This window comes from Sporosarcina sp. P12(2017) (assembly GCF_002743035.1).
GTDB lineage: Bacteria > Bacillota > Bacilli > Bacillales_A > Planococcaceae > Sporosarcina > Sporosarcina ureae.
This window is the reverse complement of record NZ_PDYL01000012.1, coordinates 1-57671: the sequence shown is the minus strand read 5'-3', so window position 1 is coordinate 57671 and position 57671 is coordinate 1. Positions and strand designations below refer to the sequence as shown.

The following is a 57671-nucleotide window of genomic DNA, read 5'->3' as shown; positions in this document are numbered from 1 at the left end:
GAGGGAACAAACATGCGTATTGAGTTGATTAAATCGGTGGAACGGAATTACATCTTAGATATGATATACATGTCGAAAGGCGGTGCAATTAGTAGGCGAAGAATCAAAGTGATGCAGGTCGGTGAGGTTTCATTCGGGGCTTATTGCTATTTACGAAAATCCAATCGTACATTTAAAATCGACAACATCCTTGCACTAGTTCCCGTCACTTCGAAAGAACGGCTTGTTGTATGATTGACTACGATAAATTTCCAAACCGAAATATCGCTTGTATAGATATGATGAGTTTTTACGCCAGTTGTATGGCCACACTGCATAAATTAGATGTTCAAAAGGTGCCGATTGCGGTCGTTGGGAATCTTGAGCGAAAAGGATCTGTTGTGCTTGCAGCATCCCCACCAATGAAAAAAAGATTTCGCGTGAAAACAGGTACTCGTATGTACGAAATTCCACACCACCCGGACATTAAGTTATTCGATCCAAAAATGAGCTATTTTTTAGAAATGTCGGTGGCTGTTACCCGCATACTTCATAAATATGTTCCTGTTGAAGCAATCCACGTATATAGTATAGATGAAAGCTTCATTGATCTTACAGGAACCGGGAAGTTGTGGGGAGACCCAGTACAAACTGTTAAAGATATTCAAAAAGAAATCTTGGAGACGCTAAAATTACCATCCACGGCTGGTATGGGACCGAACATGTTAATGGCAAAGCTGGCACTTGATTTAGAAGCGAAGAAAACAGGGTTTTCTAAATGGACCTTTGGGGATGTACCGACAAAACTATGGTCAGTTTCCCCATTAAGTGAAATGTGGGGGATTGGTCGTCAAACGGAAAAGTCTTTGAACAATATGGGGATATTTTCGGTTGGCGACTTGGCTCATGCCAATTTACAAAATCTTGAAAAGAAGTTTGGCGTATTGGGAAATCAATTGTACCATCACGCATGGGGGATTGACCTTTCCGAAATGGGTGCACCAATCCTTGAAGGCCAGGTTAGTTATGGGAAAAGCCAAATTTTACTCCGAGACTATAATTCGCGAGAAGAAGTGAATACGGTTCTTCTAGAAATGTGTGAGGACGTAGCAAGAAGAGCTAGAGAGAATTACCAGGCTGGACGCACAATATCGCTCGGTATCGGCTATAGTAAAAATGCCTTTGGTGGTGGGTTTCAACGATCTCGCACGATTGATGAAGCGACCAACGATACAATGAAAATTTACAAAGTCTGTATGGCTTTGCTGAATGAAAACTATGACCACCGAGCGGTTCGTCAAATATCTGTTTCGATTACAAAATTGGAAGACGAGCATTCGATGCAATTGAGTTTATTTGATGCGAAAAAATGGCAAGTTCGAAAACTTGGTACAACTATGGATGAAATCAGGACTCGTTTTGGATCAACAGCAATTCTAAGAGCTGTTTCACTAACAGATGCAGGGACGGCTATTAAAAGATCAAAATTAGTCGGTGGACATAAAGGATAGGTGATAGTAGTATGATTCGCGACCGTGGGAAAATCAAGTGGCAGGGAATGATGCTACCTGAGCATGTAGTCGAATTACGAAAATGGATGGATCAGGATCATTACACTGAAAGACCGGAACTGAACGAGTGGGATCTTCAATTGATTCAAGAAGAGCTCGAATTAGCATACAAGAAGAAATGTGAAACCCTAGTTAAAACATGGGTTAACGGATTAATCATTCAACATCAAGGGATAGTTGAAGATATTGATTTACAATCTAATGTTGTTATTCTCGACAAGCCATTTGGAGTAAAGCGAATACAAGTGTCAGAAGTCTTTAGCGTCCAAGTTGTAAATTGATTCTTATAAAAGGAAGGCGATCATTCGGTTGATGGAATGATCGCCTTTTTTCTAATACCCCGTGACAATATCAGAATAGATTGATGCCTGTTTTAAATAAGCTTTATTTGTTCCATATGAAGAGGGCGACCCATTGACGGTAACAAAATTAGATTGGTTTGCACGATCGGCTGAAGATGGAGTGAAACTGATTCGTGAACTTTTAGGAAAAGGTGTGAAGGTACACATATTAAACATGGGGCTGATAGAAGATACACCAATGGGGAAATTAATTCTAAGAATGTTATCAGCAATCGCAGAGTTTGACAGGAACATGATTGTTGAACGATTGGCAGAAGGGAGAGCCGTTGCAAAACAGAATCCAGGCTATAAAGAGGGCAGACCAAAAAAATATAGCAAGAAGCAAATCGACCATGCTCTAAAGCTAAAAGAAAATAATTCATATAAGCAGGTAGAAGATTTAACAGGCATATCTAAAAATACGTTAATTAGGGCTAGTCGTAGAAGCAGTCAAATTAGGTGATTATTGAATTGCTATCACGTAGTTGATTCAGCTATGTCAAAATTAAAAGAAAAGCAGCAAGTAAACGGGAATATTGATACCTTCCTGATCCTGCACCTATAACTAACAGATCTACATCCTTTTTTCCTTCAACAGTCATTTTAGTATCCTCCTTTGAACTTATAAAAAATGAATGAAATTATTTTAATTAAGGATTAAAGCGTTTTTTCTCCATATTTATACCAATATGTAATATAAAAACTGATGTTTTACTTATACCGAATTCTTTCAATTTATAATTTGGCTGGAGGTTTAGAAGTTACATTATTAATAAAATTCATTTTTAAGAAAAGGGCTTTCCCATCTGTCTGGAAAGCCCTTTTCCCTTTATTCTTTCACTCTCATTAGTCGCAAACCATTTAGCGCTACTATAAGGGTTGCGCCCATGTCGGAAAGGATGGCAATCCAGAGTGTTAACCAACCTGGGATAACCAATAATAAGGCAATAAACTTAATAGCAATTGCAAAAGTAATGTTAGCTTTGATGGTATTCAGAGCTTTTCGACTAAGTTTCACAGTGAATGGAAGTTTTCTTAAATCGTCCCCCATTAGGGCAACGTCTGCCGTTTCAAGTGCTGTATCTGTACCTGCTCCACCCATTGCGATTCCAACTGTAGAAGCTGCTAATGCGGGAGCATCATTGACACCATCACCAACCATGGCTACGTTTCCGTACTCGGACCTTAATTGTTTTATATAGTCCAACTTGTCTTGAGGCATCAAATCGGCTCGGATATCAGATACCCCAACATGACTGCCTATTGCATTCGCAGTACCTTGGTTATCACCCGTAAGCATAATTGTTTTTTTAATTCCAAGTTGATGTAACTTTTGAATAACTTCCTTACTTGATTCACGGACTTCATCAGCAACTGCAATAACTCCTAGTATTTCTTTTTCGGTTCCAATAATCATGGCTGTTTTACCTTGATTTTGAAGAGCCGTCACATTTTGCTCAAAGTCTTTATCGAAATCAGTTGTCAATAGTTCTTTAAAGAGTTTCGGGCTACCGATATAATAAGTCATTCCGTTTACAATACCTTTGATTCCCTTACCTGTAATAGAAGAGAAATCCTCAACGAGCACATCAGAATATGAAATGTTTTCTTCTTCTGCTTTTTTCATGATGGCTGAAGCAAGGGGATGCTGGGAACGATATTCTAATGCAGTAATGATCGCCAATAATTCTTTGTCATTCATTTCATTATTCAATACAGTAAAATCAGTTACAACTGGAACACCTTTTGTTAATGTCCCTGTTTTATCAAATGCGATTGCCTTTAAGGCACCCATTTCTTCTAAATACACTCCACCTTTAACAAGAACACCTTTTTTCGCAGCATTCCCAATTGCTGAAACGATAGAAATCGGAGTCGATATGACCAACGCACAAGGACAACCAACAACAAGAACAGCTAATCCTTGATAAATCCATGTTTCCCAGCTGCCACCAAAGAGTAAAGGAGGGACTACAACAACTAATGCTGCAATGGCCATAATGATCGGCGTGTAATATTTCGCAAATTTATCGACAAATGCTTGCGCTGGAGCACGTTCTCCTTGTGCCTCCTCTACAAGATGAATAATTTTAGAAATTGTTGTATCTTCTACAAGTTTTGTTATTTTTACTTCGAGTAATCCTTCTTCGTTTAAAGTACCTGCAAATACTTCATCATCAACTGTTTTCCCAACAGGGACTGATTCGCCTGTAATCGCTGCCTGGTTGACAGCAGAGTAGCCATTTACGACTACACCATCCATCGCAATCTTTTCACCAGGCTTTACAATCATGATATCCCCAACAGCAATATCATCGACATGAATCATTATTTCTTGCTCATTACGTCTAACGAGTGCTTCTTTAGGGGCAATCCCCATTAGAGAACGAATCGAATTTCTTGCTCGATCCATGGAGAATCGTTCAAGCTCTTCACTGAGAGCAAAGAGAATGACAACAAGAGCAACTTCTCCCCATTCACCAATAATGGCTCCACCTATAACAGCCACTGTCATAAGGGTTTTCATGTCAAATTCTAAGCGCAGTAAGTTTTGCAAACCTACCTTAAAAAGTGACAATCCACCTACCAACATTGATGCTAAAAACAATAGGGTTGTAAGAAGATTCTCTTCTCCATTTACAAAATGAGAGAAAAAACCGAATGCAAGGAACGAAGTTGAATAAAGCAATGTACTATACTTTTTATAAAATGGAACTTTCTCTTCTTGCGTATCTTCAGTTACCCCTTGCGAAACATTGAGAGTAGACTTTTCAGGCGTTACTTTAAGATTCTCAAATGCACCGGCTTTTTCTAATTCTTCAATCGTTGCATGACCGTAAATATCAATTTTAGATGCACCAAAATTTACTTTTGCATTCTCAACTCCAGAAAGCTGTTTTACATTCTTCTCGAATTTACCCGCACAGCTTGCACATGTAAATCCTTCAACACGGTATACGCTTTTGTCCTCTTTAACTTCTCTCCTTGGTTTTTCAGGGTCAACTTTAAGATTTTCGAATGCACCAGCTTTTTCTAGTTCTTTAATCGTTGTATCTCCGTAAACAGATATTTTAGATGCACCAAAATTCACTTTTGCATCCTGCACTCCCGGAAGTTTTTTCACATTATTTTCAAACTTCCCTGCACAATTTGCGCATGTAAACCCTTGAACACGGTAAACATTTTTTTCCGCATCTAATTCTTTTGTTGTAGACAATTTTTAGAACCTCCCTCTGATATACACATGCAACCTGTATTAGTCATACGTAATTTAAATCCTAGTATCGTCGTACTCATTTGTACCAACCTTCTTTCGAATGTTCATGTGCAATATTCACTAATTGATGGACATGTTCGTCAACCAAAGAGTAGAAGACAAGCTTACCTTCTTTCTTGGAAGCGGTAATCCCCATATCACGTAAATAACGCAAATGGTGGGAAGCGTTTGCTGTGGATGTCTTTAATACATTGGCGACATCACAGACGCACATTTTCTCTTCCAGTGACAATGCATATGCAATTTTCAAGCGATTGGCATCTGCAAGGGCTTTAAACAGCAATTCGACACCGCTGATTTCGTCAATTCGATCGCTGACGCGGTTAACAACTGTTTCGTCATAACAATACGTCTCACATGAATCCGTTATAGCAGAGTCAATTTGTTCTTTGATTTTTTCTGTCATTTTTTCACCTCATTCAAATATTCATTTGATTGACTTTAGTATATGTAAACGATGAAAAATTGTCAATAATAATACTCAAATGGCTGTTTTAATGTATGTGTGTTCTGTTAAAATGAAATCAGAATGAACGTTACTACTAACGCTTTTAGGAGGCTGGAAAAATGAAAAGAATAATAGGTGCAACACTGATTTTACTGTTCGCATTTTCATCTACTGTGTCCGCACATACAGGTTTAACTAGTTCATCGCCAGCTGATGGGGAAGACATAACCGAAGACGTATATGAAATTGTATTGGAATTTAATACAAAAATTGAAACGACAAGTTCAGTGAAAGTCTTTAACGAGAATAAAGAGGAAATCATCGTCAGTAATACCCAAGTGAGTGATAATGTGATGACAGGAGGTTTCGCGTCGCCATTGGATAATGGTACATATACCGTGGAATGGAAGATTATTGGTGCGGATGGCCACCCGATACAAGGAACTTATTTATTCACGGTAAGTCAAGACACATTGGAAGATCCAGCAGTGCCTGAAGAAGCCGAAGAAACACCTACTACTCCACTGGAAGAATCAATAGAAAAACCTGTAGAGCAGGCAATTGAAGATTCATCGAAAATAGCGTCTAATGATGCACTCGTTGTAATCCTAGTTATTTTATTTACTATTGCCGGTGGCTTTTTCGGCTGGATCATAGGAAGAAGGCAAAGTAAATGATTTGGATTTATATTTCTGAAAGTTTGTTATATCTCTGTTTCTCGCTATTAATGGGCGCATTTATCATTCAATTTATTCCGGCACGACTGAAACCGGAAATACGTATCCCAAAACGTCTGATTCAACTTTCTGTGTTAGGAGTTGTGTTCTTTTCAGTTGCACCAGTGATTAGGTTGGTCGTATTTCTATATGAAGACATAGGTTTGATGTTGACGATGCAAAACGTTCTCGGCGGTTTTGAAGTAGGAAAGGCCTGGAATGTCACTGTCATACTTGCAATTTTCTTTTACCTTTTTGTTTCGCTCTTTCCAGTATTGAAAAGCAAAGTATTGGCTGGTATTTCTCTTGCTTTTACCTTCATCCTGCTCTTGGCATTGGGATGGGCGAGCCACGCAGCATCCCTTACTGAATGGAGTGGCTTCGTTTTTCATTCGTTACATTTTTTAGCCGTTACAGTGTGGGTTGGAATTCTCCTCATCGTAGGCTGGTGTTCAAAAAACCAAGAGAATTGGCTTTCTTATTTAAGGTGGTTTACCCCTTTAGCAATCGCGTGTTTTCTCACGATTACGGGAACTGGGTTATTTCTCATGACGTTGGTGATTGATGTAAATGAGTATGGGGACGCATGGATGCTACCCTATGGACAAGCCTTATTGATGAAGCATCTGACCATCATCCCTGTTTTATTTTTCGCTTTCATAAATGGATTTTGGATTAGACGTAAATTGAAGCGACAAGAGCAAATTAACCCCATGCCGTGGTTGAAGTTCGAAAGCATTCTACTATTTTTCACCTTTGTTTCGACAGCGGTTTTGGGACAACAGGAACCACCTCATAGTATTAAGACAACTCTTTCTGGTAGCGGTCCCTCTGCCATATTTGATTATTTTTATTCAGGGATAATTGAGCCAACAATGAGTTTGCAATTTGGATTAAACACAATAAATACATTGTTTTTCATGGTAGCCCTCATCTTCATGTGGCTTATCATATACAGCTTCAGGAAAAAGGCGCCCGCAGTTGTTCCTTTTTTCTTGGGGATGTTCAGTGTCCTTTCGCTCTATTTTGGATTAATGGCTAGCATTCAATAATAAATATAAGAGAAGAGGTATTTGATGAAACGGAATAAGAATTCAAATATGAAATTTGCAGTTGTGTTAACACTCGTAACAGTAGGAATATTGGCGGCAGTCGTTATATTCAGCAATAAAGAGGAAGCCTTACCAACTGAAATAAAAAAAATCGATGTTACTGGGCAGCCATCACTTGGGGAGAAAGATGCTCCTGTAACGGTAGTTGAATTCGGCGATTTTAAATGCCCATCATGTAAAGCATGGGGTGAGATGGTTTATCCGCAATTAGTTGATGAGTATGTCGAAACAGGGAAAGTGAAATTTTCCTTTGTAAATGTATTATTCCACGGAAACGAATCGACGTTAGCATCGATTGCCGCTGAATCCGTATATGAGCGGAGCCCGGGTATGTATTGGAACTTCCATCAAGCGATGTTTGATGCTCAGCCAGTTGAAAATCATGATGGACCATGGATAACTCCCGAAAGAATTCTTGAAATTGCAAGCGGTTTTCCTGAGATTGATCAAACACTGTTAAAAGAAGACATGGAACAGGAAGCGACTATGGAGAGCGTTAAGATTGATGAAGATTTAGTGAAAAAGGCCGGTGTTTCAATGACTCCGACCATTGTGATAAACGGGAAAATGATGGAGGATCCTTTTGATTACGAAGCCATTAAGACGGCAATAGAACAAGGGATTAAGGATAAAAATTGATGGGGAAAATAAAAGAAAAATCCAAACCACAGGGATACTTGTTATATGTTGCATGGGTTGTCTCATTAGTTGCAATGTTTGGTAGCCTGTACTTCAGTGAAATTAAAGGGTATATTCCGTGTGAGCTATGTTGGTATCAGCGGATTTTCATGTACCCCCTTGCTTTAATACTAGGGATTGGAACTTTCCAAAATGACAGTTCTGTTAAAAAATTCGTACTTCCGTTAGCCCTTATTGGAGGAAGTATATCCTTCATGCATTATTTAGAGCAGAAGATACCCGGCTTTGGAGGTATCAAGCCGTGCGTGAGTGGTGTACCTTGTAGTGCCCAATATATCAATTGGTTTGGGTTTATTACGATACCATTTTTGGCGTTAGTGGCATTTGTGATTATTGCTTGCTGTATGTTTTTCATAAAATTAAAGAAACCAATTGAGTAAAGAACTGTATGAGAGAAGCCAAAGAAGCCGCGGTTGTCAGTCCTTTGGCTTCTTTGCGTTGGAAAATACTTTTAGGGGAGAGAAACTTATGGGGTATGAGACTATTGTTATAGGGGCGGGACAAGCTGGATTGACGATGGGATATTATTTAAAACAAAACAAAAAACGTTTTTTAATTCTTGATAAAGGGCAGGCTTTGGGGGAGGTATGGAAAAATAGATACGATTCATTGAAGTTGTTTACACCTAGAATGTATAGTTCATTGCCTGGTCTTCCACTAGATGGTAAACAACAGGGGTTTCCGTCAAAGAATGAAATTGCGAATTATATAAAGCGCTATTCGGAAACGTTTGTATTACCTGTTGAACTGAATACCGAGGTTCTGTCCGTAACAAAAGAGGAAGAAGATTTTTGTGTAGAAACCACAAAAGGTATATTTTATACGACAAATGTTGTGGTTGCCACAGGACCATTTCAAAAGAAGCGGATTCCCACATTTTCGAGTTCCCTAAGTGAAAATATCTTACAGCTACATTCATCTGAATATAGGAACTCTAGCCAGCTCCAGCAAGGAAATGTACTTGTTGTTGGAGGGGGCAATAGTGGTGCCCAAATTGCGGTTGAATTGTCGGAAGAAAAAGAAACGTATTTAGCTATTAGTAAAAAGCCAAGATATTTCCCATTAACGATAGGTGGAATGAGTGTATTTTGGTGGTTAGATAAATTGGGAATACTAAAAATGACGAACACATCATTTATCGGGAATTCGTTACAAAAAAAGGGCGACCCAATCTTCGGAAGTGACTTAAAAAATGCAGTAAAAGAATGGGCAATTACGTTAAAGGGGAGAGCCGTCAGTGGCGCGTATAACCAAGTCACATTTGAGGATTCAACTAGCCTTGAGGTGAAAAATATAATATGGGCAACTGGATTCCAACAAGAGTATGAGTGGCTAAAAGTGGATGGTGTAATTGATCAGCGGAAAAAACTTATTCATAATAGAGGTATAAGCCCGATAGAAGGGCTCTATTTTTTAGGTTTACCATGGCAATCACGCAGGGGTTCCTCTTTGCTTCAGGGAGTAGGTTATGATGCCAAGTATATAATTGATTACATGAAGAACACAACTAAGTAAAGGGGACGCTTAAATGGAGAATCATCAGCATAATCACTTTGCGGAAAAACGGGAAGGGAATAAACGGGGTCTCATCATTGCCTTATCTATTACAACAATAATTATGATTTTGGAGTTTTTTGGCGGGCTTTTCACAAATAGTTTAGCCCTGCTATCAGATAGTGGTCATATGCTTTCCGATGCAAGCTCAATGGCTTTAAGCCTTGTGGCAATTTGGTTCGCAAGTAGACCACCTTCCTCGAATAAAACATATGGTTATTATCGATTTGAAATTTTGGCTGCTTTATTTAATGGAGTAACGTTATTTGTGATTGCTGGTTTTATTGTCAAAGAAGCCATTCAACGTTTTAATGATCCACCAACAGTCGCAAGTGGAACGATGATTATCATTGCATTCATCGGGTTAGCGGCAAACCTTCTTAGTGCAGTAACTCTTCTTAAAAAAGCTGATGTAAAAGAAAATATCAACTTGAAAAGTGCGTATATACACATAATTGGCGATGCTCTAGGTTCTGTTGGTGCAATAGTGGCTGGTTTGCTCATGCTTCTGTTCGACTGGTACATTGCAGATCCAATCATTTCAGTTATTGTCGCTTTGTTAATTTTGAAAAGTGCATGGGGTGTGCTTAAACAGAGTATTCATATCTTAATGGAAGGTTCGCCAGTGATAATCAATAAAGAAGAAATTTTAACTATATTAGAAAATATCGAAGGTGTGAAAAATGTTCATGATCTTCATATTTGGACAATCACTTCGGGCCTAGATACATTGAGCTGTCACATTCTAATTGAAGATCGGAAAGATGAACAAGAAGTTCTTCAACAGGCAATTAATATAATACGCGACAATTATAAAATTGAACATACAACGATTCAAATTGAAAAATCGAATCTTCAGCATCAGGAATTGAGTATATAATTAAAAACGAATATATTCAAAAGTTTTCGGGGCTAGGATGTTAAGGTAAGCTTATTTAAATAAGTCTTTAACATAACTTCAAATCGAGAGCCATATAAACATAGAGACAAATGACTGGAGGATGGTTTTTTGACTCATATCTGGTTTATTGGCTTTTTATCAACATTTGCAGGAATAGGTGTGGGTGGAGTCATCGCAACACTGATAAATGGTTTTAAGAGAAGTATTGGTACAATCTACGCGGTATGTACTGGATTAATCTTAGGCTTATTATGTTTCGAAATCGTACCAGAAGCTATACAACTAGGTAACTGGGTTGTTTTTGCCCTAGGTTTCTTGGTTGGAGTTATTATATTCGAGCTTATCCATATGGGATTTCATAAGAATCCAGTAATTTCAAAAGGATCACGGAAACAACATAATTTAAGAATAGGATTATTCCTAGCTTTAATTATTTCTATTCACAATTTTCCCGTAGGAGTGGTTCTCGGAACCAGTGAACATTCTCAATTTAGCCTAGCCTTATTACAAGCGTTGATATTGCACAATATTCCCGAAGGTATGATATTATTTACGCCATTATTTATGGCTAGAATTAGATTTTACTTATTATTTCTTCTTTCTATTATCATTGCAGTACCCGTTGCAATAGGGGCTTTCATTGGCGAAATGATTGGTATGCAAAATCAGTTATTATGGGCGTTCTTAATAAGTTTGACAGTCGGAACGATTTATATGGTTACGATAAAGGAAATCCTACCCGAATCAATCAGGCAATCATCCAATATATATAGCTTACTGGTCGCACTAATTGCTTTTTGTCTGGTAGGTGCGTATCTGACTTCTTCATAAAGGTTTAAGAAGACATTGCTTCAATTCCTAAATTAATAAGATTACACATGGATAAGCTACAATTAGACATTATTATATTTTTGTTTATCCAATACCCCCACTCCTATCCATTTATTTAAAATCAGATATACCCAAGGAAAATTCTTTCCCTTCAGCAACAAAAACCCCCGACCGATAGCGGTCGGGGGTTTGAGATTAAAAAAACATAGTTTAAGAGTGCCGTATATTGTATCATTTTTATCATCACTCACTTAAATTTGATGTTTAGCTATCCTACCTAACATGGCTAGAATGAAATAACAATAAAAATGGGCAGTGTAGTATTTATAAGATTTTTGTGGAAATGTTAACATCCATTAGATAGGTTTAATACTCTCCATATATCCTTGAATATCTTCTTCGGACATTTCGCCTGTTATAATCTTTACAATCTTGCCTTCTGGATTGATAAGGAGAGTAGTCGGCAACGGTTTAATGTTATAAGACTGCATTACACCTTTTGTTTCATCAATTAAGGTAGGGAAAATCATTCCATATTGTTCAGCGAATGTTCGAACTTTCAAGTCAGACTCTGCGATATTGACGGCTAATATTTGAACCCCTTGATCTTTATAAACCTCATATTGTCGCCCCATCGCAGGCATTTCCTTTTTACACGGTGCACACCAAGTCCCCCAAAAATTTAAGAAGACGCCTTGACCTTTATAATCAGAGAGTTGATGGCTTTCACCGTTTAAGTCGACTAATGCGAAATCAGGCGCATCATCTCCAACTTTTAATACATCATGTTTTTCTTTTGTTAAGCTGTTGTATATTGTAAATACGATAGCACTTGTTAATACGATTAAAACAATTAACCGCATCATGAAACGATTCTTCTTTTTATTATTCAACTTACGGTTGCTCCCTTCAAGAACTTGCAGGATATGAACGGCATACCTGGACTGTCTTTATTTATGATTATTATTATACTAAAGATCTATCAAAAAACTATGCAGTCACAAATCTGTCATGATTGTAGCTAGAATCATTTCTTTTCGTCATATTCAGCTGTTTCTGCATATTTATTTCATAATTGTTCTTTATACTAAATTTCAGGAGAGGGGCGAATGTTCAATTGAACAGAATCTCTACCAAGCTAACTGCTTATTTTTTTATTGCTGTACTGATCATGGAAATATCCCTTATTGGATATCTCCATCAAAATATCATTCATTCACGGATCGACGAGGAGTTCTCCCGATTATTGGCAGTGGGTTCAAATCATCGGGATGTACTTATCGAACATTATTCAGATACAACAATGAAACATATTGTATTGATGGAAAAAGACGGAGATCGGGAAGTCATAATTACAGATAGCCAAGGCGATATCATTCAAAGCTCAGAAGAAAACAAAGAGGTACTGGAAAAATACCTTCCTACAGCAAAAGATATTGATTTGAAGAACGATCAGATTCTAGCTTCGGACTGGGAAGGGTTACCATATATCATTAGTGCACATCCATATAAAGTAGATTCAAGCCATTCAGGTTATATAATCATGTTTCAAAGTACACGTCCAATTGAACAGTTAGTCGGTAAGTTGAACATGTATTTTGGTTTGGCAGGTGTGACGAGTATAGTCGTTTTACTTATTATTTACGCTGCACTTTCCAAATTTCTTACACGTCCATTAATCCGAATGAAGGAAGCGACGGAGAAATTGAGCGAAGGAGATTTTGATGTAAGCCTTCCGTTTATTGGGAATGACGAGCTTGGCGAATTGTCAGGCTCTATTCAAAAGCTTGCGAACGACTTGGAGCGATTAAAAACGGAACGTAATGAGTTCTTAGCCTCAATTGCCCATGAATTAAGTACGCCATTGACGTATTTAATCGGCTATTCGAAAGTGGCTATGAGACAAGGGGTAAATGAGAAGGATCGTAAACATTATCTTGAAATTATCGCAGAAGAGTCGGACCGTATGAAAGAACTTGTTAAAAATTTATTGGATTTAGCGAAAATGGATGAAAATACTTTCACAGTATCGAAGGAATATTTTAAGGTATGTCCGTTCTTTGAGGATATCCTCCAGCTTGTTGGACCTTCTTTTAATTTGAAGAAACTGAGCCTAGAGATAATTTGTGAAGAGGATTTCGAAATCCATGCAGATCCTTTGAGATTAGAGCAAATAATTTTGAACTTACTTGATAATGCTTTGAAATATTCAATAGAGCAATCGGTAGTCACAATAAAGGTTTTCAAGAAAGGGAAGAAAGTAGCCATTTCCATTGCGGATTTCGGAATCGGAATCCCGTCCGAGGAGACCCCGTTCATTTTTGAAAAACTTTATCGAGTGGAAAAATCACGCTCTCGTACATCAGGTGGATCAGGTATTGGTCTGGCAATCGTAAAAGAACTTGTCGATGCCCACAATGGAAGCATTGAAGTGGAAAGTAGCCTAGGAAGAGGTAGTACGTTCACCATCATAATATGAGGGGGGTATACACCTACATGAGAACAATCTTACTAATTGATGATGAGCAAAGGATGTTAGATCTCATTGAATTATTTCTAATTCCGCATGGCTTCAAATGTATTAAAGAGACAAGTGGAAAGAAGGCATTAGGAATAATTAAGAAGGAGAAAGTTAGCCTTGTACTTTTGGATATTATGATGCCGGAAATGGATGGTTGGGAGGTGTGCGAAAAAATCCGCGAGTTTTCTGATGTCCCTGTCATCATGTTGACGGCTAGAACCGATAAGCTTGATTTGGTAAAAGGACTAGAGAGCGGCGCTGACGATTATATTACAAAACCTTTTGATGAACGAGAGTTGTCGGCAAGGGTGAATGCACTGTTGCGCCGTTTTCCCGAGGAAGAAAAAGAGACAGAAATGATTATTTATGGTGATTTTAAGCTAGATAAAGAAACTTATTCATTACAATTTAGAAACTTGAAAGTGCCGCTGACGCTAAAAGAGTTTTTTATTGTTGAAGCTTTGATCTCACGGCCAACAAAGACTTATACAAGGGAACAGTTATTACATGCCGCATGGGATTATAATACGTACACGGATATCCGGACAGTGGACTCGCATATACGTAACCTGAGAGATAAATTAAAAACTACCGGATTTCCCATTGATGAATTTTTAAAGACAGTATGGGGAATCGGATATAAATGGAACTAAAGGAGAAATATCATAATGAAAAAAATGAGAATGGTCGCCGGATTGCTATCACTGCTCTTCGTCATCTCCGCTTGTAGCAAAGAAAGTGAACCGTATGCTTTTGAAAAAGTGGAAAACAGTAAATTTGAACACTTACATGGCTTGGGATATATAAATGGAGGGCCCAAAATTGTAATATCTACTCATGATGGCCTTTATGAATATGATGAAGAAGGTTGGAAAGAAGCAAACAGCGAAAAGCATGATTATATGGGTTTCCAAGCCGTACGTGAAGGTTTTTTCTCAAGTGGTCATCCAGAGCCAGGATCCGACTATAAAAATCCGCTCGGTCTTGTCAAAAGTACGGATCGGGGGGCTAGCTTTGATAAATTAGCGTTCTATGGTGAAATCGATTTTCATTATCTTGCGGCAGGTTATGACTCAAACGCAATTTATGTGCTAAATGAAATGCCTATGGAAGAGATGACAGGGGGGCTTCATTATACCTTGGATGAAGGAGCCACTTGGAATGAGGCCTCTATGAATGAATTCAACTCGGGATTCATCTCGAATTTGGCTGCTCATCCATCACAGAAAGAGATGATTGCCATCGGAAGTAAAGAGGGTATATTCCTTTCGAGGGACTACGGCGAAAATTTTGCACTTTTTAACGATGCGAAAATGGTTCTAGCTGTAACTTTGACTGAAAATGGTGGGTACTATTCGAGCTATGAAAATGAAACGGTACAACTCCAATCATTCTCATTTGGGAACGATCAAGAAATGTCGATTCAACTTCCCGATGAAAAAATGAGTCCTATCGTTTTTATTGCAGTTAATCCGGAGGATGAGAAGGAGGTTGTCATCGCAACGTATAATAATGATATTTTCTTGACAATGGATGGAGGGGCCAATTGGGATACACTTGCTGAAAATAGTGAATTGATGAAATAAGAAAATGGACGGTGCTTACTAAATGTATGGATTGATGTCGAAAATCAGTCAAATAATAACTGAACCGGTGACCATTCTTATAAATTCCTTTGAGCAATATCCTCTTGTGGTTGCACTTCTTTTAGGCTTGATTGGGGCTGTCGCACCTTGTCAGCTTACAGGAAATATGAGCGCAATTACTTTATATGGAAACCGTACCATTCAAATGAAGAATGACATGGGAGAAATTGTGGCGTTTATTCTTGGGAAAGTAGTGGTGTTCAGTTCTTTAGGACTGTTCGTATGGTTCTTTGGTGAATCATTCGAACAGTCATTAATAGAATACTTTCCATTGTTCCGTAAAGTGATTGGTCCGCTTATTATCATTACCGGTCTTGTTTTGCTTGGTATCCTTAAGCTAGGATTCCTTCAAAAAATAACGATGCACATTCCTATGCGTCTACGGAATGGGAAGTTAGGTTCTTTTATGTTGGGCGCAAGTTTTTCGCTTGCCTTCTGTCCAACGATGTTTGTACTTTTTTTCGTTTGGCTTATGCCCTTGGTTGTGACTACTTCTTATGGTCTTGTTTTGCCCGTTGTTTTCGGTTTGGCAACATCGCTTCCGCTCATTGTCCTATTTCTTTTAATATGGTTCTTTGATGCAAAGAGACTCATTATGAAGAAAAGCATGAAGGCAGGAAGAATTGTGCAACGTTTAGCTGGTGTTATCCTTATCATCATAGGAATAGCAGATACCATCACTTATTGGGGAATTTGATTGATAAAGTTTCTTGCACTGGGCGAGCGGGAAATTGTCTACAACTTTTAGGTGTTCGGCAGAGAGGAGATTAATATAGATGTTTGCAGATTTGAACTTGTTTCTTGCATTTGGCGCTGGTCTTTTAAACTTTATATCCCCGTGCACACTACCGTTATATCCAGCTTTTATATCTTATATAACAGGAATGTCACTTGATGAGATGAACACGGATAAAGGGAAGTCACGAAAAAGTGGAATTTTCCATACGATTGTTTTCCTAATCGGTTTTTCGGTTATCTTCATTTTTCTCGGTTATAGCTCATCGCTTGTCGGTACGTTTTTTTATCAGTATCAAGATTTACTCCGTCAGATAGGTGCGATTTTTATTGTCATCTTTGGTTTGATGATTTTAGGTTTCTTTACGCCTAAGTTTCTTATGAAGGAGAAGAAATTACAGTTTAAGAATCGACCGGCCGGTTATTTTGGCACATTCCTTATAGGACTTGCATTTGCAGCGGGATGGACTCCATGTACTGGACCTATCACGGGAGCTGTTTTCATGATGGCCGCACAAAATCCGGGGTCTGGAATGTGGTATATGCTTGTCTATGTTTTAGGGTTTGCAATTCCATTTTTCCTGCTATCAATTTTTATCACTCGTGTTAAATGGATCCAGAAATACAACCGAACAATAACGAAAGTCGGGGGTTACTTAATGATTGCACTCGGAATCCTCCTTTTCTTCGATGGTTTAACATATATCATTATATGGATTAGCCCATTTTTTGGCGGATTTATGGGATTCTGATGAAATTAGCTCTAAGGATAATTGGTTTTTATTACGTTATAAAAGGTATAGTCAATTATGTAATAGCTCACATTTAAAGTCCGTCGCATTGTACGGGCTTTTTTCTATGGACTTTTATATATTGCTGAAGGAATTTATAAATAAGATGGTCTTGATTAAAGTCGTTCACATACTTGTCTAATGCATTGCACTAATACTGCATAATTTTTCTGTACCATTAGATTCAGGAGGATTATGGAGTTCTAATATACTGCTAGATACTCTCATTCATAAATATGAAAAAGATGAAGGAGTCAATTCAAAATGAGCAAAATTACATGCCAATGTGGCCACGAAAACCCATTTGGTACAGTACTTTGTGAGCGGTGTGGAAGGCCGCAAACAGAAGAAGCGAAAAAAAGTAAGCTTATCGACATGAGATACGAAGGTTCTGCAAGAAGATCCCAAACATATAAAAGGTCTATTATCGATAAAGTTTGGAACTTTTTCTCTAGCGTTAAAATAGGTGTCAGTATTATTGTTGCGGTTCTAGCGACTTCGGCAATTGGAACACTATTTCCACAAAAGCTATTTGTTCCGGCAACTACTGCGGCAGACATCTTAGCATATTACGAAAAGCATTATGGTTTTGCAGGAACCCTCTATTATAAACTTGGATTTTATGACATGTACAATAGCTGGTGGTTTATTACGCTAGTTGGAATGCTTGGGATTTCCATCATCATCGCCAGCATTGATAGAGTTGTCCCTTTATACAAATCATTGAAAAAGCAACGCACGAAGCGCCATGTCTCATTCATGAGGAGACAACGGATTTACGGTTTAGGCACAGTTGAAGATGCGGATGCGTCAATGGCTAAAGCAGAAGAGAAACTTAAAGCGCTTCGTTACAATGTGAAAACGGAAGATGGGGCGATTTTAGCAGAAAGAGGTCGATTTTCAAGATGGGGTCCATACGTCAACCATACTGGGCTAATCATCTTTCTTCTTGGTGTGCTATTGCGAGGCCTTCCGGGTTTTTATGTCGATGAAACACTGTGGCTTCGCGAGGGAGAGACACGTGCTATCCCAGGTGCACCGGGATACTATTTAGAAAACAATCAATTCATTCTCGATACTTATTCAAAAGAAGACGACGCTGCTTTCAGTCAGGCAATAGACCGAGTTGGAACAATCGTGAGTAATTATCAATCGGATGTCACGTTATATAAAGAAACGGAGAGTGGCCTTCCAGGTCAGTCCGAACAGTTGGAGTTTGTCAAAGATTATTCAATCATCGTAAACAAACCGCTTAATTTTGACGGATTTAATGTTTTCCAGATGGATTATCAACTCGATGAACTGAAATCGATGACTTTCCAACTAACAGAAAAAGCATCGGATAGATCACTTGGGGAATTCACTGTTGACCTTATCAATCCAGAACCAACTTACCGTCTAGGAGAAGGCACGTATGTGGAATTGAAGGACTTTTATCCGGATTTTGATGGCATGGAAGATGGTGAGCCGAAATCGAAGTCACCAATACCGAACAATCCTGCATTCATTTTCAAAATGGTAACACCTGCAAAACCGGATGGTGAAATGAGTTTTGTAGAGATACGTCATACACTTGAAACGGAACTAAATGATTACAAAGCAACGTTTCTTAGCGCTGAAACACGTGATGCTACCGGTCTTGTAATCCGTAAAGACAAGACATTATATATTTTACTTCTTGGAGGAATTATTTTTATGATTGGAGTCGCTCAGGGATCTTATTGGAATCATAGAAGGATATGGATTCAAAAAGGCGAAGGCGATGAACTATTCCTTGCTGGCCATACAAATAAAAACTGGTTTGGGTTAAAAAAGGATCTGGATACAGTGAAAGATTTTGCAAACCTGCCTCTGTACGAGGATAGACAAGATGCTGAGTCCAGTTCGGATGAAGTGAAAGGGGACAACTCATAATGGAACTTGCGTCTTTAAGTGCTAATTTGCTTCTCGTCTCATTTATTGCTTATCTTGTTGCCACGATGTTTTTTGGTGGGGCGGTAAAAGGTACAAATTCGGAAGCAACCTATCAAAACAACCGATGGGGAAATATTGCGATTGTAATTACAATCATTGGATTCATCTCGCATTTGGGATACTTTATTTTACGTTGGATAGCTACTGGACACGGACAAGCCCCAGTTAGTAATATGTTTGAGTTTACGACTGCATTTGGAATGATGATTGTCGGGGCGTTCATCTTATTGTTTTTCATTTACAGAACACCATCGCTTGGCTTGTTTGCGTTGCCGCTTGCAGTCATTATCATCGGATATGCAAGTATGTTCCCGAGGGAACTTTCACCGCTCATCCCAGCGTTACAAAGCTACTGGTTGACGGTTCACGTTATTACAGCAGCAATCGGTGAGGCGATTCTAGCAATCAGTGCAGTGGCAGGACTCGTGTACCTGTTGAAAAATGTCGACTTGACGAAAAAGTCAAAGCAGCGGTTTTGGTTGGAATCAGTTATGTTCACCCTAATACTTGTTGTCGGTTTCATCTTATCTTCTTCGACATTTGCTGTTATGGGATATGAAGCGAAATTCACTTATATTAATCAAAATGAACAACAAGCTCAAATTGTCTATAATTATCCGCCGTTATTCGGTATGAATGAGTACGAATCGCTTACACCAGATAAAATGACGCCACTTGCGGAAATGCCTGCAATCGTCAACGGAAAGACACTAACGACGCTTGTATGGTCGGTCGCAACGGGTATTGTGCTTTATTTGTTGCTTAGACTTATTTTACGTCGTCCAGTCGCGACATTGTTTCAGCCGTTTGCGAAAAAGGCAAATTCTCAAGTTATGGATGAAATTGGTTACCGTTCTGTCTTAATCGGATTCCCAGTTTTCACACTTGGGGCGCTTATTTTCGCAATGATTTGGGCACATGAAGCGTGGTCCAGATTTTGGGGATGGGACCCGAAAGAAGTATGGGCACTTATTACATGGCTATTCTATGCAGCTTATCTTCATCTACGGCTCTCCCGTGGATGGGAAGGCAAGAAATCGGCATGGCTTGCGGTCATTGGTTTCATCATCATCATGTTCAACTTAATTGCTGTTAACTTGATTATTGCGGGACTGCATTCATACGCATGACAAAGACACACCTCAGATAAATCAATTGGGAGGAGAGAGGTTGATACATGATTAATCTGCTTACAATTAATCCGGTCGCATTTTCACTTGGACCCATAGGGATTCGTTGGTATGGGATTCTAATCGCGCTCGGTATAGTCCTTGCATTTATTGTTGTCCAGAAGGAAATGGTGAAACGTGGGATGCATCCAGATTTTCTGACGGATCTACTTATTTGGGCGGTTCCGATTTCAATCATCAGTGCACGGATCTACTATGTCATTTTCTCTTGGGATTATTACAAAGAAAACCCAGGACAAATCATTCAAATTTGGGAAGGTGGCATTGCTATCCATGGTGCGCTGATCGGTGCATTTATTACGACATATTTTTATACTAAACGTCGGGGCATTTCCTTCTGGAAAACAGTCGACATTGCTGCTGCTGGGCTTCTGATTGGCCAATTAATCGGCCGTTGGGGCAATTTCATGAACCAAGAAGCGCACGGTGGCCCCGTTTCGGAAAAGTTTCTTGAGACGACAATTATTCCGGATTGGATCATGAATCAAATGACGATTGAAGGCGTGACGTATCATCCGACATTCCTTTACGAATCGCTATGGAACCTTGTGGGGCTTATCATCATTATTTTGTTGCGCAGAGTGAACTTAAAGCGCGGCGAAATGTTCTTGTTTTACCTCGTTTGGTATTCCGTCGGGCGGTTCTTCATCGAAGGGATCCGGACGGATAGCTTATATGTCATCGGTGAACTTCGGGCGGCACAGCTTGTGTCCGTTATGGCTATTGTCGTTTCAGTCGTCATTTTTATTATCAGGCGTTATGTTCGGAAAGTGGATGTAAATTATCAAGATGAATAGAAAAGTACTTTTGTAATTAGGGTCGCTTCTAGAGGGGAACCAGGTTTTTATTAGCTATAAACGAAATTACACAATTAAGAAAGAAACACACAAAACTCCATGGAGAATATTCCATGGAGTTTTTGTATCGGAAAATGCTATTCAATTATCATCACTACATCAGATTTTCAACAAACGTGCATTAATCGCTACGATAACTGTACTTAGAGACATTAATATAGCACCGACTGCCGGACTTAGAACAATTCCGAATTTGTAGAGAGCACCCGCGGCCAACGGGATTGCAAGAATATTATAACCAGCAGCCCACCACAAGTTTTGCGTCATTTTGCGATAGGTAGCCTTCGAAAGCCTTATAATATTTACAACATCAAGCGGGTTGCTTTTGACAAGAACGACATCAGCTGTTTCAATGGCTACATCAGTCCCAGCGCCTACCGCAATACCTAGATCTGCTTTCGCTAGGGCGGGGGCATCGTTTACCCCATCTCCAGTCATTGCAGTTCGAAGACGCTCAACATTTTGGATATGCTCAATTTTCTCAGACTTCTCATGCGGAAGGACCTCAGCAAAAATTTCTTCCATTCCAAGTTGCTCGCCTACATAATGTGCCACTTTTACATTATCGCCTGTCAGCATGATTGACTTGACATTCATTTCTTTTAGCTTGTTAATGGCATCTACAGCTGTTTCGCGGACAATATCTGCAAGGGCGATCATCCCGGCAAGTTTGCTGTCAATCAACGTGAATACCACAGTTTTTCCTTCCGATGACCACTTATCGAATTGAACGTTATCAAATTCAAGGTTCAGTTCTTTTACATAGCCGGGACTGACGACTAAGACCTGCTTTCCATCTACTGTCCCTTCAAGACCTTTACCGGTCAATGATTGGAAATTCTCCACTCGTTGAAGAGAGATGCCCATTTCATCGGCTTTCCTAGTTACACCTTTTGCAAGGGGGTGTTGGGATTGGGCCTCGACTGCGACGGCATAGGAAACGACATCTTCTTCACTGAAATCTCCAAATGTGTAGATATTCGTTACACCGAACTCACCTTTCGTAAGTGTACCTGTTTTATCGAAAACGACAGCTTCAATATTTCGGGCGCCTTCAAAAGCTGCTCGATTTCGTATGAGAAGTCCATTTTTAGCTGCAATGGATGTTGAGACAGCAACTACTAACGGAGCTGCCAGCCCTAAAGCATGTGGACACGCAATGATTAGAACTGTCACCATTCTTTCCATAGCGAATGAAACAGGATACCCAAGTGAAGTCCAAATCAAGAAAGTAATCAGACCTGCTGCCAGTGCGCCGTAGAACAACCACTTTGCAGCCCTATTGGCAAGGTCCTGGGCTCGTGATTTGGATTCTTGAGCTTCTTTAACTAAGGTAATTACTTGTGAGAGATACGACTCACTCCCTATCTTCATAACGGAAATGACAAGCGAACCTTCGCCATTTATTGATCCGCCAATGGCTTCCAAACCTGCTTCCTTATCAACTGGAACTGATTCACCTGTCAGCATTGACTCATCAATAGTTGACTTGCCTTCAAGTATTTGTCCATCCACTGGCACCTTCTCGCCAGGCTTGACGAGTACATGATCCCCGTGTTTTAACTCGGTTACGTCAACTTCTTTAATATTGCCGTCCTCGTCAATCAAATGCGCTTCAGAAGGCATCAGCTTGGCGAGCTCTTCCAAAGCTTTTGAAGCCCCCATTACAGAACGCATTTCAATCCAGTGACCAAGAAGCATAATATCAACTAGTGTAGCCAATTCCCAAAAGAAATCGTTTTCTGCAAAACCGAATACCGCAGCTGTACTGTATACGTAAGCCACGATTATAGCCAATGTAATCAGCGTCATCATGCCGGGATTTCTATCTTTCAGCTCGTCCTTTGCCCCTGTAAGGAAAGGCCATCCTCCATAAAAGAATACAAACGTTGAGAGTGCAAATAAAATGTACAAGTCTCCCGCGAAGCGCCAGTCAACACTAAGAAACATTTGAATCATCGGTGACAGAATCAAAATAGGGATTGTAAAAATTAGCGAAATGTAAAATCGCTTTTTGAAATCCTCTACCATATGTGCGTGATGATCATGGTGTCCGTGATGCCCTTCATGAGAATCTATTTCCCTGTGATGATGGTTCCCATCAGTTTCATGGTGATGATGTGAATGATTTGACATACAATTAACTCCTTTCTGATTTATCTAATTACCAGTATGTCTTGAGTATACTCATTAAAGATGCAGAAATTATGCACAATCTAAGTAGTTTCTATCCTATGGAACACACAAATATTCCCGCATATCAGTCATTTAGACTGTTCATATTACATACCCTTATAAGGTATATAACCTTTCGTTGCACTAGGTAAACATAAACATTTTATAGCTTAAAAAAGGTGGGGGATTGATGGGGAACTATGAATTATTTATATTAGGTTCGCTTGGTTTGTTAACATTTGTCGTCGTTACGCTAGCGATAATCTGGAAAAAAACATTTCGATCTATGCAAGGAATGATTATTTCAATGTTTTTTGGGATGAATGTTGGTTTGACCGCTGGCGTTCTATTAGGTGTAACCTATCAAGGGAATTTATATTTTTCAACAATACTATCAATGGCTATAGGCGTACTCGCAGGCGCCTTATGCGGGTTTTGTTTCGGAATCCTCTCCGTGTTAGAAGGAGTAATGGCCGGATTGATGGGTGGCATGATGGGAGCAATGTTAGGTGAAATGATTAATGTACACGAGTCAATCAATTTAATACAGATATTCTTATTTCTTTCTATTAGTACAATTTTTGTTATTGTCATTTTAAAAACTCCTCAAAAAAGTAAAATAAAAAATAAAAGATGGTTATTAAAACCACTCTTGCTTTCATTTTTTATCGCAGTGTATATAATAGCGGGAAATTTATTGGTTGAAGGGAACGAGAAACTGATGAATTCGGAATTACAGCATAGTGGTCACTCGTCGGCAATTAATAAAACAGAAGAATTTAATCAGAATAACCAAGTTGTTGCTATGGAAACTGCTGAAATGAAGTACTCAAAAAATGAAATTACTGTAGAAAAAAATAAACCAGTCACACTAGCTCTTACAAATCTGGATGAGGTTGAGCATGACATTGAAATCCGGACTTCCAACTTTAGCATGATAAAGGGATCCAATCACAATCATGGGGGAAATAAAGATATGTTGCATCTACATGCTGCGCCTGAAAAGACGGAGACACTAACATTTACCTTAACTGAATCTGGCATTTATGAATTTTATTGTACGATTCCAGGGCATGAGGAATTAGGGATGATTGGACGATTTATTGTAAGTTAAATACTTTAACATACCCAAGCTGCATATATTGTTTGACGGAGGGTTGTCCATGAAAAAGTCGTTGAAAATATGGAGTGCATTCATCTTCTTCCTATTCTTATTTCCAATTATATTGGAAATGATTCCAAAGGCAATAACTGAAGAGGGAGTAGTTGTTCAAACCGATGAGCAAAAATTAGTTTATGCAGCAAATATCTTCGAAACGGAACCCGAAGTACAAACAGACATGCGTGCCCTTTTATACAATACTCATTCACATGAAGCATTTGAACCCATCACTCTAAAGCATGATGGGAAAATTGCTGTTTCCCATCAGGAAGTGAATATTATGGCTCTCAGTGAAAAAGTAAAAAAACAGTTGGAGGTTAATGGAGTAGGGACGGATATTATTGACGTTGATGTTACTGCTGAAATGAATAAAGCAGGAATTCCGTATCATAAATCGTATGATGTTGTTCGACCATATGTACAGAAAGCCTTGAACGACGCGAATTACGATATCATAGTCGACATTCATCGGGATTCGCTTAAAGCGGATAGGACGACAGTCACTTATGAAGGGGAAAAGTTTGCGCAAGTCGTTTTTGTTATCGGTGAAGATCATGCTGATTATAAATTGAATCAGGAATTAGCTGAAAGACTGATGCTCGAAATGGAACAGATTGTTCCAAATATAACTAAGAAAATCGTATTTAAATCAGGGCATGGTGTAGATGGAAAATATAATCAGGATCTTCATAAGCGCCTAACTCTTGTTGAAATAGGTGGAATTGGAAACGATGAAGCAGAACTAAATAGGACAACGGCTGTACTTGCAAAAGCTGTCTCACAAGTGTTAAAGAAATAAGACGAAACCAGATATTGAGGCATCGCTTTTTCAACACTGTACTTTAATTAGTTTAAATAGGAATAAACATGCATGATTCAAGCGTCAAAAATTTAAAAATATGAGTAATTCCGGCTTTCTAAATCGGCATTGGTGCGGACACCCTGGTCATTAATATTAACTTTACTCAAAGAGCCCTTGATAACTTCCTTTTGGAGCTATTAAGGGCTCTCTCAATTTCTTTTTTACAAATGTATCTTCTCATCTCCCTTAAAAGTGCATAAATACGTAGTAAAATAAAATTCTGTAAGGAGGAGAGATAGTCTTGAAAAATAGTTATTAGTTGCAAGTGCACCAGCAGGGGAGAAACCCAAACAATGCTTGTTAAAAGAGGTAGATTAATATTAAGGCGGTATTAAGATGATTATAATGAAAAAGGTTTACAAGAAATACCCGAACGGTGTCGTTGCATCAAACGGCATAAATGTAGAAATTAAACGTGGGGAATTTGTTTTTGTTGTCGGTCCTAGCGGCGCTGGAAAATCGACATTTATAAAAATGATGTACCGTGAAGAAGTACCAACAAGTGGTGACATCATCATAGATGATATTAATTTGGCGACGCTACGAAATAGTCAGGTTCCTTATTTACGTCGAAAAGTCGGCGTCGTGTTTCAAGACTTTAAGCTTTTGCCAAAACTAAATGTATATGAAAACATAGCATTCGCACTTGAAGTAATCGAGGAATCGCCAGAACAAATTCGAAAAAAAGTGAATGATGTTCTAGGACTTGTCGGACTTACGCATAAGTCACGGATGTTTCCGACTGAATTGTCAGGCGGAGAGCAGCAACGTGTATCCATCGCACGTTCAATTGTTAACACCCCAAAAGTCGTTATTGCTGATGAGCCGACAGGCAATCTTGACCCAGTTACATCATGGGAGATTATGGAGATGCTTGAACGAATTAATGCCCGTGGTACGACGATTGTGATGGCTACTCATAATAAAGAAATTGTCAATACGATGAGGCATCGGGTCATTGCAATTGAAGGCGGACTAATCACCCGTGATGAAGTCGGAGGTGATTATGGCTATGAAAGCTAGAACACTCAGACGACATCTTCGGGAGAGTTTCAAAAGCCTAGATCGCAACAGATGGATGACTTTAGCGTCTGTTAGCGCAGTTACTGTCACACTTCTCCTCGTCGGTGTCTTTATTGTCCTTATGATGAATTTAAATAAAGTAGCAGATGATATTGAAAAAGATGTGGAAATAAAAGTTTTAATAGATCTTGCTGCTGATGAATCGGCGGTGTCGGTACTTGAACAAAAGATTCTTGAGACAAACGGTGTAGAAAGCATCCAATTTATTTCTAATGCTGAGGAACTAGAAAAGATGATCAAAGGATATGGAGACGAACTTGGTTTATATAAACAAGACAACCCCCTTCGTCATGTGTTTTACGTGAAAGCATCGAATCCGCAGCAAACGGCAACTATCGCAAAGGAAATTGGATTGTACGATGATGCGTACAAAGTTATTTACGGTGAAGGAAAAATCGAGAAATTGTTTAAAGTGTTGAATACAGGCCGTAATGTTGGTCTCGTTCTTATCGTTGCGCTCTTTTTTACGGCAATGTTCCTCATTTCGAATACGATTCGTATTACGATTGTTGCACGAGGAAGGGAAATCGAAATTATGAAGCTTGTCGGTGCAACAAGAAATTTCGTCCGAATTCCATTCCTCTTTGAAGGTATGTGGCTTGGGATTCTCGGAGCAATTTTGCCAATGTTAATTATGACAATAACTTATTTTAATCTATACGAGTTTCTTGAACCGAAACTGGAAGGAGAATTCCTTCAACTTCTTAGTGTGACGCCATTTATTTATCAGCTGAATGGGCTTCTTTTATTCATGGGTCTCTTTATTGGTGTCTGGGGGAGTTTTATATCAGTTCAAAAGTTTATAAAAGTCTAAAAAGAAAGGCGGGCGGGTTGCAAAGGTCTTAGCTAGTAGATTGAAAAATTTATGGAGGGACGTTGTGAAGAAACGAACTGTTGGTCTTGCAATAACAGCTTTAATTATCGGTACGTTGATTGTGATGACGGTTAAGTCGAATATGGAAACAGCAGAGCCAATCGATACGATTGTTGTTGGAGCGGATACTACAACGATTGAGTACGAGTCCGGGCTAGAAGAAGGAAATACACCGCCTGATTTTGAACTTTCTACTCTTTCAGGTGACATAATCAAGCTGACGGATTATAAGGGGAAAAAGGTTATTCTTAATTTCTGGGCATCGTGGTGTGGTCCGTGTAAGGCGGAAATGCCGCATATGCAAAATTTTTACGCGAAAAATAAGGATTCCGCGAACGTAGAAATCATCGCGGTTAATTTGACGACGGAAGAGCGAGGGCTCGTAAGCATCGAGAAATTTGTCGATGCGTATGGGCTAATATTTCCTATTCCGCTTGATAATAATGGTGAAGTAATGGATATGTATAGGATTATGACAATTCCTACGACGTATATGATTAGCATGGATGGGACAATTAAGCATAAGATTATTGGACCGATGGACGAAAAAACGATAAAAGAACTTGTTGATAATCTATAATAGATGAAACTAGGGCCAGACTTTAGACTATTGTATGACTTTTTTGTTCATTTACTAGGGAATACCCGAACACAGTGTGGTGGGAACCGTCAATGAAAATCATGGATATAAAAAATCGTCTAGATTATAAATCTAGGCGTTTTTTGTGCTTAACATATCGAAGATGCAAGATGAATTGCTAAAAAATTGCACGAATTCTCCTTAATTAATCCTTAGTTTTGTCATCCGAATGTATTAGAATTGTAAAATGATGATGATTGTTCTTATGCTAAAATTATACAGGAAGTGATAAATAAAGATGTCGAAAAAGACATCAATAAAATAGTTGAGGTGGAGAATGAGAAAACGATTTATTCAAATACTAATGGCTGTGTTTCTGATTAGTATAATACCATTTGTATCGTCAAATAAAGTGAGTGCGGCAACTTCGAATGAGATTGCCACCTATGCGAAAAAGTTTTACGGTACACCTTATAAGTTCGGTGGGACAACCCCCGCTGGATTTGACTGTTCAGGTTATATCAGATATGTATTTAATCATTTCAACACTAGCTTACCGAGAACATCCGCGGATCAGTTCAAAGTGGGAACTGCGGTTAGTAAGGATAAGCTGCAACCAGGAGATTTAGTGTTCTTTGCAAATACGTACAAGAAAGGTATTTCCCATACTGGAATTTATTTAGGAAATGACGAGTTCATATCGGCGAAAAGCCGTGGGGTCTTGAAGGCGAATCTAAAGACAGATCCTTATTGGGCGCCTAAATACGCGGGGGCAAAACGTGTATTAAACACCCAAACAGCTGTTGAACCAGTTAAGGAAACACCTGCTGAGCAGATGAGTGATGTGTTTAAAGATTTATCGACAAAGCATCCTGCTTACGAGGCAATCATTGCACTAAATAAAAGCGGGGTTATAACTGGCTATGGAGACTCCACATTCAAACCTGAAAGTTCAATTACTCGGGGACAAGCAGCTGCAATGATAAATCGGGAGCTTAAATTAGAAGCATCAACTGGTGTGACATTTAAGGATGTTGCGCCAAATCACCCATTTTCGGCTGACATTGCGGCTATGAATGAAGCAGGAATCCTTCAAGGTTATGGAACAAGTGAATTCGGCATTAACGACAAACTGACACTTGCACATCTCGCGGCTATCGTCGATCGGGCATTCGATCTTCAGGGACAAATCGTGGGAAAATCACAAGTAGCATCTAATCATAATGTTGTCCCGACAAGTCACTGGGCTTCAGAAGCAATTTTTGCATTGAAGACACTTGATCAGACACAAGTCTTTCAGAAACCAGGATTTAGTGTAGGAAAAGAAGCAACCCGCGCAGAATTCGCTGCGGCAGTATTTACCGCAGTATCTTACAAATAAGGTTTTTAATATAGCGTGGGCGTACATCTACTATAAAAGATGTACGCCCGCTTTATGTTTTTGTTTGTAGAAGACAGGAAATCAGTCCGAAAAGTGGAATGTTGCCTAATGAAATCAAATCTGCTTATAAATTGACCTTGAAAAAGGAGAGTGTTAGTATAGGGGTACGGGGTATAAGTGCTTATACGGGGAGGGAAGATCATGCAAGAAACTTCGAAAACAACAGTTCAACCAAATAAGCAACAGCTTCTTAATCGATTAAAACGTGTCGAGGGACAAGTGAGAGGCGTTCATCAAATGGTTGAGAATGACCGTTATTGTGTAGATATTTTACATCAAATTAGCGCAATCCAATCAGCGATGAATAAAGTTTCATTAGCTTTGCTAGAAGATCATACACATCATTGTGTAGCGAACGCAATTAAAGGGCAAGATGGTGAAGCGGCGATTAAAGAGTTGATGAGTGTTATGAAGACAATGACAAAATAAAAAAAATGATCTTTCTTATTGACATACCTTACGGGGGTATGTTAAATTGATAATAACAACAAAACAGGAGGTGCTTAATTATGAAAGAAATCTTAAAAGTAGAAGGTATGTCATGTAATCACTGTGTGAATTCAATCGAAACGAATGTGGGGGAACTTGCAGGTGTTTCTGCTGTTAAAGTGAACCTAAATAACAATGAAGTTTCTGTAGAGTTCGACAATGCAGCGACATTGGCTCAAATTAAAGAAACGATTGAAGATCAAGGCTACGATCTTGTCTAACATTTAAAACAGAATTTCCGCTTACACCACGTGGGGGTATAAGTCGGTGGATAGGATTGTACCATATCGGTATAATCTTTCTTTTTCAAAACTATATACCCCCACTAAGTATAGGAGGAGAGGAAAAATGGCTACAACAGAAAAAACATTGCAAATTAATGGTATGACTTGTTCAGCTTGTGCAAACAGTATCGAAAAAGGTTTGTCGCAAATTGAAGGTGTCGAAAAAGCAAACGTCAACTATGCAATGGAAAGGTCTACGATTGTCTATGACCCAGAGAAAACCAATGTGAATGAATTTATGGAAAGAGTTGAAAAACTTGGCTATAGCGTCGTTCAAGAAAAAGAAACGTTTGATATTTCGGGTATGACGTGTGCAGCATGTGCGACGAAGATTGAAAAAAGAATCAATAAGATGGACGGCGTTACCAATGCAAACGTCAATTTTGCGCTAGAAACAATTGCGGTAGAATATGATGACAGACAAGTCCAGACAGCTGAAATGATCGCTGCTGTAAAGAAACTAGGCTATGAATTAATACCTAAGCAAGATGGGAAAGACAAGATAGATCATCAAGAAAAAGAAATCAAAAAGCAGCAGAATAAGTTCATTTTCTCGGCTATTTTAACATTTCCTTTGTTATGGACGATGGTTGCACATTTTGAATTTCTATCGTTTATCTACCTGCCCGCAATTCTTATGAATCCGTGGGTACAACTTGCACTTGCGACGCCCGTTCAATTCATCGTTGGGGCACAGTTTTATAAAGGTGCATTTAATTCACTTAGAAATAAAAGTGCCAATATGGACGTATTGATTGCACTCGGTACAAGTGCAGCGTATTTCTACAGTCTCTATTTATCATTTGAATGGATGAATGCAGGAAGTGTTGGACATGCCGACCTCTATTTTGAAGCAGCTGCTGTCATTATCACTTTAATCGTACTTGGTAAATTATTTGAGGTTCGTGCAAAAGGAAAAACCAGCCAAGCGATTCAAAAGTTGCTAGGGTTACAAGCAAAAACAGCTAGAGTGTTAAGGGACGGCGTTGAAAAAGAGCTACCGATTGAACAAGTCGTCACGGGGGATACAATCCTTGTTAGGCCTGGAGAAAGTATTCCAGTAGACGGAGAAATTATCGAGGGACGTTCTGCAATTGATGAATCGATGATTACGGGTGAAAGTATTCCGATTGATAAAGTAGCTGGGGATACGGTCATTGGTGCAACGATTAACAGGAATGGTTCCTTGCAAATCAAAGCTACAAATGTTGGAAAGGATACAGCTTTAGCGAAAATTGTGAAAGTGGTTGAGGAAGCGCAAGGGTCCAAGGCAGATATTCAGCGTTTGGCGGATCGAATTTCCGGTGTTTTTGTGCCAATCGTCGTAGTTATCGCGATTGCAACATTCTTTATCTGGTATTTTGCAGTATCGCCTGGAGATTTACGTTCGGCACTGATTCCAACAATTACGATTTTGGTAATTGCTTGTCCGTGTGCGCTAGGTCTGGCAACACCGACGTCGATTATGGCTGGTTCGGGTAGAGCTGCTGAAATGGGTTTGCTCTTTAAAGGCGGGGAACATTTAGAGAATACACGTTCTATCGATACGGTTGTACTGGATAAAACAGGAACAGTTACAAAAGGAGAACCTGCTTTAACAGATATTACAGTGACAGAGGGTTTTAAAGAAGATGAAGTTTTACAGTTAGTTGCAACCGCAGAAGATCAATCTGAGCATCCATTGGCACAGGCGATTGTCCTTGGTACGAAAGAAAAAGGGTTATCCCTTCTTGAAGCTACAGATTTTGAAGCATTACCAGGCTATGGTATTCGAGCCATTGTTAGTGGTAGAGAAGTATTGGTTGGCACAAGAAAATTGATGAAAGAACAAAAGATTGCCATTTTAAATTCTGAAGCTTCTATGGAAAAACTTGAACGTGATGGGAAAACAGCGATGCTCATTGCTGTAGATCAACAACTTGCCGGTGTCATTGCAGTTGCAGATACGGTGAAAGAAACGTCTAAAGAAGCAATTAAACGAATGCAGGAATTGGGTCTGGACGTCATTATGCTAACAGGTGACAACCAAAGAACCGCAGAGGCCATTGCTAGCCAAGTCGGTCTATCCCATGTCATCGCAGAAGTGTTACCAGAACAAAAAAGTGATGAAATTAAAAAGCTACAAGATCAAGGCAAGAAAGTTGCTATGGTCGGCGATGGTATCAATGATGCACCTGCACTTGCGATGGCAGATATCGGAATGGCTGTCGGAACTGGTACAGACATTGCGATTGAAGCCGCAGATATTACGCTCATGCGTGGCGATTTAAACAGTGTTGCAGACGCAATTATTATGAGTAGAAAAACAATGCGTAATATTAAACAAAACTTGTTTTTCGCTTTCTTCTACAACACGGTAGGGATACCGATTGCAGCAATTGGCCTGTTAGCCCCTTGGGTTGCTGGTGCTGCGATGGCGTTTAGTTCGGTATCGGTTGTGTTGAATGCGTTACGTCTTCAAAAAGTTAATTTGAAGTAATGAATAAAAATGATTTGTACGATTGAAGCAAGTGGAAATATAAGCATTAAAAAGAGTAGGACCGGGAAATTATTCCTGATCCTACTCTTTTCATTCTAAAATCGTGAAAAACAATTACGGAACCGCATCCAAAATTGCTTGGCAGTTATCAGATCATGTGACAATCAGTGTTGACTTCATATCGGCATGTCCCGCTCCACATGGAATATTGCAATAGATTGTATATTCACCCGGCTCTGTAGGTGTAAAAGTTGCCTCACCATCACCTTTTATGTCCATATCAAGTTCATCGATAGCAATCCCGTGCATGCCTTCTTCGTTTTTATATGTTATTGTAACCTCCTCGCCAGCCTTGACAGTATATTCACTCTGATCAAATTCAAAGTTAATCCCTGTGATATTGATTTCATTGCTGACGGTTGAAGTTTCTGAAGGGGTGGTGTTCTCTACCTGCCCCGTTGCGTCACTTGAATCTTTTCCACCGCATGCAGCAAGAACAAACAAAGCACTTAATAAAACTGTTGCCAATAACCATCTTTTCAAAATGAATACCTCCAATTTATTTGGGGATATATTTCCCTATATCCCTCTTATACATAATGATAGCTATCAAATATCCATTATCTATGGAGAAAGTAAGACAAAGTCATGACAGTTATTAGTGAGCTAAAGTGGGTGGTCTGTTATTGTGTTCACTTTCCGTTCATAAAAAGATGTTACTATAAAACGTAAATGAATAAGAGGAGGACGATGAATGAACAAGCAAATTAAAGTTCTCGTCATTGAAGATGATCCTTACATTTGTGAATTGATTATTTTATATGCTGAAAAAAACGGGTATATAGTTAGCACAGCCAACGATGGAATGACTGGATTAGAAATGTTTTATGATTGTTCTCCTGATCTTGTTATTTTAGATATTATGCTGCCTGGAATGGATGGTTGGGAAGTTTGCAAGGAAATAAGAAGATTCGATAAAACGCCCATTATCATGTTGACTGGGAAAGGAGAAAGCTATGACAAACTTAAAGGTTTCAACTTAGGAGCAGATGATTACATAGTAAAGCCTTTTGATCCGAACGAACTGATGGCACGGATAAATGCGGTGTTGCGGAGAGCTTATCCAATGTTAGGTACAAATGAGATCATCGAACTCCCCGAATTGAAGATTAATCTTCAACACTACAAGGTGACCTATAAGAAACAGGAAATTGTGCTGCCACCAAAAGAAATGGAACTGTTGTATTTTCTTACCTCACATTCAAATCAAGTCTTCACACGTCAACAGCTGCTGGAAAAAATATGGGGTTTGGATTATGAGGGGGATCCAAGAACGGTTGATGTACATATTAAAAGGATCAGGGACAAATTAGGGAATGCCAACGCTTATTGGAGGGTAACAACGATAAGAGGAGTAGGCTATAAATTTGAGGTGGACAACGAGTGATTAAGATAAACAGTATTTTTGTGAAGCTATTCATCACATATATCGCCATATTAATTGTGTCCCATCTTGTTTTTGCTGTCGCTTCCTATTTGTTATTTCAGAATAAACTAACCAATATGCACTTAAATCCCGAAGGTTTTAACCAAATGAAATACTTGTTTATCTCGTCTTCGATTATTTCAATAACGATTACAGGCATATTTACTTATTTCCTTACGAAAAGAATTACCGCCCCACTTCGAGAAATGAATCGGGTTGCCCTTCTTATCGCTAGAGGGAAATTTAATCAGAAAGTTGATATTAGGACAAGCGACGAGCTTGGCGAATTAGGTGAGACGTTCAATTATATGGCGCATGAGTTGGCTAGCGCAGACCAGATGAGAAAAGATTTTGTCGCCAATGTTTCCCATGATTTACGCTCCCCTCTTACTTCAATTCATGGATTTGCCAGTGCGTTTCTGGATGATAAAATCCCCGATGCTCGAAAACGTTATTATTTTACGATTATGAAAGAACAAACTGAGCGAATGATTAAGCTGGTCAATGATCTTCTCGATATGTCCCAAATCGAATCGGGGCAGTTGGAAATACACCCTGACCGCTTTAATTTGTCAGAGCTGGTTCGCCAAGTCATGGCTCGTATGGAAACTGAATTTGAAAATAAAAAACTAAATGTGGAATTAATATGTGATGAAGTAGAAGACATCTACGTATATGCTGACCCGGATCGGATTGATCAAGTAATCGTTAATTTGATTCAAAATGCTGTACACTATTCCAAACACGAGAGTTCTATCGAAGTGTTTTTGAAAAAGGAACACCAAGCGGTAGTTTCAATTCGAGATTATGGGCCGGGAATTAGTCAAGAAAACATTCAATCTATTTGGAAACGGTTTTATAAAATAGATAAGGCCCGAACTAAAAAGGCGGGTACAGGACTAGGCTTGTCCATTGTTAAGCACATATTAGTCCTTCATCAAACCGACATTCAAGTGGAAAGTGAAGTAGGAAGAGGGACAATCTTTACATTTACACTCCCATTAGCTATGAATAAATCAAATAAACATAGGAATGCATAATTCTCTGTTCATCGTCCGTTCATAAAAAATTGCTATACTGATTGGGCATTAAAAAACGATGAATACAAGGGAGGAAAATATAAAAAAAATCAATATCAAGTCATACGGCAGAGGAGGATACGAATATGTCGGATCGCAAATCTACTACGGGTACACCGCGGTGGGTAAAGGTGTCTGGGGTTGTCGTGATTATTTTAGTACTACTTGCTGTTGCAATAATGGTTATTAGCGGTGGTGAACATGGTCCTGGTCGTCACATGCCGTCTTCTAGCAATGTGGAACAGGGAGTGAAACAGCAGTGGTCATGAAACCTGGCCTACGTAAGTTCGCGCTCACTGCGCATATCACTTGCTCGATTGGTTGGCTTGGCGCGGTCGTTGGATTCCTAGTTCTTGTCATCGCTGCTCTTATAAAAGGAGATGCCAAGACGGTGCCCGCTGCTTGGATTGCGATGGAGTTGATTGGCTGGTTCGCCATCGTCCCCTTAGCCCTTCTCTCGCTACTGACTGGGCTTGTTATGTCATTGGGTACTAAGTGGGGCTTAGTAAAGCATTATTGGGTCCTTTTCAAACTACTGCTCACCGCCATAGCCACAACGGTCTTGCTGCTAAATATGCAGACAGTGAGCTTCCTAGCAGATGTAGCGAAAGAGACGGGAAGTGCCGATCCTAGCGGCTTGTGGGGCGAACTCTTCCACGCCGGGGTAGGTCTACTTGTGTTGCTCGTAATCATCATACTATCGGTTTACAAGCCAAGAGGCACGACTCCGTTTGGGAAGCGTAAGCAACATAGTTGATTTAAAATTAATTAGCATTAGTTAAAATATTTATATATCTTTTTGTGAATGGGCAATATTTTAAGTGAACGGCCGCGTTTGATGTAGAAATGCGGCTTTTTTTGACCCAATTTCTAAAATCCACAGCCGAGATCAGTTTTCGTATCTTTAAATTGCGCAATTCAATTAAGAGATAAATTATTTCGATTTTATCAAATATCTTCTTTCAAACTACTTCACTGCAATATGCATATTTTTTTCATATTTTCTTGTTACACTAAAAAAGTAATATAGCAGATGAAAGGGGAAATACTTGATGGGAATAAAGATAAAGATTGCCGCGGCGGCAATTAGTTTATTGGTTATTGGCGGTTGTAGCAATAACAATCCGCAACCTGCCAAGGAAATGGATCAAGACATGGAGGAAATGGATCATTCCACTATGGGTGATATGATGGAGGGACATATGAGCCATGATGAGGTGGTAAGTTTAAACGACTCAACAGGGGAAAATGAATTAAAAATCCCTTCTATGCTTGAAACTGATAATGAGGATGGAGTCGTATATACGGTTCGAGCACAAAAAGGAAAAACCGAAATATTCGACGGTACTGAATCTACAACGTATGGATATAACGGGTCGTTTTTAGGGCCGATGCTCCGTTTTGAAAAAGGTGACAAAGTTAAAATTAGAACGATAAACGAACTGGATGAAGAGACGACTTTTCACTGGCATGGATTGGAAGTATCTGCTGATGCGGATGGTGGACCGCATGATGTGGTTAAGCCGGGAGAAGAAAAGGTGATTGAATTTGAAGTGACACAAGAAGCGTCAACGTTATGGTTCCATCCCCATCCAGAGGGGAAAACCGCTGAACAGGTATACAATGGACTTGCGGGATTGATTTATATCGAGGATGAAAATTCGAAAAGCATTGGATTGCCAACTGATTATGGGAAGAATGATTTTCCTTTGATTTTCCAAGATCGAATATTTGATGATAAAAAACAATTGAATTTTAGTGCCGCAAAGAATGAAGACGGGACAATTGGCGATACCTTACTGATCAACGGGACGTTGAATCCTAAGTTGACTGTAAATAAGGAGAAAGTACGTCTTCGTTTATTAAATGGATCGAATGCGAGGAATTACACATTTAAATTGAATACAGGGGATTCTTTTGTTCAAATCGCAACGGATGGCGGTTTCTTGAATGAACCGGTCACTTTAAATGAAGTAACACTTACGCCTTCAGAAAGAGCGGAAATCATTGTCGATTTTTCGCAGCTCAATACTTCAAATGACTTGGCGTTGGTAAATGAGGATGGGTCTGTCCTTTTACCATTTAAGGTTTCTGATCAAGACGAAGTGATTAGTGGAATTTCAGAAGAGTTGAATGATTTTGTATTGACAGAAGAAGAGAAGAATTTACCAGTCACAAAGAAAGTGGAACTCTTTGGGATGATGGATATGGTAACGATAAATGGAAAAAAGTTTGATCCGGATAGAATTGACTTCACACAACAGCAAGGGGTTACTGAAGTGTGGGAAATTTATAATAAACCCGACATGATGGGTGGAATGATTCATCCATTCCACATTCACGGTACGCAATTTAAAATAATCTCCAGAGACGGAGAAGAGCCACCGGAAAATGAGCAGGGATGGAAGGACACTATCTCAATAAAACCAGATGAGACAGTAAAAATTGCTATACAATTTAAGCATAAGGGTATCTATATGTTCCATTGTCATATTCTTGAACATGAGGATAACGGCATGATGGGACAGGTAAAAGTGGAGTAAACTTTAATTCATCTTTTATGAAAATTGGTGAAGTTTACACTGAAACATGTGGGGAAATGATATGTAATTCGTTATTAAAGCAGCTAGTGTGTATTAGTTCACACTGGCTGTTTTAAAATTAAAATTTATAGTTATATAAAAAATGAATGTATTTATTCTTTCTGAAGGTGGGCTACATTATGTTTCCAAAAGTTAAGAAGTACACTAAGAAAAAGAAAAAATCTATATTAATCGTCCTTTTATATTTGGCAATTATTTTATTTTTTATATGGTTATTAGTTGTTTTATTGCTGTCCTACTACTTGTGGCATGATGAAATCAAAGAAAATCCTTTATTGGGTAAAGTGAATTCTTTTTCTAATTTCTACATGGAAACGTTGAAGGATTCCTCCGATTTTCTCAAGCCATTAGGTGAAACGGATGTTACTTTAAAAGGAGCATCCAATGAAAAAGATAATGTGAAGATTCGGATGAAACAACCAGATAGGGATGAATTCAAACCCGCTATGAAGGATCTTTTAAAAGATAGAGACCTAACTTTCAAGAATATTGATGCTATCTTTGAAAATATGAAATCACCTAAAGAAATTACAAAAGATTCAATTCATTCGACATTTGGCAGAGACGTTATTTATATTTATCACACCCATAACAGGGAATCTTTTTTACCTTATTTAAAAGGCACCGATAAACCGGAAGATGCTTATCACTCAAAAGCAAATATTACGTTGGTCGGTGACATGCTGGGTAGGGCACTAGAGAGAAGAGGGGTAGGCGCGAAAGTGGATTCAGCAGATATTGTACAAGAATTAAGTTTGAAAGGGTTAGACTTTAACAGTTCTTATCAGTTATCGGGGGAACAGGTACGGTCTGCACGTGCGGAAAACAAAGATTTGGAAATTTTCTTGGATATACATCGCGATTCATTGCGTAAAGATTCTACAACTAAAAAAATGAATGGAGAAAGTTTTGCACGTTTGTTATTTGTTATTGGTACTGGGCATGAAAATTATGAAAGTAATCTTTTGTTTACAGAAGGCTTGGATAAGCTTCTTGCTGCTCGGTATCCGGGTTTGTCAAAAGGAATAATTATAAAAGATAGCAGTCAAGGGAACGGAGTTTATAACCAGGATTTATCTCCAAACTCAGTTATTGTAGAAATTGGAGGTGTCGATAATACGGTAGAAGAGCTACATCGGACTACCGAAGCGTTGGCGGACGTGCTAAGCGATTATTATTGGCACAGAGAAAAGTAATCTGTTTGTTTGGAGTCCAACACATAAAAAAAGAAAAAGGATTTTTTAAGGAGTTTCTTCTTTTTAGTTTTAAAACGACTTTTAAGGGAAAAATATCACTGATTGCAAAAATAGCAGGAGGTGAGTCCATGAATACGAAATACGAAGAATGTCTGAAAGCTTGTTTAGAATGTCTAGAAGCGTGTAACGTCTGTTTTGATGCGTGCCTGAAAGAGGACGATATGAAGATGATGGCTGATTGTATCCGCTTGGACCGTGAATGTGCAGATATATGTGCGTTTGCCGCACAAGCAATGACGCGAAATAGCCCATTTACTAAACAGATTTTAGAATTATGTGCAGAAGTTTGCGAACGTTGTGCAGAAGAGTGTGCAAAACATGATCACGATCATTGCCAACGCTGTGCCGAATCTTGCCGAAAGTGTGCTGAGGCATGTCGACAAATGGTAGCTTAAGCAATAGACAGAAAACGTAGCCAACAATGGAGCTATTTCAAGAAGTTGAAAAAGGCTTTCTTGGGATAGCTTCTTTTACTTGATATTTACCCAGAATAAGGAGTGTTATTCAAATGAAAAAGCAACTGCTTTTTTTAAGTATCGCTATGATTATTGGTTTAAGTGGGTGTGGAAATAGTACCAGCAACGAGGAAAGTCAAAACAATAATAGCGAACCCAAACAGGAAGAAATGAAGATGGAGATGAACCATTCCGGCTCAGGTGAAGTCCCTGAAAGCTTGAAGGTGGCAGAAAATCCAACCTATGAAGTGGGAAGCGAAGCAATTATTAAAACAGACCATATGGAAGGAATGGATGGGGCTGTAGCAACAATTGTGGGTGCTTATGATACTACGGCTTACGCTATCTCATATACCCCGGTAACTGGCGGAGAAAGAGTGGAAAATCATAAATGGGTCATTCAAGAAGAAGTTAAAGATGATGACGACAAAACTTTGGAACAGGGAACCGAGGTCACCGTGGAGGCAGACCACATGAAAGGGATGGAAGGAGCATTAGCTGAAATTGATTCAGCAGAAAAAACTACTGTATATATGATTGACTATACTCCGACTACCGGTGGGGAAGAAGTAACAAACCATAAATGGGTAACGGAAAGTGAGCTTTCAGCTAAATAATGTTTTTACAAAGTAGAATAAAAATGTCCCATAAGCCAAAATTTATCGGTTTTATGGGGCATTTTTTTGATAGCATGCTTCAATTCTATCATTTAACTCGATTAAAAGTTGATTTTCAAATAGGCAACTTCCCAATTTAAAGTGTGACGGTTCGGTTAACTTGCAATTTTTATAAGTGAGATATGATAAAATATACTTGATGTAAGTTCTTTTTAGTTTGAATAGAAGTGAAGTCAATTCGATGACCTATAATTTTTCATAAAGAATAGGAGAGAAATTAATTATGAAAAAAAGATTACTCGTAGTATTTGGTTTATTGCTAAGCTTTATGTTAGTCGCTTGCAGCAATGATTCATCGGATGGAAGTGAAGTCAAAGATACAAAAGAAAAGGTACATGAGTATAGCGTTGGAAGTTTTGAAGACGATGTAACAGCATCTATTACATCTCATGAACTGATTGTTAATGATAACGGCAAAGAAACTACATTTGACTTGCCAAGTGATGAATTCTTCGTTTCTATTGCACCATTTGTTGAAACTACACATCCTTGTGCAATACATAGTTTAACAGGGTGCCAAGGAGAACTAGTTGAAAAAGACTTCGACGTGCATATTCAAGACGAAGATGGCAATGTCGTTGTAGACGAAACGATCGCCTCTTTAGAAAATGGATTTATCGATCTGTGGTTACCGCGTAATAAAAATTTCCAAGTGAAAATTACACATGACGACAAAACAGTTGAATCTAATATCTCCACATTTGAAGGCGACAATACTTGTATTACAACGATGCAACTAACATAATTCCTTTAAACATCATCCACTTAGAATCGTGAAGTACTCACAATACTTTTCATGGTTCTTTTTTTATATCAAATTTGATCTCGTGCTATTCCCGCAGAACAAGATTGTTTCTCACCTTAACACCGTTTCTTATTAATCTTTTGAGGGTTGAGTGAATACTTTTATCACATGTGTATGACCATCATCTTCTGTCGTTCTCACTTCCATATAATAGGTATGGAACCCACCCGGTAATGGAATGGGTAAACTTGTATATGCTTCGTATTGATATATATGTCCATCTTCAAAAGTTGTGTTACCAATCATATGGCGATAATGCCCTTTTTCCGTCTCGGTCGGCGTACTTGTCTCCCCCTGGATATATCTGCACATGTCCATTTGGGCAAGTGGTTGTACCAAGATGACCATGTGTATGAACATCACAGATAGGGATAAAATTAATTTAAAACACGAAATAGCACCCCTGTTAGGTGGTGCTATTTTTTTTTAGGAAGCTATATATTGACCCTGTACTTAGGTACAGGGTTTATACTATGTATGAGGTGAAACAAATGGTTTTTCATATAGGTGAACTGGCGGAGAAATGTAACGTTAATAAAGAAACCATTCGGTATTATGAACGTTTAGGACTAATTCCCAAACCTTCTCGTACAGAGTCAGGATATCGAATATACACAGAACAAACCGTTGACCGATTAAATTTCATTAAGCGCATTCAGGAATTAGGTTTTACTTTAAATGAAATTGATAAGCTTTTAGGCGTGGTAGATCGTGATGAAGCGAAATGCCGTGATATGTATGATTTTACTGTTTATAAGATTGAAGACATTCAACAGAAAATTCAAGGTCTCAAAAGAATCGAACAAATGCTTATCGACCTAAAAGAAAGATGTCCCGCAAACAAAGATATTTATGAATGCCCTATTATTGAAACTTTACTAGAAGTTTAAGGACGGAGGAATAGTATTGAAAAGATATCGGATTAGCGTTCAAGGAATGACATGTAAGGGTTGTGAAGAGCATTTGGCTGTTGCGCTTCAAAATATAGGTGCAAAGCGTATTGAAGTTGATTTTCGCCGTGGGGAAGCTGTATTTGAACTTCAAAATGACGTAGAAGTTGAAATAGTTAAAAATGCGATTGCTGAAGCCAAATATCATCCAGGTGGAATTGAAGATTTACAAACACAAGTAAAAGTTGATTTAGGTTGCGAAGATGATTATGACTATATCATTATTGGTTCTGGTGCAGCAGCCTTTTCATCTGCCATTGAAGCTGTGGGTTACGGTGCTAAAGTTGCAATGATTGAACGTGGAACGGTGGGAGGAACTTGCGTTAATATCGGATGTGTTCCGTCTAAGACCTTGTTAAGGGCAGGAGAAATCAATCATTCAGCAAAAAATAATCCATTTACAGGATTACACACTACAACACAAAATGTTGATTTAGCCTTATTAGTACAACAAAAAAATGATTTAGTAAGTACACTTCGAAATGAAAAATATGTGAATTTAATTGAAGATTACGATTTTGATTTAATAAAGGGTGACGCGAAATTTGTAAATGAAAGTACAGTTGAAGTGAATGGCAACCAAATAACTGCGAAACGATTTTTAATAGCTACAGGGGCATCACCATCCATTCCTAATATTCCCGGATTAGACGAAGTAGAGTATTTAACAAGCACTACGTTACTTGAATTAAAGAAGGTTCCAAAGCGTCTCACGGTGCTTGGTTCTGGATATATCGGATTGGAATTAGGACAACTATTTCATAATTTAGGCGCAGAAGTAACTTTGATACAAAGAAGCGAGCGTCTATTAAAAAAATACGAACCTGAAATTTCAGAAGCTATTACTCAGGTCTTAACAGAACAGGGAATTAATTTAGTTTCAGGAGCAGCCTATGAACGCGTAGAACAAGATGGAGACATTAAAAAAGTTCATGTAGAGATAAATGGTGAAAAGCGAATCATTGAAGCAGAACAATTGCTTGTAGCAACAGGAAGAAAACCAAATACAGAATCTTTGAACTTACATGCAGCAGGTGTTGACGTTGGGTCTCGTAGTGAAATCGTCATTGATGAATATTCTAAAACTTCCAATTCCCAAATTTACGCAGCCGGAGATGTAACGCTTGGTCCCCAATTTGTTTATGTAGCTGCTTATCAAGGTGGACTTGCTGCGCGTAATGCAATCGGAGGACTAAATCAAAAGGTGAATTTAGAAGTTGTTCCAGGTGTTACGTTTACTAATCCTTCGATTGCAACTGTTGGTTTAACTGAACAGAAAGCAAAAGAAAAAGGTCTTGAGGTTAAAACGTCTGTCTTGCCGTTAGATGCCGTACCAAGGGCCCTTGTTAATCGGGAAACGACGGGTATTTTTAAATTAGTAGCAGATGCAAAAACATTAAAAGTGTTAGGGGTTCATATAGTTGCGGAAAACGCAGGAGAGGTTATCTATGCGGCAACATTAGCTGTAAAATTCGGATTGACAATAGAAGATCTACGAGAAACTCTTACTCCCTATTTAACAATGGCAGAAGGATTGAAATTAGCAGCCCTTACGTTTGATAAAGATGTATCCAAATTATCTTGTTGTGCTGGATAACAATATTAATTTAAAAGTAGCCGGAATTCCTTAGAGAAAGGAATTCCGGCTTTTAAAATCAATCTAAACCATTGATCTGTATATCACATCTCAGGATTTTACAAAGTGTATAAAATCCAAAGATATAGTTTCAAGAAAGGTATTGTCTGCTTTTTCTCGTATAGGAACCTAGGTCGTTCAGTCACGCAAAACTAAATTAGGTATTAAACGTATATAAATAAGTGAACCTATAAGCTCCACGATTGTTTGGGTCACAATGATGGCCGCTACTAAAGTGTTCACTCCGTCAGGCAGAGCCAATGCAAGAGGAAGAACTACGAGCGAATTACGTATTGCTCCTCCAAATATAAGCGAGCGTCCAGTTTTAATATCAAGATTAAACAACCTAGCAAAGAATCGCGAAATTATGGGCATAATGATCATAAAGGCGATATATATAGGAATTACTTTTATTATTAAATTAATGTGGCCAGATAATTTCCCTATTTGAGATGCTACAACAACAAAAAGTGTAAGAGCCATGAATGGAACAGGAAGCCATGCAGAACTATTTAATATTTTATCTACAGTAGATGCTTTTTTTGCGAATAATTGTACGATGATAGCAATGCCCATTGGAATAACGATTAGCCCGAGAAATGCTTCGAAAAATGGACCGGCTTCCACTATTCCTATAGCTTCCCTTCCCATAAACAACCATAAGTACAAAGGTAACAAGAGCATCTGCGTTACGAAAAGAACAGGGGTTGCCATAAGTAAAAGCTTTTCATTTCCACGACCAAGAGATGTGAACACAATGACATAATCAATACAAGGGGTCAGCAATACTAAATAAACCCCGAGTAATAATGGTGGATATTCTGGTAATAGCTTTGATAGAAGCCATACAACAATGGGTACGGCTATATAGTTAACCGTTAATAAAGCTCCGAGAAAACGACGATTTCCGAACGATTTTTTCAAGGCTGCAAATGGAATCTGAGAAAACATACTGTACATTAATATAGCAATAACTAAAGAAATCGTCACATCTAATCGTCCGGCGAAATCAGGCACGAATAATCCAAATCCAGCTGCTATCACTAGCACAATAACATACAGTGATATTTGTTTTTCTTCTAATTGTTCTCTAGTCCACATTAAAAATTATTCTCCTTTTGTTTTATAAATATCCCCAAGATAACTTAGTCGATTTCATATAATTAGAGAGTGGGGATTAAATGTAGAGTTGAAGTGGAAGTATCTCTCCAACATTTCGAAATAAGTAAGTGATGCAACTGTGAGGCTGGATGAGGAACCCTAATGTCTACTATACCTCAACATTGCCTTTTTGACATGCAAGTATTATACGACAATACGACTTCCAACTATTCAAAAGGACTGTCATTAAGCAGCGCTATAATTTTTGAAAAAGAATTTCATAGGAAATGATAAACACACTTGCATATATAAGCATATGATTATATACTGATGATGAAGTGGAGGGATGATACATGAATACAACAGCAACAATTGATCTGCAACGAGCATCACAACTATTAAAATTGCTCGGAGATCCGACACGTTTGACGATGATGAAGTTACTCAAGTCACATGAATGCTGTGTGTGTGAATTTGTTGAGATTTTTAAAATGAGTCAGCCGGCGATTAGCCAGCATTTGCGTAAACTTAGAGATATTGAGTTGGTTAAAGAAGAACGCAGAGGTCAATGGATTTTCTTTTCGATTAATGAAAATCATGAAGATTATCCGTTTATTAAAAGCATCCTTGAACATCTTCCTGAACAGAATGAATCAATCGCTGAACTGGAGGCACAAGGACTTCGAGTTTGTTGTCAATAAGGAGGAGAAAGTACGTTGGTTTCAGTTATCACCGCATCATTAATTTTCATAATTACACTTATTTTTGTCATTTGGCAACCTAGAAACTTATCAATTGGATGGTCTGCATGTATTGGTGCCGTAATCGCTTTGATAGTAGGCGTAGTTAATTTTCAGGATGTCATAGATGTAACGGGGATTGTATGGAATGCAACGCTTGCTTTTGTTGCAATCATTATTATTTCATTAATCTTAGACGAAATTGGATTTTTCGAATGGTCTGCCCTTCATATGGCTAGATTGGCTAAAGGCAGTGGGATTCGGATGTTCGTTTATGTCAGTCTTTTAGGTGCAGTCGTTGCTGCTTTATTTGCAAACGATGGTGCTGCCTTAATCCTAACGCCAATTGTTTTGGCAATGGTACGAAATTTGAATTTCAGTGAAAAGATGATTTTTCCATTCATCATTGCCAGTGGTTTTATTGCAGATACGACTTCGTTGCCATTAGTTGTGAGTAACTTGGTCAATATTGTATCAGCAGACTTTTTCGGCATCGGATTTGTTGAGTATGCATCTCGGATGATAGTTCCCAATTTATTTGCTTTAGTTGCGAGTATTTTAGTACTGTTTTTATTCTTCCGTAAGGATATCCCGAAAGACTATAAAGTATCAGATCTAAAAGAACCGAAGGATGCTATTAAAGATATAAAGTTGTTTCGACTAGCTTGGGTAATTTTAGGCGTGTTACTCGTGGGCTATTTCTCTAGTGAATTTACAGGATTGCCTGTATCTATTATTGCTGGGATTACAGCCATCTTCTTTATGCTTATGGCACAAAGAAGTCCCGCTGTTCACACGAAGCAAGTAATTAAAGGTGCACCTTGGGCTATTGTTTTCTTCTCTGTCGGCATGTATGTAGTCGTTTATGGCTTGCGCAATGCGGGTTTGACAAGTGTGTTGGCAGATGTCATTCAAATGGCAGCCAATCAAGGGCTCTTTGTAGCGACGATTTCGATGGGCTTTATCGCGGCAATCTTATCATCCATTATGAATAATATGCCTACTGTTATGATTAACGCTTTAGCCATATCAGAAACAACTACAACAGGACCGATTCGCGAAGCTCTAATTTATGCAAATGTCATTGGGTCGGATTTAGGTCCAAAAATCACACCAATCGGTTCCTTGGCCACTTTATTGTGGTTGCATGTACTGTCTCAAAAAGATGTGAAAATCTCATGGGGTAGCTATTTTAAAATCGGTATCATCTTAACAGTTCCTACACTCCTGATTACACTAATCGGGCTGTATGTATGGCTGTCATTCATACAATAAAACACAAAAAGGAGATTTTTACTATGTCGAAAAAAACACTCTATTTCTTATGTACAGGTAACTCATGTCGCAGTCAAATGGCTGAAGGCTGGGGTAAAAAGTATCTCGGAGAAGAATGGCAAGTTCTTAGTGCGGGAATTGAAGCACACGGCGTCAATCCAAGTGCTGTTAAAGCGATGAATGAGGCTGGAGTCGATATTTCGAATCAAACTTCGGATATTATTGATCCACAAATCTTAAATAATGCAGATTTTGTTGTCACGCTTTGTGGAGATGCTGCTGACAAGTGTCCGATGACACCACCTCATGTCAAACGTGATCATTGGGGATTTGATGATCCTGCTAAGGCAGAAGGAACAGATGAAGAGAAATGGGCGTTTTTCCAGCGTGTACGCGATGAAATCGGATCAAGGATTGAACGCTTCGCTAAAACTGGTGAATAAATAAATTAGGCCGTGGATTCATCCCACGGCTATTCTTATATTAAGTATATAAGGATATGATTATGTATTAATGAAGGAGATGTTGATAATGAAAAAGATCGAAATATTTGATCCTGCAATGTGTTGTTCAACTGGTGTCTGCGGACCAGGTGTTGATCCAGAATTAACGCGTGTCGCATCGGCTGTTTATTCACTTGAACAAAAGAAATTTGATATTACTCGCTATAATCTTGGGAATGATCCAGGGGCATTTGTAGACAATGAAGTAGTAAATAAAGTACTTCTTGAAAAAGGTCCAGATGCTCTTCCTTTGATACTTGTTAATAATGAGGTTGTAAAGGTGGGTGCCTATCCGACAAACGAAGAGTTAGCAGAATGGCTTAATGTAAAGACAGCTGAACTTCAGGAAAAACCACGCGTACGTGTTTCAGTCAAGTTTGATAAATAAGGGGGAATAACCATGTATCCATTATTCAATCCAAACAAAACCGTACTAACTCCATTTTTGTTTTTTACCGGAAAAGGTGGTGTTGGTAAGACATCAACGGCCTGTGCGACAGCGGTTTCTCTTGCCGATCAAGGAAAAAAAGTACTTTTAGTAAGTACCGATCCTGCTTCAAATTTACAAGATGTTCTCGATGTAGAATTGACGAATGATCCAATAGCTATTCCAAGTGTAAAAAATTTATTTGCTTGCAATATTGACCCGGAAGCATCAGCGAAAACATACCGTGAAAAGGTTGTCGGTCCTTATCGGGGTAAGTTGCCGGATGCTGTTCTCACAACTATGGAAGAACAGTTATCTGGTGCTTGCACAGTTGAAATTGCTGCATTTGATGAGTTTTCTCATCTGTTAACCGATGAAGATGTGTTAAATCAATATGATCATGTATTGTTTGACACTGCGCCGACTGGGCACACACTACGTTTGTTACAATTACCAACAGCGTGGACCGGATTTTTAGAAGAAAGTACACACGGTGCTTCCTGTTTAGGTCCATTGTCAGGTCTTGGAGAGAAAAAAGAGTTGTATGCGAAAGCAGTCGAGTCACTATCTAATCCAGAAAAAACGACGTTAATTTTGGTTTCCCGTCCGGATATATCTTCTTTAGTTGAAGCGAATCGGGCCTACTCTGAGCTGAAAGATATCGGTATTAAAAATCAGCTACTTATTATAAACGGGCTTCTTCAAACTCATCGGCCTGATGATGACGTGTCAAAAGCGTTTTATGAGCGACAACGCAACGCACTGAAAGAAACGCCTGAAGCTTTAAAGCAGGTTGTGACGTTCTCTCTTCCATTCGTTTCATATTCATTAACGGGAGTTGATAACCTCCGGCACTTATTTAGTTCTTACACGATTACTGAATTTGTAAATGACAGCCTCGGAAAAGAAGCTATTCAGCTTCCAGGCTTAAACAAAGTAATTGATGATTTTTCATCGAAAAACATACGTGTAATCTTCACAATGGGTAAAGGTGGGGTTGGTAAAACATCCATTGCATCTGCAATTGCGGTTGGCCTTTCTGAGAAAGGTCATCGCGTTCATTTGACTACAACAGACCCAGCAGCTCATCTTGCGTACACATTTGAAGATAGTGCTTTGAAAGAGAATCTGACGATTAGCAGCATTAATCCAGAGGTTGAAGTCGAAAAGTACCAGCAGGAGGTGCTTTCTACGGCAGGGGAAGGGCTGGATGAAGAAGGTCTAGCGTATTTGAAAGAAGATCTAGAATCACCATGTACAGAAGAAATTGCTTTGTTCAGAGCCTTTGCAGAAGTAGTTGAGAAGTCGGAAAATGAAATTGTTGTAATTGATACAGCACCGACCGGCCACACATTGTTATTGCTTGATTCAACGGAAGCGTATCACAAAGAAATGAGCCGTTCGACTGGTGATGTACCAGAAAGTGTGAAGAAGCTTCTTCCACGTTTGCGAAATCCAGAAGAAACTGGAGTGGTTATTGTTGCATTGGCTGAGGCCACACCGGTTTTAGAAGCCGCTCGATTACAGGAAGACCTCAAACGTGCAAAGATTGATCCGAAATGGTGGGTCATCAATCAAAGCCTGTACGCAACGGATACTACAGATCCCATTTTGAAAGGGCGTGCAGTTTCTGAAATAGAGTGGATTAAAAAAGTGAAAGAAGACTTAGCACCACAGTGTGCAGTAATCCCATGGTTGCATGAAGAGAAAATTGGTTACGACAAATTGAAAGAATTTATTCTATAAAAATTTGGAGGTAAACTCATGCATAAAGTAGTAATTTTAGGAACTGGACCTGCGGGTTTAACGGCAGCAATTTATCTTGCAAGAGCTAATATGAACCCTATTGTAATTGAAGGTGACCAACCTGGAGGACAGTTAACATTAACAACAGAAGTTGAAAACTTTCCAGGCTTTATAGATGGTATTACGGGACCTGAACTAATGGATAATATGAGAAAGCAAGCAGAGCGCTTTGGAGCTGAATTTATAAGAGGATGGGTAACGGATGTAGATTTATCTCAAAAGCCAATCAAGCTTCAAATTAATGGTATTGGAGAAATTGCCACAGAATCACTGATCCTTTCAACCGGAGCAGCAGCAAAACTTCTTCAAATTCCAGGTGAAAAAAAATACATTGGTTCAGGTGTAAGTACTTGTGCAACTTGTGATGGATTTTTCTACCGAGGTAAAAAAGTGATCGTTATTGGAGGTGGAGACTCCGCGATGGAAGAGGCAAATTTCCTCACTAAATTTGCTTCTGAGGTAGTGATCGTCCATCGTCGTGACGAATTACGGGCTTCAAAGATTATGCAAGACCGAGCTAGACAAAATCCGAAAATTACTTGGGCATTAAATAAGACTCCTGTTGAAGTAATCGGGGACGGTATAAAAATAAATGGTTTGAAAGTGAAAGATAATGATACTGGTGAAGAAGAGATGATTGAGGCAGATGGGATTTTTGTAGCAATCGGACATACACCAAATACGGATTTCTTAAAAGGACAAATCGAAACAGATGAGGTTGGTTATATTCAAGTAAAGCCTGGAAAAACAGAAACTACTATACCAGGTGTCTACGCATGTGGTGATGTCCAAGATAATAAATATCGCCAAGCAATTACTGCAGCGGGTACAGGATGTATGGCAGCTCTAGATGTAGAAAGATACTTAGAAGGTTCTGCAAGTCACGATTGGAGCCAAAACTAACCATGAAAGGCGGAAAAAATGTGAGCGAAAATTATCAGGAATTAGTAAAAAATAAGATTTTTATTGGCGGTGCGGGCGAAGTAAAAGAAGCTATAGAAAACGAAGGTATTGAAGTGGTTATTGATCTGCGAGCAGAAATACTGGAAGGCAACTTTGATTTTCACCGTGTTCACAGTCCGATTGTTGATGATTCCGATGAACATCAGGACGATTCTGTAAAGAACGCGATTGACCGAGTAGTGGAGGCATACAATGCGGACCGAAAAGTTTATTTTCATTGTGCGGGGGGAAGTAACCGAACCGGTACAGTGGCGATTGGTACACTCTTAGCTTTGGGTGCAGCCAAAACGATTGAAGAGGCTGAGAACAAAGCCATGACGGTTCGTCCTAAAATAAACGTGAAACCCCAATTAAAAGAATCATTAAAAAGAATATTCCCAGATGCCTAGGCATTTGATTGGAAAAGAAGGAGAGAACATTATGGACATTACAAAAGAAGCTAAAGCATATATTCAATCACTCTTGAAAGAACAACAAGCAGAAGGTCTTCGGATTTATGCCCTTGAGGGTTGTTGTGGACCGCAAATCGGCTTATCTCTTGATATGCCTGAAGAGTCAGATACTGTTTCTTTGATTAATGACATTCAAGTTGCTATTTCTACGCTAGCTTTAGGGCTATTGGATAATTTAACATTGGATTTTGAAACTGAAGGCGAACAATCTGGGCTCGTCATGATTGGTGCGCCGAATAATTGTTAAATAAAGAGCTCACTTAGGTGAGCTCTTTATTCTTTTTGAGGAGGAATAAAAGATGGAAAAACAAGTTAACCTTAAAATAGGTAGTGGAAATTGTTGTTCTTCAATAAATACTGTTCCTATACATTTAGATTTTAATGAAAAAGAATCAAGTTCATTGCCTGTTGTCATCATTGGTGCTGGACCAGTCGGCTTAGCTGCAGCGGCCCATTTGGCTAAGTTAGGTGAAAGGTTTCTAGTATTGGAATCTGGTACACACGTTGGAAACCATATACTTCAGTGGGGGCATGTTCGATTATTTTCTCCATGGCAATACAATATTGACAAAGATGCAAGAGAGCTACTTGAAAAACATGGTTGGGATGCACCACCCCCTGATGAACTACCAACAGGAAAAGAATTGGTGGAGGATTACTTAGAGAAGATAGCAAATCTACCTGAGATCAAGCCATACATTATTGTGAATTCTAAAGTGCTATCCGTTAGTAAAAAAGGATTGGATAAAATGAAGTCAGCCAATCGCGAAAATGTCCCGTTCATTCTTTATGTTGATCGAAATGGTATGACTGAACAAATTGAAGCGAAAGCAGTCATTGATGCGACAGGAACATGGGGACAACCAAACCCTGCAAATGTTGATGGTGTATGGACGAAGGAAGAAATTTCATTACAAAATAATATCCATTATGGGATACCCGACATTAATTGTAAAGACCGTGAGAGATATATAGGTAAACGTGTAGCTGTAATTGGTGGTGGTCACTCTGCAATCAATACAATTTTAGAATTGACTAAACTAAATGAAAGTAGTTCCGATCAAATCATTTGGATACTCCGCAAAAATAATGTTGAGGAGGCTTACGGAGGTGAAGAGAATGATGCTCTCCAAGCAAGAGGAGAACTTGGCTCGAAAATTCATCAATTAGTGAATTCCGGACGTATAAAAGTATATACACCTTTTTATATCCAGAATATTTTGATGGAAGTGGGTTCTTTAAAAATTTTCGGTGAGTTTAAGGGAGAGAGCTATTCAATTGATGGAGTGGATGAGTTGATTGTTAATACTGGAAGCCGTCCTGATTTTACATTCTTAAATGAAATTAGATTACAAATCGACTCTGCTACTGAAAGTGTTGAAGTATTGGCCCCCTTAATTGATCCTAATCTTCATAGTTGCGGAACCGTCCGTCCACATGGTGAGAAAGAATTAAGACAACCAGAGAAAAACTTTTATATCGCGGGGATGAAGAGTTATGGACGGGCTCCAACGTTTCTAATGGCGACTGGCTATGAACAAGTGCGTTCAATTGTAGCCTATTTAACGGGCGACTACGAGTCGGCCAAAAAAGTGGAACTGGATTTACCGGAAACAGGAGTATGTAGTGTGAACGTAACACCAGAAAAGCAAGAACAATCTTGTTGTAGTACTTCATCAAATTGTTAAAGAAGTAGTTCCGAAAATTTCAATGATGTTGTGTTTAGCCATGGATTTTGTTAAAGTGAATGTATATATTTTATGTTATTAAGTCACTGATCTAATGGTGAAAGTCGTTACACTTTTTGCATATGCAGAAAGAGATTCGGCACAAATTTTCAGCCTTTGGATTCCTTATTCACAGGAGAAGTTAGGCAGACGTATTCGACGTCCATAAATTGCTTTTGCATATCAGAAGAGATACTTACGCATTTTGCGTGAACTATATTAAAACCGATTTTTCCTATTCAGGAAAGGTCGGTTTTTTGCTTTCAAAAAGATATTGAAAGGAGATGGAAGCGGATTTATTGAAAGGAGATGGAAGCGGATTTATTGAAATCGAACAAATTGGGTTATTTTAAAATGCATTTACTTAGCAATCGCTAGGTACAAATGCGTTTTTTTATTTATCTAAAATACAAAACTAGAAAGGGTTGTTAGGTATGTCAATTAATCTTGATAATATGACGGCTGTTCAAAACCAACAGCAAGACGGTATTTTAGGTCACTTGATGTGGTTCTCTGTAGGCAAGCAATTAGTCAAAATGGATGATTTAGAACGGGGACTTGTTCAATCAGGATTACCTGTTGAGTGGATGCCAAATGCAATTCGTCCAGCAGATGCTTTCCGAAGAAGTACGAAGGAGATTGAGACTAGAAAATCTACTGGACACGCTGGTGTATTCGAGAACTTCCTTATACGTGAAGTGTTCTCTGACAAGAGCCACGTGCAAAGAAACATTGTGGTAGAAAAAGTGGATCAGGCCGGTAAACGACTTGATTACAACAGTAAAGCGGGAGTAATCACGCTAGATAAGCAGAATAGTTCTTTAACGTTTATAACAGAGAACGAAATTGCAAAAGAGTTGTGTTATGAAGCAGAGCGAAATTTCAATATTTATAAAGACCATTATTCAGCCCAGCAAGTAAGAGTAATGGTGAGTAAAATACTTCAATCGCTAGCACCCACACCTGTGCGTCCTAATGGCGGTGTTTATTTTGTTCCAGATTCACATACGGAAGGGTTGAATCAACTTGTAAACTTTACGTCCTCTCTTGAGAACAGTGAAGGGTTCAAGATACCCGTCGTTAATACATTCGACAACCGACAAATGGTGAACACGAAGCTAAATGATCATTTGGAATCCATTTTACAGGATTGTAAGTCGAGTGATGGGCTGAAAAAGGGACAAGTGAAAGAGATTATTGAAAATGCGAAGTCTGTTATTTCCAACTATCGTAATTACAAAGGCATTGTCGCCAATGAAGCAGATACGCTAGAGAATAAAATCATGACGATTCGTGCTGCTGTTTCGAAAATGGTAGCGGATCTTTAAAAAGTAACGGAATGGAGAGATTAAAATGACAGAATTTTATCAAACGATAATGGGAAGAAAATTCTATGAAAGAGATGTTGTTGATTGTGTGCAACACGTTAAGATGATTGCTCAAGAACTCGAACGTTCAAATGAATTGAAAGAACAGGAGTTGCAGATGAAGATGCGTGAGTTATCGATAAAAGAACAAGAATTATTTATTCTTTCAGCGAAAAACTAAAATGATTCTTGAAAGGGGGAGTAGGGTTTCATTAGAAGCCTGCTTCCCTTTTCTATCTAAACTAAAAAAGGGGTTAATCAAAATGACAAACACTAATTTTACCAAGTTAGAGGAAATTAAAAAGGCGCTCAATGCGAAGTTTTTTGAACGCAAGGATGAAGTTGAGGGGATTCTTGTTGCTCTACTTTCTAGGCAGCATATGTTGATGATTGGACCTGCCGGAACCGCGAAATCGGCATTGTCTGTAGAGTTAGCCAAGATTGTACAGGGAACAAATTATTTTCAATGGTTGCTAACAAGGTTCAGTACACCCGAAGAAGTTTTTGGTCCTTTGTCGTTAAAAGATCTTGAACAGGGCGTGTACAAGAGGAATACAGCAACTAAAATGCCGGAAGCCAATCTCGTATTTTTAGATGAGATATTTAAAGCAAATTCAGCAATCCTAAATAGTTTGCTAACGCTTATAAACGAAAGGCTATTCTATAATAACGGGACACCTGTAAAGGTTCCTTTGATGTCAGTCATTGGAGCCTCAAATGAATACCCGGAAGAAGGAGAAGGGCTTGAAGCTCTTTTCGACAGATTCTTACTTCGATTCGAACTAGATTATATTGCAGATGAAACGAATTTTGTTTCGATGATGAAGGGCACCGGTCAAAATTTTGTTATGCCTTCTATGACAATGGATGAGTTGGTTCAACTTCAGTTTTTTACTGACATGGTTACAATTCCTGATGAAGTCTATGACACGCTTTCAAAAATCCGTAATGAATTACGTGATGAAGGAATCCGTCCATCTGACAGAAGATTTAAACAGTCGCTCTCAGTGCTTCAGGCGAAGGCTTTGATAAACCAAAGACAAGTTGTGAAAGTTGATGATATTGTCATTCTTGAAAATGCACTATGGGAAACAGTTGATCAAAAGGATAACGTTTCTTTGATTGTTCGTAGCCACGCACAAGATGTGGTTACTCAAAAACTAGATAGGGTTCAGGAAGAGGCGAGTGAAATATATTCACTTATTCAGAAGGATGCCTCTACTGATGCTGGTATGGAAGCGACTCAAAAACTGAAATCGTTGGTTGCAGATTTAAATAAGTTGAAAAAGCATAATCAAAGTAGGGATGGGGATATAGATCCGCTGCTCGATAAAGTGAAGGCGATTCAGCAAGAGGTTCTTGATAGTATTTTAGAGCCAATGGATATTGATACTTCAAGTACAAAATCTGCTGTTGAAATGCCGTTTTAAGCGTAAAAATCGGAAGTTGAAAGCCACGGAATTAATCCTTGGCTTTTTATTCATTCAAATGAAGGGAAGTGTTTCTTTTGAAACCAGCAAAAGCTAAAGTGAAAAGTGGAAATCAATCTGTGTTGAATACAGATGCATTTGATAAAAGGCGTTTTAACGAAATTTATTCTATGTCGCAAAGTCTTCAAAAGCTAAAAGTTGATGGAGAATTACCTACATTTGAGCCGTTGCTCGCTGATATTTGGGCATCGTTATACAAAATGAAGCCTGAATTGAGTGAAGATGATATTCCCGATGATTTGCAAGTGAACAAATCATTTATGGAAAAAATCATGAATGATGACTCGTTTGAAAGTTACCGGAAATATACCCGACTGGATGATTTATCATCAGCCATAGGAACTGTTAAATTTGGAGAGAAAACAAAAGAATGGTTAGCTGAACAAAAAGGCAGAGATGAAGACCTAGAAAAGAAAATGCAGGAAATTCAGGCAATGCAAAGGCAACTTCAAAAGCAGGACCGACAAAATAGGGCTGGTAAAGGTAGTGAGGAGTTACAAGAAGACTTAAAAGATGCAATGTCAGACTTAGGAAGTCAGCTTCATCAGACATTGCAAAACAACAGTCATAGCTTTTCAGAAGCGATGTCACAAGCTATGCAGGAAACGAAACAGGCGAAGGATAGCTTGAAATCATTAGTTGGAGGCACGAGTGCAGGTAGTGGTGACGCAGAACTGAAAAAAGTTCCTTTACGAGATCAAATTTCATTAGTTGAAAAAATTGCATCAGATAAACAGATGAAAGAAATTGCGGATTGGGCTGGTCGATTCAAACAGATAGCCCGTAAAAAGCAAAAATCTAAACATAGTGATTCAATGGAAAGAAGTGGGGTTACGCTTGGCAACGATATTGAGCGATTGTTACCGATGGAGTTAGGTCTGTATACACATCCAATAACGAAGAACGATTTCCTACGTCGCTTTGTGGAAGGCCAAACGATGCAATATGAACAGAAAGGACATGAGGTACTAGGGAAAGGTCCAATTGTGCTTTGTCTGGATCAATCAGGTAGTATGCACAAGCTCGATACCAAATCAAAAGGATTTACGTTAGCACTCATGTCGATTGCAAGAAAACAGAAAAGGGATTTTTGTTTAATCCTGTTTTCTACTCGTACACAAATCTTTAAATATGAAAGAGGGAAAATAAAAAGTTCAGATATGATCAATTTAGCTCAAACTTTCCTAGGTGGAGGTACGGACTTTACACTTCCTCTTGAAAGAGCGATGAATGTAATAAACGAAAGTCGTTTTAAACAAGCTGATTTAGTTTTTATTACAGATGGGGAGGACAAAGTACAAGATTCGTTTCTTGAGTCGTTCAATAAAAAGAAAAAAGAAAAGAACTGTAATGTATTATCCCTTACGATAGGAAGTAATATAAAAACAGTTAACCAGTTTTCAGACAAGGTCGTACAAGTTAAAGATTTTGATGACGTAGGAAGTTTTACTGCGTTTGAAATATAAAGTAAAAACTAGAGGCTTACATTTACAGCAACGAGTTCGGCTTTGGTATCCGGTGAGAATATACCACTAAGAATTTAAATGTTTTATTTTTCAATAACTAATCAAAAAATAAATAGCATACAAAAAGCTCAGACTTAAATCTGAGCTTTTTTTTAGATTATAGAATTTTTTTGTTACACAATCGCGCCCGATTGCGTCAGACAACATCAACTATTATTTTTAAGTGAGACTAGGATTTTAATTCTACGTCGGCATATTGTTCTACGTATTCTTCATAATCAAGAACCTCAATGACGTTCGACCAATTAAGCACTGAACCTACAAAATCACGGATGTCTAAACCTGGAAATTCATAGGTACTATCATCATTAACTGTAGCCGTTGCATCTTCAATAAACGTAACCTGGTATCCTCTGTCGTACGCAGCAATTGCAGTAAATTGGGGACAATACTCTGTATTGAACCCAGTCACAAAAATATGATTAACACCGAGCGATTGTAGTATTTCCTGCAGATTAGTCTTGAGAAATGCACTTGGAGTACTCTTTTCAATAATATTATCTGCATACTTTACTAAATCCGAATCAATATTTCCTCCTTCAGAACCATCAGCTATTGGACTTTCACTATTTCCATCCTTGTGACGTATAAAAATAACAGGTTGTTTATTACGCTTAAAATCTTTTATAAGGTTTTTGACCTTCTTTTTCTCTAGACTGAAATCACAGAAATACATAATTCTATTCACTCTCGAAAAAAATGTACTATTCTATTGTTAATGCTTTTTTGATTCTTTCAATTTGAGCCTATATAATAGAAGGAACAGATCTTATCG

The 57671-nt window shown here is 38.7% G+C and carries 59 protein-coding genes and 1 pseudogene; 52 read left to right on the top strand and 8 right to left on the bottom strand.

The genetic code is table 11. The features are described from left to right. The first annotated feature begins 12 nt into the window (after positions 1-12). From CSV80_RS11105 to CSV80_RS11090, 4 genes and pseudogenes are all read left to right on the top strand, one after another. Complete coding sequence (locus tag CSV80_RS11105) at positions 13-234, top strand: transcriptional regulator (protein ID WP_099670927.1); 222 nt, start codon at positions 13-15, stop codon at positions 232-234. Then, a complete protein-coding gene (locus CSV80_RS11100) occupies positions 231-1490 on the top strand; it encodes a Y-family DNA polymerase (RefSeq protein ID WP_099670926.1) in 1260 nt (419 codons plus the stop codon). The genes CSV80_RS11105 and CSV80_RS11100 overlap by 4 nt, the downstream gene beginning before the upstream one ends. A gap of 11 nt (positions 1491-1501) precedes the next feature. Further along, entirely contained in the window at positions 1502-1831 is a 330-nt protein-coding gene (locus CSV80_RS11095; RefSeq protein WP_099670925.1) for a YolD-like family protein, read from the top strand. Positions 1832-1949: 118 nt separating this feature from the next. Further along, positions 1950-2354, top strand: a pseudogene (locus CSV80_RS11090) (recombinase family protein); the annotation flags it as partial. Positions 2355-2720: 366 nt separating this feature from the next. On the opposite strand, the gene CSV80_RS11085 reads toward CSV80_RS11090, so the two are convergent. Both CSV80_RS11085 and CSV80_RS11080 read right to left on the bottom strand, forming a co-directional pair. Further along, a complete protein-coding gene (locus CSV80_RS11085; protein ID WP_099670923.1) occupies positions 2721-5108 on the bottom strand; it encodes a heavy metal translocating P-type ATPase in 2388 nt (795 codons plus the stop codon). Between the two features lie 76 nt (positions 5109-5184). After that, positions 5185-5574, bottom strand: a complete 390-nt coding sequence (locus CSV80_RS11080; protein ID WP_099670922.1) for an ArsR/SmtB family transcription factor — start codon at positions 5572-5574, stop codon at positions 5185-5187. 161 nt (positions 5575-5735) lie between these two features. On the opposite strand from CSV80_RS11080, the gene CSV80_RS11075 reads away from it, so the two are divergent. The 7 genes from CSV80_RS11075 to CSV80_RS11045 all read left to right on the top strand — a co-directional run bounded on the left by CSV80_RS11075 (position 5736) and on the right by CSV80_RS11045 (position 11429). Beyond that, on the top strand, positions 5736-6293 hold the full coding sequence (locus CSV80_RS11075; RefSeq protein WP_099670921.1) for a copper resistance CopC family protein: 558 nt from the start codon (positions 5736-5738) through the stop codon (positions 6291-6293). Then, positions 6290-7384 (top strand): copper resistance D family protein, encoded by a 1095-nt coding sequence (locus CSV80_RS11070; protein ID WP_099670920.1) that lies wholly within the window; start codon positions 6290-6292, stop codon positions 7382-7384. The genes CSV80_RS11075 and CSV80_RS11070 overlap by 4 nt, the downstream gene beginning before the upstream one ends. Positions 7385-7408: 24 nt before the next feature. Continuing rightward, complete coding sequence (locus CSV80_RS11065; protein ID WP_099670919.1) at positions 7409-8083, top strand: DsbA family protein; 675 nt, start codon at positions 7409-7411, stop codon at positions 8081-8083. Next, a complete protein-coding gene (locus tag CSV80_RS11060) occupies positions 8083-8523 on the top strand; it encodes a disulfide oxidoreductase (protein WP_099670918.1) in 441 nt (146 codons plus the stop codon). The genes CSV80_RS11065 and CSV80_RS11060 overlap by 1 nt, the downstream gene beginning before the upstream one ends. An 88-nt stretch (positions 8524-8611) precedes the next feature. Next, entirely contained in the window at positions 8612-9658 is a 1047-nt protein-coding gene (locus CSV80_RS11055; RefSeq protein ID WP_099670917.1) for a flavin-containing monooxygenase, read from the top strand. 13 nt (positions 9659-9671) lie between these two features. Then, the gene (locus CSV80_RS11050; protein ID WP_099670916.1) at positions 9672-10577 is read left to right on the top strand and encodes a cation diffusion facilitator family transporter; all 906 of its coding nucleotides are present in this window, start codon (positions 9672-9674) and stop codon (positions 10575-10577) included. Between the two features lie 129 nt (positions 10578-10706). Then, on the top strand, positions 10707-11429 hold the full coding sequence (locus CSV80_RS11045) for a ZIP family metal transporter (protein WP_099670915.1): 723 nt from the start codon (positions 10707-10709) through the stop codon (positions 11427-11429). Positions 11430-11785: 356 nt separating this feature from the next. Here the strand turns inward: CSV80_RS11045 and resA are convergent, their stop codons facing one another. Next, a complete protein-coding gene (resA, locus tag CSV80_RS11040) occupies positions 11786-12322 on the bottom strand; it encodes a thiol-disulfide oxidoreductase ResA (protein ID WP_099670914.1) in 537 nt (178 codons plus the stop codon). 224 nt (positions 12323-12546) lie between these two features. Here resA and CSV80_RS11035 point away from each other — a divergent pair, with 224 nt between their 5' ends. The 8 genes from CSV80_RS11035 (at position 12547) to lgt (ending at position 21083) form a co-directional block, all read left to right on the top strand. Next, positions 12547-13908, top strand: a complete 1362-nt coding sequence (locus tag CSV80_RS11035; protein WP_199083969.1) for a sensor histidine kinase — start codon at positions 12547-12549, stop codon at positions 13906-13908. 17 nt (positions 13909-13925) lie between these two features. Beyond that, on the top strand, positions 13926-14603 hold the full coding sequence (locus tag CSV80_RS11030; RefSeq protein WP_099670912.1) for a response regulator transcription factor: 678 nt from the start codon (positions 13926-13928) through the stop codon (positions 14601-14603). Between the two features lie 15 nt (positions 14604-14618). Beyond that, a complete protein-coding gene (locus CSV80_RS11025; RefSeq protein ID WP_099670911.1) occupies positions 14619-15536 on the top strand; it encodes a F510_1955 family glycosylhydrolase in 918 nt (305 codons plus the stop codon). Positions 15537-15558: 22 nt separating this feature from the next. Next, on the top strand, positions 15559-16293 hold the full coding sequence (locus CSV80_RS11020) for an urease accessory protein UreH domain-containing protein (RefSeq protein WP_099670910.1): 735 nt from the start codon (positions 15559-15561) through the stop codon (positions 16291-16293). 79 nt (positions 16294-16372) lie between these two features. Further along, positions 16373-17083: a cytochrome c biogenesis CcdA family protein gene (locus CSV80_RS11015; protein WP_099670909.1), complete on the top strand. Its 711-nt coding sequence runs from the start codon at positions 16373-16375 to the stop codon at positions 17081-17083. 303 nt (positions 17084-17386) lie between these two features. Beyond that, positions 17387-19036 carry a cytochrome c biogenesis protein ResB gene (gene resB / locus CSV80_RS11010; protein ID WP_099670908.1) on the top strand — a complete coding sequence of 550 codons (1650 nt, stop codon included), beginning with the start codon at positions 17387-17389 and terminating at the stop codon, positions 19034-19036. After that, positions 19036-20226 carry a c-type cytochrome biogenesis protein CcsB gene (ccsB, locus tag CSV80_RS11005; RefSeq protein ID WP_009498363.1) on the top strand — a complete coding sequence of 397 codons (1191 nt, stop codon included), beginning with the start codon at positions 19036-19038 and terminating at the stop codon, positions 20224-20226. Before resB ends, ccsB begins: the two co-directional genes overlap by 1 nt. Positions 20227-20273: 47 nt before the next feature. Continuing rightward, positions 20274-21083 (top strand): prolipoprotein diacylglyceryl transferase, encoded by an 810-nt coding sequence (lgt, locus tag CSV80_RS11000; RefSeq protein WP_099670907.1) that lies wholly within the window; start codon positions 20274-20276, stop codon positions 21081-21083. A gap of 159 nt (positions 21084-21242) precedes the next feature. On the opposite strand, the gene CSV80_RS10995 is transcribed toward lgt, so the two are convergent. Then, the gene (locus CSV80_RS10995) at positions 21243-23279 is read right to left on the bottom strand and encodes a copper-translocating P-type ATPase (protein WP_099670906.1); all 2037 of its coding nucleotides are present in this window, start codon (positions 23277-23279) and stop codon (positions 21243-21245) included. A 229-nt stretch (positions 23280-23508) separates the two neighbouring features. Between CSV80_RS10995 and CSV80_RS10990 the strand changes: the two genes are divergently transcribed. The 9 genes from CSV80_RS10990 (at position 23509) to CSV80_RS10950 (ending at position 32572) form a co-directional block, all read left to right on the top strand. Beyond that, the gene (locus tag CSV80_RS10990) at positions 23509-24432 is read left to right on the top strand and encodes a plastocyanin/azurin family copper-binding protein (protein WP_233201579.1); all 924 of its coding nucleotides are present in this window, start codon (positions 23509-23511) and stop codon (positions 24430-24432) included. Between the two features lie 49 nt (positions 24433-24481). Then, a complete protein-coding gene (gene spoIIP / locus CSV80_RS10985) occupies positions 24482-25279 on the top strand; it encodes a stage II sporulation protein P (RefSeq protein ID WP_099670904.1) in 798 nt (265 codons plus the stop codon). Between the two features lie 399 nt (positions 25280-25678). After that, positions 25679-26365 carry a cell division ATP-binding protein FtsE gene (gene ftsE, locus CSV80_RS10980; RefSeq protein WP_099670903.1) on the top strand — a complete coding sequence of 229 codons (687 nt, stop codon included), beginning with the start codon at positions 25679-25681 and terminating at the stop codon, positions 26363-26365. Then, positions 26355-27239, top strand: a complete 885-nt coding sequence (gene ftsX / locus CSV80_RS10975) for a permease-like cell division protein FtsX (RefSeq protein ID WP_099670976.1) — start codon at positions 26355-26357, stop codon at positions 27237-27239. Before ftsE ends, ftsX begins: the two co-directional genes overlap by 11 nt. Positions 27240-27303: 64 nt before the next feature. Further along, positions 27304-27879 (top strand): redoxin domain-containing protein, encoded by a 576-nt coding sequence (locus tag CSV80_RS10970; RefSeq protein WP_099670902.1) that lies wholly within the window; start codon positions 27304-27306, stop codon positions 27877-27879. Between the two features lie 337 nt (positions 27880-28216). Further along, positions 28217-29260: a C40 family peptidase gene (locus CSV80_RS10965; RefSeq protein ID WP_099670901.1), complete on the top strand. Its 1044-nt coding sequence runs from the start codon at positions 28217-28219 to the stop codon at positions 29258-29260. 201 nt (positions 29261-29461) lie between these two features. After that, positions 29462-29749 carry a metal-sensitive transcriptional regulator gene (locus tag CSV80_RS10960; RefSeq protein ID WP_009498348.1) on the top strand — a complete coding sequence of 96 codons (288 nt, stop codon included), beginning with the start codon at positions 29462-29464 and terminating at the stop codon, positions 29747-29749. Between the two features lie 80 nt (positions 29750-29829). Then, positions 29830-30030 carry a copper chaperone CopZ gene (copZ, locus tag CSV80_RS10955; RefSeq protein ID WP_009498347.1) on the top strand — a complete coding sequence of 67 codons (201 nt, stop codon included), beginning with the start codon at positions 29830-29832 and terminating at the stop codon, positions 30028-30030. Positions 30031-30157: 127 nt separating this feature from the next. Further along, positions 30158-32572 (top strand): heavy metal translocating P-type ATPase, encoded by a 2415-nt coding sequence (locus CSV80_RS10950; RefSeq protein WP_099670900.1) that lies wholly within the window; start codon positions 30158-30160, stop codon positions 32570-32572. 153 nt (positions 32573-32725) lie between these two features. On the opposite strand, the gene CSV80_RS10945 is transcribed toward CSV80_RS10950, so the two are convergent. Then, entirely contained in the window at positions 32726-33115 is a 390-nt protein-coding gene (locus tag CSV80_RS10945; protein WP_099670899.1) for a cupredoxin domain-containing protein, read from the bottom strand. Between the two features lie 211 nt (positions 33116-33326). Here CSV80_RS10945 and CSV80_RS10940 point away from each other — a divergent pair, with 211 nt between their 5' ends. The 9 genes from CSV80_RS10940 (at position 33327) to CSV80_RS10900 (ending at position 40873) form a co-directional block, all read left to right on the top strand. Continuing rightward, positions 33327-34019 carry a response regulator transcription factor gene (locus CSV80_RS10940; RefSeq protein WP_099670898.1) on the top strand — a complete coding sequence of 231 codons (693 nt, stop codon included), beginning with the start codon at positions 33327-33329 and terminating at the stop codon, positions 34017-34019. Continuing rightward, positions 34016-35098, top strand: a complete 1083-nt coding sequence (locus CSV80_RS10935; protein WP_099670897.1) for a sensor histidine kinase — start codon at positions 34016-34018, stop codon at positions 35096-35098. The genes CSV80_RS10940 and CSV80_RS10935 overlap by 4 nt, the downstream gene beginning before the upstream one ends. 125 nt (positions 35099-35223) lie before the next feature. Beyond that, entirely contained in the window at positions 35224-35406 is a 183-nt protein-coding gene (locus tag CSV80_RS10930) for a hypothetical protein (RefSeq protein WP_099670896.1), read from the top strand. Then, positions 35403-35894, top strand: coding sequence for a DUF2269 domain-containing protein (locus CSV80_RS10925; protein ID WP_233201583.1), 492 nt, complete (start codon positions 35403-35405; stop codon positions 35892-35894). The genes CSV80_RS10930 and CSV80_RS10925 overlap by 4 nt, the downstream gene beginning before the upstream one ends. A gap of 295 nt (positions 35895-36189) precedes the next feature. Continuing rightward, positions 36190-37680 (top strand): multicopper oxidase family protein, encoded by a 1491-nt coding sequence (locus CSV80_RS10920; RefSeq protein WP_099670894.1) that lies wholly within the window; start codon positions 36190-36192, stop codon positions 37678-37680. 179 nt (positions 37681-37859) lie between these two features. Beyond that, positions 37860-38936, top strand: a complete 1077-nt coding sequence (locus CSV80_RS10915) for a stage II sporulation protein P (protein ID WP_233201578.1) — start codon at positions 37860-37862, stop codon at positions 38934-38936. Between the two features lie 128 nt (positions 38937-39064). Further along, positions 39065-39391, top strand: coding sequence for a four-helix bundle copper-binding protein (locus CSV80_RS10910; RefSeq protein WP_099630248.1), 327 nt, complete (start codon positions 39065-39067; stop codon positions 39389-39391). A gap of 113 nt (positions 39392-39504) precedes the next feature. After that, the gene (locus tag CSV80_RS10905; protein ID WP_099670893.1) at positions 39505-40068 is read left to right on the top strand and encodes a YdhK family protein; all 564 of its coding nucleotides are present in this window, start codon (positions 39505-39507) and stop codon (positions 40066-40068) included. Between the two features lie 283 nt (positions 40069-40351). Then, the gene (locus tag CSV80_RS10900) at positions 40352-40873 is read left to right on the top strand and encodes a CueP family metal-binding protein (RefSeq protein WP_099636593.1); all 522 of its coding nucleotides are present in this window, start codon (positions 40352-40354) and stop codon (positions 40871-40873) included. A 132-nt stretch (positions 40874-41005) separates the two neighbouring features. Here CSV80_RS10900 and CSV80_RS10895 read toward each other — a convergent pair whose 3' ends face one another. After that, positions 41006-41281 (bottom strand): YmaF family protein, encoded by a 276-nt coding sequence (locus CSV80_RS10895; protein WP_158231892.1) that lies wholly within the window; start codon positions 41279-41281, stop codon positions 41006-41008. A gap of 143 nt (positions 41282-41424) precedes the next feature. Here CSV80_RS10895 and merR1 point away from each other — a divergent pair, with 143 nt between their 5' ends. Together merR1 and merA are read left to right on the top strand one after the other, a co-directional pair. After that, complete coding sequence (merR1, locus tag CSV80_RS10890; protein ID WP_099670891.1) at positions 41425-41823, top strand: mercury resistance transcriptional regulator MerR1; 399 nt, start codon at positions 41425-41427, stop codon at positions 41821-41823. A 16-nt stretch (positions 41824-41839) separates the two neighbouring features. After that, positions 41840-43480, top strand: coding sequence for a mercury(II) reductase (merA, locus tag CSV80_RS10885; RefSeq protein ID WP_099670890.1), 1641 nt, complete (start codon positions 41840-41842; stop codon positions 43478-43480). 177 nt (positions 43481-43657) lie between these two features. On the opposite strand, the gene CSV80_RS10880 is transcribed toward merA, so the two are convergent. Beyond that, the gene (locus CSV80_RS10880) at positions 43658-44620 is read right to left on the bottom strand and encodes an arsenic resistance protein (protein ID WP_099670889.1); all 963 of its coding nucleotides are present in this window, start codon (positions 44618-44620) and stop codon (positions 43658-43660) included. Positions 44621-44973: 353 nt separating this feature from the next. Here CSV80_RS10880 and CSV80_RS10875 point away from each other — a divergent pair, with 353 nt between their 5' ends. The 13 genes from CSV80_RS10875 (at position 44974) to CSV80_RS10815 (ending at position 56836) form a co-directional block, all read left to right on the top strand. Then, a complete protein-coding gene (locus tag CSV80_RS10875; RefSeq protein WP_099670888.1) occupies positions 44974-45321 on the top strand; it encodes an ArsR/SmtB family transcription factor in 348 nt (115 codons plus the stop codon). A gap of 15 nt (positions 45322-45336) precedes the next feature. Then, positions 45337-46635, top strand: coding sequence for an arsenic transporter (locus tag CSV80_RS10870; protein ID WP_099670887.1), 1299 nt, complete (start codon positions 45337-45339; stop codon positions 46633-46635). 23 nt (positions 46636-46658) lie between these two features. Then, positions 46659-47078, top strand: coding sequence for an arsenate reductase (thioredoxin) (gene arsC / locus CSV80_RS10865; RefSeq protein ID WP_099670886.1), 420 nt, complete (start codon positions 46659-46661; stop codon positions 47076-47078). Between the two features lie 88 nt (positions 47079-47166). Further along, positions 47167-47526, top strand: coding sequence for an arsenite efflux transporter metallochaperone ArsD (gene arsD / locus CSV80_RS10860; protein ID WP_099670885.1), 360 nt, complete (start codon positions 47167-47169; stop codon positions 47524-47526). Positions 47527-47538: 12 nt separating this feature from the next. Next, a complete protein-coding gene (gene arsA / locus CSV80_RS10855) occupies positions 47539-49311 on the top strand; it encodes an arsenical pump-driving ATPase (protein WP_099670884.1) in 1773 nt (590 codons plus the stop codon). Between the two features lie 18 nt (positions 49312-49329). Beyond that, positions 49330-50274, top strand: a complete 945-nt coding sequence (gene trxB, locus CSV80_RS10850) for a thioredoxin-disulfide reductase (RefSeq protein ID WP_099670883.1) — start codon at positions 49330-49332, stop codon at positions 50272-50274. 20 nt (positions 50275-50294) lie between these two features. Beyond that, entirely contained in the window at positions 50295-50723 is a 429-nt protein-coding gene (locus tag CSV80_RS10845) for a protein-tyrosine phosphatase family protein (RefSeq protein WP_233201577.1), read from the top strand. Then, a complete protein-coding gene (locus CSV80_RS10840; RefSeq protein ID WP_233208481.1) occupies positions 50716-51033 on the top strand; it encodes a HesB/IscA family protein in 318 nt (105 codons plus the stop codon). Before CSV80_RS10845 ends, CSV80_RS10840 begins: the two co-directional genes overlap by 8 nt. Positions 51034-51085: 52 nt before the next feature. Beyond that, positions 51086-52474: an NAD(P)-binding domain-containing protein gene (locus CSV80_RS10835; protein ID WP_099670880.1), complete on the top strand. Its 1389-nt coding sequence runs from the start codon at positions 51086-51088 to the stop codon at positions 52472-52474. Positions 52475-52947: 473 nt separating this feature from the next. Next, entirely contained in the window at positions 52948-53841 is an 894-nt protein-coding gene (locus CSV80_RS10830) for a DUF6744 family protein (protein ID WP_099670879.1), read from the top strand. A 49-nt stretch (positions 53842-53890) separates the two neighbouring features. Next, positions 53891-54061, top strand: a complete 171-nt coding sequence (locus tag CSV80_RS10825) for a hypothetical protein (RefSeq protein WP_233208480.1) — start codon at positions 53891-53893, stop codon at positions 54059-54061. A gap of 82 nt (positions 54062-54143) precedes the next feature. After that, entirely contained in the window at positions 54144-55310 is a 1167-nt protein-coding gene (locus CSV80_RS10820) for an AAA family ATPase (protein WP_099670877.1), read from the top strand. Positions 55311-55387: 77 nt separating this feature from the next. After that, on the top strand, positions 55388-56836 hold the full coding sequence (locus tag CSV80_RS10815; protein WP_099670876.1) for a VWA domain-containing protein: 1449 nt from the start codon (positions 55388-55390) through the stop codon (positions 56834-56836). A 229-nt stretch (positions 56837-57065) separates the two neighbouring features. Here CSV80_RS10815 and CSV80_RS10810 read toward each other — a convergent pair whose 3' ends face one another. Beyond that, the gene (locus tag CSV80_RS10810; protein WP_233208479.1) at positions 57066-57584 is read right to left on the bottom strand and encodes an isochorismatase family protein; all 519 of its coding nucleotides are present in this window, start codon (positions 57582-57584) and stop codon (positions 57066-57068) included. Positions 57585-57671: the final 87 nt, after the last annotated feature.

Bases quoted from the DNA above. Each gene is read 5' to 3' on its own strand.
- CSV80_RS11105 (WP_099670927.1), top strand. From the start codon at position 13: ATGCGTATTGAGTTGATTAAATCGGTGGAACGGAATTACATCTTAGAT.
- CSV80_RS11100 (WP_099670926.1), top strand. From the start codon at position 231: ATGATTGACTACGATAAATTTCCAAACCGAAATATCGCTTGTATAGAT.
- CSV80_RS11095 (WP_099670925.1), top strand. From the start codon at position 1,502: ATGATTCGCGACCGTGGGAAAATCAAGTGGCAGGGAATGATGCTACCT.
- CSV80_RS11080 (WP_099670922.1), bottom strand. From the start codon at position 5,574: ATGACAGAAAAAATCAAAGAACAAATTGACTCTGCTATAACGGATTCA.
- CSV80_RS11075 (WP_099670921.1), top strand. From the start codon at position 5,736: ATGAAAAGAATAATAGGTGCAACACTGATTTTACTGTTCGCATTTTCA.
- CSV80_RS11070 (WP_099670920.1), top strand. From the start codon at position 6,290: ATGATTTGGATTTATATTTCTGAAAGTTTGTTATATCTCTGTTTCTCG.
- CSV80_RS11065 (WP_099670919.1), top strand. From the start codon at position 7,409: ATGAAACGGAATAAGAATTCAAATATGAAATTTGCAGTTGTGTTAACA.
- CSV80_RS11060 (WP_099670918.1), top strand. From the start codon at position 8,083: ATGGGGAAAATAAAAGAAAAATCCAAACCACAGGGATACTTGTTATAT.
- CSV80_RS11055 (WP_099670917.1), top strand. From the start codon at position 8,612: ATGGGGTATGAGACTATTGTTATAGGGGCGGGACAAGCTGGATTGACG.
- CSV80_RS11050 (WP_099670916.1), top strand. From the start codon at position 9,672: ATGGAGAATCATCAGCATAATCACTTTGCGGAAAAACGGGAAGGGAAT.
- CSV80_RS11030 (WP_099670912.1), top strand. From the start codon at position 13,926: ATGAGAACAATCTTACTAATTGATGATGAGCAAAGGATGTTAGATCTC.
- CSV80_RS11025 (WP_099670911.1), top strand. From the start codon at position 14,619: ATGAAAAAAATGAGAATGGTCGCCGGATTGCTATCACTGCTCTTCGTC.
- CSV80_RS11020 (WP_099670910.1), top strand. From the start codon at position 15,559: ATGTATGGATTGATGTCGAAAATCAGTCAAATAATAACTGAACCGGTG.
- CSV80_RS11015 (WP_099670909.1), top strand. From the start codon at position 16,373: ATGTTTGCAGATTTGAACTTGTTTCTTGCATTTGGCGCTGGTCTTTTA.
- resB (WP_099670908.1), top strand. From the start codon at position 17,387: ATGAGCAAAATTACATGCCAATGTGGCCACGAAAACCCATTTGGTACA.
- ccsB (WP_009498363.1), top strand. From the start codon at position 19,036: ATGGAACTTGCGTCTTTAAGTGCTAATTTGCTTCTCGTCTCATTTATT.
- lgt (WP_099670907.1), top strand. From the start codon at position 20,274: ATGATTAATCTGCTTACAATTAATCCGGTCGCATTTTCACTTGGACCC.
- CSV80_RS10995 (WP_099670906.1), bottom strand. From the start codon at position 23,279: ATGTCAAATCATTCACATCATCACCATGAAACTGATGGGAACCATCAT.
- CSV80_RS10990 (WP_233201579.1), top strand. From the start codon at position 23,509: ATGGGGAACTATGAATTATTTATATTAGGTTCGCTTGGTTTGTTAACA.
- spoIIP (WP_099670904.1), top strand. From the start codon at position 24,482: ATGAAAAAGTCGTTGAAAATATGGAGTGCATTCATCTTCTTCCTATTC.
- ftsE (WP_099670903.1), top strand. From the start codon at position 25,679: ATGATTATAATGAAAAAGGTTTACAAGAAATACCCGAACGGTGTCGTT.
- ftsX (WP_099670976.1), top strand. From the start codon at position 26,355: ATGAAAGCTAGAACACTCAGACGACATCTTCGGGAGAGTTTCAAAAGC.
- CSV80_RS10965 (WP_099670901.1), top strand. From the start codon at position 28,217: ATGAGAAAACGATTTATTCAAATACTAATGGCTGTGTTTCTGATTAGT.
- CSV80_RS10960 (WP_009498348.1), top strand. From the start codon at position 29,462: ATGCAAGAAACTTCGAAAACAACAGTTCAACCAAATAAGCAACAGCTT.
- copZ (WP_009498347.1), top strand. From the start codon at position 29,830: ATGAAAGAAATCTTAAAAGTAGAAGGTATGTCATGTAATCACTGTGTG.
- CSV80_RS10950 (WP_099670900.1), top strand. From the start codon at position 30,158: ATGGCTACAACAGAAAAAACATTGCAAATTAATGGTATGACTTGTTCA.
- CSV80_RS10940 (WP_099670898.1), top strand. From the start codon at position 33,327: ATGAACAAGCAAATTAAAGTTCTCGTCATTGAAGATGATCCTTACATT.
- CSV80_RS10930 (WP_099670896.1), top strand. From the start codon at position 35,224: ATGTCGGATCGCAAATCTACTACGGGTACACCGCGGTGGGTAAAGGTG.
- CSV80_RS10925 (WP_233201583.1), top strand. From the start codon at position 35,403: ATGAAACCTGGCCTACGTAAGTTCGCGCTCACTGCGCATATCACTTGC.
- CSV80_RS10920 (WP_099670894.1), top strand. From the start codon at position 36,190: ATGGGAATAAAGATAAAGATTGCCGCGGCGGCAATTAGTTTATTGGTT.
- CSV80_RS10915 (WP_233201578.1), top strand. From the start codon at position 37,860: ATGTTTCCAAAAGTTAAGAAGTACACTAAGAAAAAGAAAAAATCTATA.
- CSV80_RS10910 (WP_099630248.1), top strand. From the start codon at position 39,065: ATGAATACGAAATACGAAGAATGTCTGAAAGCTTGTTTAGAATGTCTA.
- CSV80_RS10905 (WP_099670893.1), top strand. From the start codon at position 39,505: ATGAAAAAGCAACTGCTTTTTTTAAGTATCGCTATGATTATTGGTTTA.
- CSV80_RS10900 (WP_099636593.1), top strand. From the start codon at position 40,352: ATGAAAAAAAGATTACTCGTAGTATTTGGTTTATTGCTAAGCTTTATG.
- CSV80_RS10895 (WP_158231892.1), bottom strand. From the start codon at position 41,281: ATGGTCATCTTGGTACAACCACTTGCCCAAATGGACATGTGCAGATAT.
- merR1 (WP_099670891.1), top strand. From the start codon at position 41,425: ATGGTTTTTCATATAGGTGAACTGGCGGAGAAATGTAACGTTAATAAA.
- CSV80_RS10880 (WP_099670889.1), bottom strand. From the start codon at position 44,620: ATGTGGACTAGAGAACAATTAGAAGAAAAACAAATATCACTGTATGTT.
- CSV80_RS10875 (WP_099670888.1), top strand. From the start codon at position 44,974: ATGAATACAACAGCAACAATTGATCTGCAACGAGCATCACAACTATTA.
- arsC (WP_099670886.1), top strand. From the start codon at position 46,659: ATGTCGAAAAAAACACTCTATTTCTTATGTACAGGTAACTCATGTCGC.
- arsD (WP_099670885.1), top strand. From the start codon at position 47,167: ATGAAAAAGATCGAAATATTTGATCCTGCAATGTGTTGTTCAACTGGT.
- arsA (WP_099670884.1), top strand. From the start codon at position 47,539: ATGTATCCATTATTCAATCCAAACAAAACCGTACTAACTCCATTTTTG.
- trxB (WP_099670883.1), top strand. From the start codon at position 49,330: ATGCATAAAGTAGTAATTTTAGGAACTGGACCTGCGGGTTTAACGGCA.
- CSV80_RS10840 (WP_233208481.1), top strand. From the start codon at position 50,716: ATGCCTAGGCATTTGATTGGAAAAGAAGGAGAGAACATTATGGACATT.
- CSV80_RS10835 (WP_099670880.1), top strand. From the start codon at position 51,086: ATGGAAAAACAAGTTAACCTTAAAATAGGTAGTGGAAATTGTTGTTCT.
- CSV80_RS10830 (WP_099670879.1), top strand. From the start codon at position 52,948: ATGTCAATTAATCTTGATAATATGACGGCTGTTCAAAACCAACAGCAA.
- CSV80_RS10825 (WP_233208480.1), top strand. From the start codon at position 53,891: ATGGGAAGAAAATTCTATGAAAGAGATGTTGTTGATTGTGTGCAACAC.
- CSV80_RS10820 (WP_099670877.1), top strand. From the start codon at position 54,144: ATGACAAACACTAATTTTACCAAGTTAGAGGAAATTAAAAAGGCGCTC.